This window comes from Flavobacterium sp. TSSA_36 (assembly GCF_051547165.1).
Classification (GTDB): Bacteria; Bacteroidota; Bacteroidia; order Flavobacteriales; family Flavobacteriaceae; genus Flavobacterium.
Map to the genome: position 1 here is coordinate 115344 of NZ_JBPTTP010000004.1, position 57671 is coordinate 173014.

The window sequence follows — 57671 nt, forward strand, 5'->3', positions numbered from 1 at the left end:
CCATTCAACTTTACTGCTATCGCTGCCAATCTTCCAGCAAGTGCTGCTATGATGGGTAACGTAGTGATCTGGAAACCAAGTGACAGCCAGGTATTCTCTGCAAAAATCATCATCGATGTATTCAAAGAAGCAGGAGTTCCTGATGGCGTAATCAATGTAGTTTTTGGAGATGCGTTAATGATTACAGATACTGTTTTAGCAAGTCGTGATTTTGCGGGTATCCACTTTACAGGATCAACACATGTATTCAAAGATATTTGGGCAAAAATCGGAACGAACATTCACCATTACAAAACGTACCCAAGAATTGTAGGAGAAACCGGTGGAAAAGATTTCGTAGTAGCGCATCCAAGTGCTAATGTAAAACAAGTAGCTACAGGAATTGTTCGTGGTGCTTTCGAATTTCAAGGACAAAAATGTTCTGCCGCTTCAAGAGCTTATGTACCTCAAAGTATGTGGCCAGCCTTGAAAGAACAATTGATTACAGATACTAAATCAATGAAAATGGGATCTCCAGAAGATTTCGGCAACTTCATTACCGCAGTAATTCACGAAGGATCATTTGACAAATTAGCCAGCTATATTGATCAAGCTAAAAAAGATGCCGATGCTGAAATTATTGTAGGTGGAAATTATGACAAATCCGTTGGGTATTTTATCGAACCTACCATTATCGTAACCAGCAATCCAAAGTACACGACTATGGAAACCGAATTATTCGGTCCTGTAATCACCATCTATGTTTACGAAGATGCCAATTGGGCAGAAACCTTACAATTAGTGGACACCACTTCTGAGTACGCATTAACAGGAGCCATCTTCAGCCAAGATCGTTACGCCATCGAAGAAGCTACCGTTGCTTTACAAAATGCAGCAGGTAATTTCTACATCAATGACAAACCAACAGGCGCTGTAGTAGGTATGCAACCGTTTGGTGGCGCGAGAGCTTCGGGAACCAACGACAAAGCGGGTTCTGCCTTGAACTTGTTGCGTTGGGTTTCTCCAAGAACGATCAAAGAAACTTTTGTAACGCCAGAAGATTACAGATACCCATTTTTGGGAGAATAATTTTCTAATTGCAAATATTTAAAAACCCACAAGAATCAACATTGATTTTTGTGGGTTTTCTTTATGGCCATATTTTAGGAACAGCATCAAAAGGTATTTTCAGGAAACAAAGTCCCGCTGTCCGCTATATCTTGCTTGGCGAACCCCGCCAAGCAAGGATGCCGCTACCATCGGGGTTAAAAGGATAAATGGGTGAATTTTTGTGAGCAATATCAATTACACTACAAACTTCAACGGCAAGTGCACCACTTTTTTAGTTTCGAAAAATTCATCTTCAAAAATGTCGGCCAAATTATATTCTGTAGCCTTCGGAAAATCCTTTAACTCTTCGGTCAAATCGCCTCCTTTTAAATATAAAATACCATTTTTCAATTCGTGTTTGTTATTCTTTTTGATTTTTGTTTTTACCCAAGAAACAAAATCCGGCATATTGGTCACCGCACGACTCACAATAAAATCAAAATCACCTTTTACATTTTCGGCACGAATTTGTTCAGCTTTTACATTTTTTAATTCCAAAGCTTCAGCCACGGCTTGCACCACTTTTATTTTTTTCGCGATAACATCAATTAAATAAAAACGGGTTTCTGGAAACAAAATAGCCAAAGGTATCCCAGGAAAACCTCCCCCTGTTCCAACATCTAAAACATAAGTTCCAGGTTCAAACTTATTGATTTTAGCAATTCCTAGCGAATGTAAAACGTGTTTGGTGTACAAAGCATCAATATCTTTTCTAGAAATAACGTTTATTTTTTCATTCCAATCATGATATAAAAAATCCAATTTCGCAAACTGTGCTTTTTGCAAATCGGTCAGATTAGGAAAATACTTGAGAATTTCGTCCATGGTAATAATTTTTAACAAAAGTACTTATTTTAGCGTGGAAATTTTTAAGTCGATAATGTATATTCGAAAATTTATAATAGTTACATTTGCCGATAGATAAAAAATATTATGAATACTACTACTCCCACTTTCTCCAAACAAGATAACTTAAAGTTTTTTAGAACCCTGAACTCTAGGGTTAACAGTTATTTTAAAGAAAATAATTTATCAAAAACGGGGAATTGGAAATTACATCTAAAAACCATTATTCTTTTTACTGTTTTCTTAGCACCCTATTTTATAATTTTAACACTTGACCTCCCTTTTTGGGCGCATCTTTTGCTAACCATCGTCATCGGAATTGGAATGGCAGGCGTTGGAATGAACGTCATGCACGACGGCAACCACGGCTCTTATTCGACGAAAAACTGGGTCAATAAATTCATGGGTGGCTCTATTTATATCCTGGCTGGTAATGTGTACAACTGGCAAGTGCAACACAATGTATTACATCACACTTACACTAATATTCCTGGGCACGACGAAGACTTAGACGCGGGAAGAATTATTCGATTTACCAAAGAAGCCAAATGGCAGAAATTTCATCGTTTTCAACACTACTATTCTATTTTCTTGTACGGTTTATTAACCTTCAATTGGGCCATAACCACAGATTTCAAACAAATGAAAAGTTATTTGAAACGAAAATTATCCTACGGCGAGCCTAAAAGCCCAAAAATTCTTTGGACTACTTTGATTATTACCAAAATGATTTATGTATCCATTTGGATTGTTTTGCCAATAGTAATTGGCATCACATGGTGGAAAGTATTACTAGGTTTTTTTGTAATGCATTATACTGCAGGTCTTATTCTAAGTGTCGTTTTCCAACTTGCTCACGTGGTGGAAGAAACCACTAATCCGCTACCCAACGAAAATGGAGAAATCGAGAATACTTGGGCCATACATCAGTTGTTTACTACTACTAATTTTGCTCCAAAAAATGCCATCATCAACTGGTATACTGGTGGATTAAATCATCAAATCGAACATCATATTTTCCCAAATATCAGTCATATCCACTATGGAAAAATTGCAAAAATCGTAAAAGAAACCGCCAAGGAATGTAATCTTCCTTATTACGAATACAAAACCATGCGAAGTGCTATAATAGCGCATTTTAAACATTTAAAAGACCTGGGAACAAACCCTGAATTAGTATAACTTAAGCGAATCAAAACCGAACTAATTACTATTTATTATACACAATGAACCCATTATCAGACAGGATTAACAACCTAGCTACCTCGCAAACTCTAGCGATGGCAGCATTAGCAAGAGAATTAAAAGCACAAGGCAAAGACATCATCAGTTTAAGTTTAGGGGAACCTGATTTTAACACCCCTGACTTCATTAAAGAGGCCGCCAAAAAAGCCATAGACGAAAACTACAGCACCTACACTCCCGTTGAAGGATATGCAGAATTAAAAGAAGCTATTTGTAGAAAATTCAAAAGAGATAATGATTTGGATTACAAACCGTCTCAAATCGTTGTTTCTACAGGAGCTAAACAATCGTTGTACAACATTGCTCAAGTAATGTTAAACGATGGTGATGAGGTAATTTTACCAGCGCCATACTGGGTTTCTTATTTCGAAATCGTAAAATTATCTGGCGGTGTTCCTGTTGAAGTTCCTACTTCTGTAGAAACCGATTTCAAAATCACCCCAGAACAATTAGAAGCTGCTATCACGCCAAAAACTAAAATGATTTGGTTCTCTTCTCCTTGTAACCCGTCTGGTTCGGTTTACAGTAGAGAAGAATTAACAGCAATAGCCAAAATACTAGAAAACCATCCAAATATTTACGTAGTTGCTGACGAAATCTACGAGCACATCAATTTCTCAGGAACATTTTGTAGCATCGCCTCTATCCCTGGTATGTTAGAAAAAACCATCACTGTAAATGGAGTAGCCAAAGCTTTCGCCATGACGGGTTGGAGAATTGGTTACATTGGAGCTCCAGAATTTATCGCAAAAGCGTGTACTAAAATACAAGGACAAGTAACTTCTGGCGCCAATAGTATCGCACAAAGAGCTACTATCACAGCATTAGATGCAGACCCATCAGTACTGAAAGATATGGTACAAGCCTTCCACAGCCGTAGAGATTTGGTAGTAGGATTGTTGAAAGAAATTCCTGGTGTCAAAATTAACGTTCCAGAAGGTGCTTTCTACGTGTTCCCAGATGTATCTTCTTTCTTTGGCAAAACTCTAAAAGGAACCGAAATCAAAGATGCAAATGACGTTTCAATGTATCTTTTGGCTGAAGCCAATGTTGCTACAGTAACCGGTGATGCCTTTGGAAACCCGAATTGTATTCGTTTTTCTTACGCTACTAGCGAAGCTTTATTAACCGAAGCATTAAAAAGAATCAAAGACGCTTTGGCTGGATAAACCAAAGTACTATTGCTATAATAAGCCTCAAGGATATATTCTTGAGGCTTTTTTTTGTGACCCAAAACAATTTCGGAATCTTGACTTGTCTCAGTGTAAAAAGGACAACTTACTAAAATTACATCAAAAAATCCTCTATGGTATTTGGAGTAATCACCAAAGTGGTTTGAGGTAGATAATTATCCAAAAAGGTCTTGGAAAACTTTGCATTCGCTTTGTTTATATTCCATTTGAATTCAAAAGCCGAAAAAGCGCCATCTGTTTCTTCAACCCAATCTATTTCTTGCTGTTGGTAGGTACGCCAAAAATAATAGCGCCCGTGCCAACGTTCATAATTAAGTTTTTTTACGCGTTCAGCAACTACGAAATTTTCCCATAATGCTCCGGTGTCCTGACGAAATTCGAGTGATTTGAAATTTCCAATGATCGCATTCCGTATACCATTATCATAAAAATAAACCTTTCGTGAGGTGTTCAACTCGTTGCGTACATTTCTACTTAAGGGCTGCAATCGAAATACCACAAACGCCTTTTCCAACAAAGCGATGTAATTTTCTACTGACGCCCTGTCGACACCAACCGTTCTCGAAAGTTCGTTATAATTCACCTCCGAACCCAACTGCAACGCCAAAGCCAGTAATAGTTTATCTAAAACTTCCGGTTTGCGAATGCCCTGATATTGCAACAAATCTTTATATAAATAACTCCCTGCGATTTGTTTTAAAACAGCCTCACTTTCAACAGGATGCGTAATCACCTCGGGATACATCCCGTAAATCATATAGCGTTGCAAATTCTTTTTATGGGTCAAATAGCCAAAATGATTTTGAAGCTCCAACCACGTCAAAGGAAACAAATTAAACTCCCATTTTCTTCCTGTTAAAGGCTCATTTATTTCATTGGCAATCTCTAAAACGGAAGAACCACTTACGATCAATCGCACTCCTTTTATTTGATCGTGAATGATTTTCAAAACCATTCCTATGTTTTTTATTCGTTGTGCCTCATCAAAAAAAACAGTAGTACAATCGCCAATAATTGTCCGCAATTTGTTTTCTCCGGCATTTTCTAACAACAATCTATCTTCTGAATCGTCTCCATTGACGAAAAGATAGTTCCCTTCGGCTTCACAAAGCGACCGAATCAAAGTGGTTTTCCCTACTTGGCGAGGTCCGATCACAATCAATACCTTGCCAGAATCCCATTTTGCCAGCACATTTTCTTTGAGTGTTCTGTTTATATCCACCATATCACACTATATTTCAATTCATTAATTCCAAACAAAGATAGTAAAAACACCAGAATTCAACTATTTAATCTACAATTTAAATAAAAATATGAGATTATATTCTACAATTTATATATAATTATAAGATTACGTTCTATTATTTATATATAAAAAACAGATTACACGAATTGTTTTTTAATAGAATACAAAGAAAATAATTCGGTAGAAAGCATAAAAAATCACATTAATTCAATTGCCAACGTATACTTATTTCGATTGTAATGAAGTCGACTATTTCAATTTGTGAATAAGAGTAGGCGTCAATCACCAAAAAAAAACCAATCTAGAATTAGAAATCTTAACTTTTTTATAAGACCTTTGCAGACTTTTTTTCGGGTACGTCCGAAAGTCTAAAGCTTTAAAAATGAAGAAGAAAATAGAAATACTAGCGCCTGCCAAAGATTTAGTTCATGGGATGGCCGCTATCAACGCTGGAGCCGACGCTCTTTACATTGGCGCACCAAAATTTGGCGCCCGATCCAACGCTACTAATTCGATCAACGATATTGCCGAATTAGTGAAATATGCCCATTTATTCAACGTGCAAGTTTTTGTGGTAATCAATACTATTTTGTATGATAACGAACTAGAAGAATGCCGTCAAATGATTTGGAAACTTTACGACATTGGGGTAGACGCATTGATTGTTCAAGATATGGCTATTATGGAAATGGACTTACCTCCTATCGTTTTGCACGCGAGTACACAAGCCAACAACAGAGATGCCGACAAAATCAAATTTTTGAAAGAGGCCGGAATGAAACGCGTAGTTTTGGCTCGTGAATTGAATTTACACCAAATCAAAGAAATTGCTGACACCGCCGATGTAGAACTAGAATTCTTCGTAACGGGTGCGCTTTGTGTTTCTTTCAGTGGTAATTGTTACATGAGTGTCGCTAATGGAGAACGTTCTGCCAATCGTGGTTCGTGTGCCCAAAACTGTCGTTTACCTTACAACCTCATCGATGGCAATGGTGAAACCTTAATCAAAAACAGTCACTTACTTTCGATCAAAGATTTTGACGTTTCCGACCAAATTCCAAATTTAGTAGAAGCTGGAGTCTGTTCTTTTAAAATCGAAGGTCGCCTAAAAGATATCGTTTACGTAAAAAATAACGTTTCCTATTTACGTCAAAAATTAGACGCTTTCTTAGAAGGAGACGGCTATGACAAATACACCAAAGCTTCTTCTGGAACGTGTACCTATACTTTCGACTCTGCTCTAGACAAAACCTTCAATCGCGGATATACGGATTATTTTGTCAACGAAAGACATCAATCCATTGGTTCTTGGGAAAGTCCAAAATCAAAAGGACAATATATTGGTAAATTGGTTAAAACTATTGGGAAAGCTTACAAAATCGAAAATGGTGAATTCCTAAACAATGGCGATGGGCTTTGTTTCATCAACGAAAACAACGAAGCGGAAGGACTATATATCAACAAAGTAGAAAATGGTTTAGCGTATCCCAATGTTTTAAAAGACATCAAACCTGGAACCTTTATTTATCGTAACAATGATGCCGCTTTCATCCGTTTAGTGGCTCGTGAAGATAGTGCGATTCGCAAAATCAGTACTAATTTATTGTTGACCGAAAACGAAAACGGATTTGAATTGATTGCCACAGATGAAGATGGCAATGTAAGCACGGTTGCTTTGGTTCATCCGAAAGAGTGTACCAAAAACAACGAATCGTTAGCTGAAAATTTCAAAGCCAATTTGGCCAAAACAGGATTCACACCATATACTGCTGATGAAATTAATGTGATTTTCTCTGAAAATTGGTTCCTACCGATTTCAAAAATCAATGAAATGAGAAGGACTGTTCTTGAACAATTGTCAGAAATCCGATTGAAAAACTACCATCGTGAGGAACAACCATTAGTCAAAACCACGCATCCTTATCCAGAAACCAAACTGGATTTTATGTACAATGTTTCCAACAAATTGGCGCGTAAATTCTACGAACGTCACGGCGTTACCGAAATCGAAAAAGCCTTTGAATTGCAATGGGATCCGGGAAAATCGAGAGTTATGACGACTAAGTATTGCATCAAATACGAATTAGAACGTTGTCCAAAATACCATCGTGAAAACATGGATAAAAAAGTAAAAGAACCACTCGTTTTAAAACAAGGCGAATTGGAATACAAACTCAAATTCAATTGCAAACCCTGCGAGATGGAAATTTGGGAAAAAGATGCCGAATTTGAAATCGAAGAAGATCATTTTCATTAGAATTTAATTACAAAGTGCGCAAAAGATTACGCAAGGTTCGCAAAGATTTTATTATAAAACCTTTGCGAACTTTTTTTTAATGGAAAACAAATAATTACAAAATATATTCTTACTAAACATAATATTGTTAAACCCAGAATCCGCATTAGACTTCGTAGCGAGACTGAATTATTCAATAAAAGCAAGAGCTCACGGACTATTTTTGAAGAAGGAAACAACGTTCAGTGAATACCTATAAAAAATATAAACCAATGAGCTAATACTTTTGTATTTTGATTTTAAAAATAGGAGTAAGTTCTTGGTTTTGACGAAGAAATTCATTCACTGAACTCCGCTAAAAAATATAAAAATGGTGAAGTAATTTAGTCGTAGTAGATTTCTAATGCGGAATCTGGGTTAAAATCACAAAACCCATTAAGCAAATCATTTTTTAAAAATATTTTCTTACAAAAGTGCATTTTTACAACCCCGCAACAACACCTACTTCCTTATAATACAATCATTTATACTTAATAATTTTTTTCGTGTTTATTTTTTTCCTATATTTAACTTGAGACACAAGAAAAATTAAATGAATACTTAAAAAGTATGTGTATGCTTTTTGATTAGTAAGTTCAAATAAATAATTCGCAACATCCCTTAGATTATTTTTCAATAAGATTTATTTTTCCATTAAAATGATGTTCTAAAATTATACTTTAAATACTCCAAAAAAACTATATATAGATGACAATTAATGTAAAACGTTTAGTTAATTATTTCTCCCCCGATCCCAAACGCGTAATTGTAAGATTTTTTATGCCAGGAGGCGAAGAGCGAGCAAAGAAAATCATAACCCGAATACATAATCTAGAGGAAGAGGATGTGATACAAGTATTAAATCAAACACTTAGAGATTTTAGTAATCGACATCGAAATATCACGAAAGTATTCCTAAATCATTTTGAAAAGGTCTCCTTTCTATTCGAACAAATTGATATCGATTCGCTTCAATTATCCAAAGAAAGAAAATTATTAATTGGCGCGTATTTTACTCACGAATATTCTATTGAGTCTGCAGCATTTTTTAATCCTTCAATGGTTGAAGATCCTGACCAGTCACATTTAGAAAATGGTCATAAGCGCGTGATTGTTAGCTTTAGAGCAACTGGAGAAGGACATGTGTCCTCTATCGGTTTTAGAAGTGCCATTGTAGACAGAGACAACAAATTACTATTCAGCCCTGTTAGTAAACTAGTAGACATGGCCGAAACGATTCAATTACACGAATACAATAAGAAAGATTTCATTCATAAATTACTTGACATGAATTTTTCTGACACGAAAACAATTTACGCTATTTTATCGCCTTTAAACGATTCCTTTTTGTTTAGAGATTTACTAAGCAACATAAATGCTTTTGTGAAAAACAACAATCTTACAATGATTGACAATACTATCTTAAAAGCCATAAGATTTACTGCAAATGCGCAGTACAAAATAAGCTTTTCCCTCGATACTTCTTTAAGTGAAAGAGTCATTTTTCCAGTTACCGATTCTGAAAGCAATGGCATAGAAGATGCTAGGTTCGTAAAATTTATCGAGGATGACAATACCACAAAATATTATGCAACCTACACCGCTTATAATGGCTATGTAATTATGCCTCAACTCATTGAAACTAATGATTTTTACACATTTACAGTCATGCCAATTTATGGCAAAAATGCTCAAAATAAAGGTATGACTCTTTTCCCTAGAAAAATCAATGGAAAATATGCCATGCTTTCGAGACATGATGGTGAAAATAATTATCTCATGTACAGCGATTCTATTAATAATTGGGATGGAGAAGCTATTTTATTGCAAGAACCTAAATTTCCATGGGAATTTGTACAATTAGGAAACTCTGGGTCTCCCCTAGAAACAGACAAAGGTTGGCTAGTTATAACACATTCAGTCGGAGCAATGCGCCGCTATGTGTTGGGTGCAATATTACTAGACCTCGAAGACCCTTCAAAAATGATTGCACAACTAAACACGCCACTTTTAGTAGCAAATGAAGAAGAAAGAGAAGGCTACGTTCCTAATGTAGTATACTCTTGTGGCTCCATGATACACAATAATAGTTTGATTATTCCATACGCGATGAGTGATACAAGCTCAGGGTTTGCTTGCATTGAATTGCATGAACTCTTCTCGGCAATGCTTACTGATCAATCTGCTCAAAAAGCCCAAAAAAAACAAATTCTACTAGTTGAAGACGACATCTTTAGCGCCACAATTGTAGAAAAAATACTGATGGATGCTGGATATGACGTAGAAGTTGCTAATGACGGATTAATTGCATTAGTAAAAGTGGGTGAAAAAACCTTCGATTTAATTTTAACCGATGTAAACATGCCCAAATTTAGCGGATTTGAGTTACTAGAATTTCTACAAAAAAACAACTTAAAAACACCCGTGGTTCTCTTAACAGGTCGCACTGATAATAATGATAAAATCAAAGGCTTACAATTAGGCGCTACAGAATATCTAAACAAAACCATTGGTGCTGAGTTATTGCTTTCTAAACTCGCTAACATCCTAAGCGACTAATTTACAGTGCACTATTGTTTTTACAACTATCCGGTAACGCATACCTAGACTCAAAATATTGAGAACATACTATGCTTCACTGTTCCTTTGCGATCAAAATTTCAAGCAAAGGTATAAAGACATTATAACACGAAGGATTAAGTGTGTATGATTTTCAAAAAAAGAATGCTTTTCTATCAAATGAAATCATGAAAATTCCTATTGTTTTTCATCATAAAAAAAGGCAATCCTCAAGAAAATCAAAAATCAAAAAAAAGAACAAATCAGGTTAATGATGTAGTAGTAAGCACTTGCTTTTCAAGCGGAACAGGTGATTTTTTCTGAATAGGTAATCCTACTTTTCTATCTCGCTCAGCTTCCCAAAGGGTAAGATAAGACAAAAGATATGATATTGTACTTTCTGCCCCTTGATTTCTATTCACACAGGTATCCTCTAATCCGTCACTACAGCCTTTTGTATCATTGTCATATAAAGGAATTCCTAAATCATTGTTCCCCATAAACCAAGTAAAAGCAATTTGCATTTTACTATAATACAAAGCTTCTTTAGTGACTTTCCATGCTTTATAATACATCTTCACCAAAGCCATCGCATCTATAGGCTGTTGTCCGGTTGAAGATACTTTGGACTGACCTTTGTAATACCAAGAATTACCAACAAGCGAAATAAAACCATTTTTGAAACAATGCTGATCTAAAAAAAGAGTGGTTTCCTTAGCAACAATTAATATTTTTTTATCATGAGTTATGGCATAGGATTCCCATAAAGCCAAAGGCAAAACTGCATTCTCATAGGACAAAACAGGTTCAAACCATAACCAATCAGGCTCTTTTTCTTCCGAATATTGCAAGGTTAACTTATTTGTGAGCGCATTTAACATAAACATTAATCTTTCATTGTCTGGGTATCGCATTAAAAAATTAGAAATACCTATTATTGTGGTTGCTAAAGCTCTTATCGATTTTAGATTTTCGAAATGATCTAACGCTTTAAAAAAGATATCTTTTGCAAATTGAAAGTGACTATCGTTTGGCGCTAGTTTAATCAAATACCCCATAGCCCATATCGTTCGCCCAAAAGCATCCTCAGATCCATTTTCGTCTAAAAACTTCTTGTCAAAACTCATATCGTTATGAAACCTACCGTCTTCCAACTGCATGAGCTTAATATATTGCAAATAAACGTCCGCTAATCGAACAGATGATCTATCCAAACCAAGTTCATATGCCTTTAATACCAAAATCAAAGCCCTTGCATTATCATCTAAACAATATCCCTCTTTATAATCGGGGACCGAATAATTAGCGTGCTCCACTATACCCGTAGAATCAGTTAAACGATGTATGTGATCTAAAATAAATTTTGGCAATTGACTAAAATCAGTACTCAAACTTGTATCCTTGATTTCCACTGGAGCTGCAATGATTTTGTTCAATACATTTTTATATAAAAACCCAATTTTATTCCAATACATTTCTTTTCCGTAGTCATAGGCTTTTTCTTTTATTGTAGTAATTTTTTTTGGGGATGCCAAAAGACCGCAAACTTTTTTGGCCAAATCCTCAGAATCACCAAAACCAAATGTCACTCCCCTTCCGTTTGCCAGCAATTCTTTTGCATACCAAAAAGGAGTAGACAAAATACAGGCCCCCGCACCTAACGCATAGGAAATAGTGCCACTAGTAATTTGACATTCATTCAAATAAGGAGTAATGTAAATAGCAATAGTTTGCAAAAAAGTTTTCAATTCATCCTCATCAATAAATTCTTCTTCAAAAATTACATGGGAAGCCACACCGTTTTCATGCGCTAATTTTTTCAGATAATCTCTATATTCTTCGCCACAATGTCGTTTTACATTTGGATGTGTCTGCCCCATTACGACATAAATCAAATCAGGATGTTGAATGATTATATCTGGTAATGCGTTAATGACCGTTTCTATCCCCTTACTTCTCCCTAAAAATCCAAACGTACTCATCACTTTTTTTTCTGGGTAAACAAACCTCGTAGGAACGTCTTTTATAGCAGAAAAATCAGGAACTCCGTGATGAATGAAGGAAATTTTCGAAATAGGAATTTCATATATTGTATTTAAAAAATGTATGGCAAGTTTACTCATCACTATCATCTTCTGTGACAACTCCCCTAATTTTTTAATAATTTGTTTCTCATGATATGAAGGAGTTTGCAACACAGTATGAAGTGTAGTCACCACGGGCACTTTCAATTGTTTCACAAGCGATAAAACAAATACACCACTTTCACCTCCAAAAATACCAAACTCATGCTGAACAATACATAGATCAACATTGGATTGGTTAATGTAATCTGCGGCTACCAAGTAATCTTCTTTTTCTTGCTGTCTTATAGTATATTTTACAATTTCGGGATAATTGTAATCATTCCCATTATCGTTTATTGCTACTATAAACACCTCGTCAACCGCTGAGGCGTCATTAGCATTAATCATTGAATTCGTAAGATTTACTGTAAATGTAGCGATACCACATTTTCTGGGGAGATAATTTCCTAAAATTGCAATTTTCATAATGTATACGTTTGTTTAATCAATTTAAAAAAAGCAAAACAACAAGTAAAATAGAAAAGCGTATTTCTTATCAAATTTAGGTAAGACACCATTAGGTTTGATGGCAAAAACACAGTAGGTTGTAAAAAATAGTATATGATTCAAAATCTGATTAAAAAAAAGACTTAAATAATTGATTGCTATACAAATACAAAACCATGCTTTACTCAAAGATAACAAAATAAAATATATTGACAAGAAAAATAGGACTTAATATTATTACAATCGATTCATCCTAAAAAACACATCAGACTGACTACCAATAAAATAAAAAAGACACCCCCTAAAAACTATACTTCAAATAGGTTTTAACTTGAAAACCGTTCGATCCTAAAAGAATAGTACTAAAACTTTGAAACAAAAAAAAAGAAGTGGTTTTTCAGTAAATATTGCTACCAATGCACAAAAACTGACTATTTTATTTCTATTTTTGAGCCTAATCCATCAGATTTACCGCTTCAATGAAAAAAATCTTCACCCTTTTTATAGTATTGTTTAGTTTGACTGTTATTGCACAAGAAAAAAAAGAAGTACCTAGTAAACAAATTGTAGAAGCTTCTTGTGGGCAATGCCAATTTGGTATGGAAGGGAAAGAATGTGACTTAGCCGTTCGCATCAACGGAAAGTCTTATTTTTTAGATGGCACTCACATTGACAAACACGGAGATGCGCATGCAGCAGATGGCTTTTGTGCCAAAGTGAGAAAAGCTGAAGTAATTGGCGAAATCGTAGACAATCGCTTTAAAGTAACCTATTTCAAATTGCTACCCGAAGTACAATAAATGGCTTTGATACTTCAAAATATTGCCAAACACGTGGCCTTAACCCCTGAGGAAGAGGCCTTATTTTTGTCAAAAACAACGACTCAAAAACACAAAGCCAAATCGGTTTTGTTGCACGCTGGCAAAGTGGCGGATAGTACTTATTTTGTCAATTCAGGGATTTTGAGAAGCTTTACGATCAACGATAATATTATCGAGCATGTATTGCATTTTGCCTGCGAAGGTTGGTGGATGGGCGATATGTACAGTTACATTTCTGGTAAACCAGGCAATCTTTTCATAGAAGTACTCGAAGATGCTGAGATAGTTACCATTACCAAAGAAAACCATCAAGAACTCTATAAAGCTATCCCAAAATTGGAACGCTTTTTCAGAATACTCGCCGAGAATTCCTTAGTAACACATCAAGAACGTTTGATGGATAATTTGAGCTTGACCGCCGAGGAACGCTACGAAAAATTCTGCAAAAAATACCCCACTTTAATTCACAAACTCCCTCAAAAACACATTGCTTCCTACATTGGCGTAACGCCCGAATTCTTCAGTAAAATGAAGAGTAGAATACATAAAAAGCAATAAGCATTTAGAAAATAAACAATATATTAGCAAAAATTTAAAAAATTGAAGCAGCTATTTTTTCTCTTATCCGTCTTGTTTTTTCATTGTGCTACTGGTATTGCACAAAATATAAATCAATTAAAAAAACAATACCAACAACTGACTGACTCGCAAAAAAAAGCCGATATTTTACTCAATCTCGGTAAGGCATACGAAAAAAAAGACTTAGACTCTGCCATTTTTTATTATAAAAAATCATTACAACTTACCGAAAACTCGAACGACACTCTTGAAGCCAGCATTTATTCTCGAATCGGAGGAGCTTATTTACTCAAAGGAAATTATGACGTATGCTTAGATTATCAGTTGAAAGCACTCAAAATATATGAAGAAAAACCATTTACTGAGGGTAAATTAAAAGTATATAACGGAATTGCGCTTGTATATTTTTATCAAGAACAATATGACAAAGCGCTCTATAATTTTAATCTTACTGAAAAACTATTACAAAAACATGGAGACAGTAATTCCGCAAAAGCAATTAAATTTAAAGGGAAATTATTCAATAATATTGGGATTATTTATGCTAGCAAAAAGCAGTACGATCTTGCCCTTGAATATTTTACAAGAGCATCAACGTTTAGTAAAAAAGCAAAAGATTATGATAATTTATCTTCTCTTTATGCTAATTCAGGACTCATCTATATTTATTCCAAACGCTACGAACTAGCAGAAGCAGCCTTGATAGAATCGCTTCAAATTCGTCAAAAAGAAAAAAATCTCTTCGGTTTATGCAAAGCCAATCATCTTTTAGGTATTCTGTATAAAGAAAAGAGAGCATTAGCAAAATCAGAACAATATCTTTTGAACAGTTTACAACTGAGTTATGAGATCAATTCCTTATCTTCAAGAGAGGAGATTTTAAAAGACCTGAGTAAATTGATGTCGTTAAAGGGAGATTTTAAACAGGCTTACAAATACCACGTTGCTTTCAAATCTATAAGTGACAGTTTGTTCAATAAAAAGAACCACCAAAAAATCATTCAAGCCGAAATGCAATATAAATTTGACAAAGCCAGTCATATTGCTAAAACAGAACAAAAACAAAATGAGTATTTACTAATAGCGCTTGCCATCTTCTTATCATTGATTATTGTTATTGTCATGATTATGTATCGCCTTCAGAAATCAAAGGTGAAAATTCAACAACTGGCCAAAGAAAGTGCTGAATTAAGCAACAAAGAATTCATTTTGAGAGAACATTCTTTAAAACAAGAATTAGAATTAAAGAGTAAAGAACTGACTACCAACATTATTTATCTTATTAAAAAAAACGAACTAATTCTTGAGGTTTCAAACCGATTAAATGAATTAAAAAAACAAGTGAAAAAGGAAGATCATGAAACTATCAAAAAAATTATCGCTGATTTAAAAAATGCCCAAGATGAAAACGTTTGGAAAGAATTTGAAGTCCGATTCAATCAAGTCTATAATGATTTTTATGATCGCTTAATCAGTAAATATCCCGATTTGACCGTAAACGAAAAAAGAATCTGTGGCTTTTTAAGATTAAATATGACCTCCAAAGAAATTTGTGCTTTAACCCGTCAATCTTACAATAGTCTGAATGTAGCAAGAGCCAGACTTAGAAAAAAACTTAACATCCATAATGAGGAAGTAAACTTGGTTAATTTTTTAGAAAATTTATAAGTTAAAGTAATAAATCCTACCTGTTGATTCTCCTAAAAAAGACGCTCCTAATAAAAGTCATCGGACTTTTTATTAGGAGTTTTTTTCGTGTTTTGTTTAATGATTCAAACAAAAAAAACTCTTTAAAAACGATTTTACATACGAATAATAGTGTTTTTTATTTTTCAAAAACACAAAAAAATAATCACTAAAATTTCAAAAAAAAAAAATCACAAGTAGCTCATTTTTAATAACTAAAAAACAATTGTTATTAAAATGTAATTGTTTTTTTTGAATACTACTTTAAATGTAACTATCCTTTTTATGATTCATTTTTTCATTTTGGCTACACTTGTATTCAACCAAATGGCTTAAACAAAACCATCTGTTTTGAATAAGCATATATTTTATTAACTAACCAAAAAAACAATTTTGAATGGTAAAAAATTACAAGAATGAAAATCAAATACTATGGATTTTGATTTTCGCTTTTTGGACTATTTTTTCTTTGGGTCAAAATGCAACTTTTAAAAAAGGGGTAAAACTAGGTACTGTGAAGGTAAAATTCACAGAACTAAACATTGCTACTTTAAAAAGCATTACGACCAGCAAAGGAAAAAAACCGCTTACAGGAATTCAGGCATTTGACAAAGTATCTGAAAAAGTAGGCGCCAAAAAAATGCAACGACTGTTTCCAGAAAACCCAAACCCTAGGCTGGAAGCTAAATTGAAAAAACACAAACTTGATTTGTGGTATGTGGTAGAAATTGAACAAAATCAAGACCCAGAAAAAGTAGTTGAACAATACAAAGCCGTAGCTGGACTTCAGTCGGTAGAGGTTGAAAAGGAAAAAGTACTTTCTAGTTATAGTTTCAAAACTATTCCTTCCTCACCTTCAGCCAAAACGAAAGCAACTACTGCTTATTTTAATGATCCCAAATTAGGCGATCAATGGCACTATGAAAATACAGGACAAACTGGATTCGCGAACGGATCAGATATCAATCTTTTCAAAGCTTGGGATATTGTAAAGGGAAGCCCAGAAATTATTGTTTCCATTCACGATCAAGGAATAGATATTAATCATCCGGATTTAAAGGATAATATTTGGAAAAACCAAGCGGAGATTAATGGAACCCTAGGAGTTGATGATGACAAAAACGGATTTATTGATGACTTTAATGGTTGGAATTTTGATAAAAAAAATGGCATTATAGATCCTGAATCACACGGAACACACGTTGCAGGAACTATTGCTGCTGTTAACAACAACGGTATTGGTGTTGCCGGTGTAGCTGGTGGAAGCGGAAAAAATGATGGCTCAAAAGTAATGTCTGTACAATGTTTAGGCGGAGGCAGTATCGATCAAACCTATATTTATGCAGCTAATAACGGTTCCGTTATTTCTCAAAATAGCTGGGGATACACTTCTCCAAATGCTACAGAACAATCTACTGAGGATGCAATCAATTATTTTATTGCCGAAGCAGGTGATTATCCGAATAGCCCAATGAAGGGTGGAATTGTGATTTTTGCAGCAGGAAATAGTAATTCTGAAGCAAAATGGTATCCTGCCTATTACGAAAACACCATCTCTGTTAGCGCTATTGGACCCGATTGGAAAAAAGCAAGTTATTCTAATTTCGGCTCTTGGGTTGATATTGCTGCTCCTGGAGGAGAAACCAATTTAGGCGCTACCAACGGTGTTTTGAGTACTTTACCTAAAAGCCAATACGGATTCTTTCAAGGAACTTCAATGGCTTGTCCCCACGTATCGGGTATTGCTGCATTGGCTTTAGCTAATAGAACGGAACAACTAACTCCAGAACAGCTAAAGAAGAAACTCTTAACTGGTGTGGTGGATATTGATAGCCATAATCCAGGTTATGAAGGAAAATTAGGATCCGGACATATCGATGCTTTTCTTGCTGTGCAAAACAACAATTACAAAGCCCCCGATGCCATTACCGATTTAAAATTGGAGGGAATTGCACAAGAATTTGCCAAATTATCATGGACAGTACCTAGTGATACTGATGATGTACAACCCACTAGCTTCCGTGTGTATTATCACACAGCACCTTTGACAAGCGTTAATCTTTCATCCGCTTCATTCGATGTTATAAAAAATACATCACTAAAAGGAGAAAGTATGACGCATACAGTAACCCAACTTTTAGGGCTAACCAATTATCATTTTATGGTTGTGGCCATTGACAGATGGGGAAATATTTCTAAATTTTCTAATAGCGTAACGGGAACCACCAATCAAGGTCCAAAAATTGAGGTAGATGACAATAGTAAAGAAATTGTTATTAATGTCAATGCTAGCACCTCATTTAAGGGAACTCATGATATGACTATTTTGAATAAGGACGAAGGTGTATTGAGATGGGAATTCACGACACACCATAAAGAAACATCAATTTCATACAACTCTATAAAAGCGATCAACTATCCAAAGGCTGCCGTAACAAAGATAGCCTCTTTAAGCAACATTGGTAAAATAGAAGCAAAAGAAGCTCGTTCCAATACAACTAAAGCAACTACAGCCGCATTTAAAGCTGTTGAGAAAAAACATTCTGACTATCCAACCAATTTAATTGGAGATACCGATATTAAATTGTCTAATTCTTCTGCAACAAAATTTTATGTAAACGAAGCAGAAGGATTTAATTTGACTAACGTTGAGGCATACTTAAGAGCTGATCCAGCATTCGGACCTGTTATTTTTGAAATTTATAAAGGATCAGAAATAGCAAAGAAAAATCTAGTGGCAGTTCAAGAATACTTGACTTGGAATGACAATCAAGGTTACGCTTTTTTAAAGCTTGACGAACAATTGTTTTTCGAAAAAGGAGATCAGTTTTGGATTGTAATTCACATACCAGCTGGTACAAAATATCCGTTGGGTATTGGGTACGAAAATTCAGCAAGTGGGTCTGAAAACTGTATGATATCCTTCGACTTAGGACAAACTTGGGGACCATTAGAAGTAGCGCTTGATAGTAAAAACTACGCTTTCAACACAACTGCTATAAGCCAGAATCAATATTTAGGAGAATATTTAACCTTAAACCCTAGTAGTGGAGAAGTGAACGGAAATAGTTCACAAGCAACCCTGCTGTCTGCAGATGGAACCACTTTGATAAATGGCACCTATAAAGCAAATGCCATTTTAAAATCAAATGATGCTTCAAAAGTAGAATACAAAGTTCCAGTTACTCTAAAAGTTGCAGGACATCAGCCAGTTTTAAAAACAGAAGAAGCACTTGATTTTTCGAGTGTGTTTTCAGGTATGACCAAAGAAATGGAAATTACCATAGAAAATACTGGATTAGGAAACTTTAACAATATCAATCTAAGTATTTCAAATCCAAATTTTGAATTAGTAGATTGGGCTCCTTATCAAATTGCTGCTGGCAAAAATGTAGTTTTGAAGATAAAATACAAACCTACGACAATTGGCAACGATAATGGTATTTTAAAATTATCCTCAAGCTCAAGTACTGCAGCTGTAAACGTAATTTTATTTGGAGTAAGTACAGAACCTGCAAAGATTGAAGTAACTCCAATGACGCAATTAATAGACAATGTAACCATTGGCGACCAAGTTACTGCAACTGTTACCGTTGAAAACAAAGGAAAAGCGGCACTAAAATACTTTATTCCAAATTACGATACTACTGGAATTAGTGAAAGCTGGAAAGGCGAAGTTCACAAATACGGCTATAAAGTACGCACAAATAAGCCAACTGAAGCCTCTCCTTTACCTTATGAATTTACCGATATTTCAGGTACAGGTACAGATATTACCAATTATTTCAAAAGTGATGACAATAGATACTATGAGCTTCCAATGGGATTTGATTTCCCATATTATACCAATAAAATGGAAACTTTATACATCAGTCATCAAGGCTTTACCACATTTGACAAAAGTATCAATCCAGTAAACTTGCCAGGTGTAGGCGGTGCATTTAGCCCAAAAGGATACATATCACCATTAGGAACTTATGCTACATTGAGTATGGGAGGAGCCATTCATTATAAAGTGGAGGCTGATAAAGTAATTGTTCAATACACCAACATTACTGATGGATGGTCAGGAACACTAACTGCTCAAATGGTTTTATTTGCTGATGGAAACATCCGTTTTTATTATGACAATATAAACTATGATACTGATGCGCTAGCTTATTTAAATATTCTTATTGAAGATTTTGATCAAAAAGATGGAATTCTAGTACACGACTTTTACAAAAGAATTAATATAAATTCTGGTTTAGCCTTAGGATTTGACTATCCAGGAGCAGATATCATTACTTCTATTAGCAATGCAGGTGGAATCCTAATGCCTGGAGAGTCTAAACAAATGGAGGTGGTTATGAAAACCAATATTTTAAATCAAGGTTTAAATAACAGATATATCAATATCATTTCTAGTGATCCTGTTACTAGTCAAAGCATTCCATTAATTCAAATTAATGTGACCAATGGAGGTGTTGGAAAACTCAGCCTTTCGGATACCGATATTCAATTTGGGGAGGTTTTTAAAGGAGCAACGACAAGCAAAAAATTCAGCATTAAAAATGCGGGAACTGCTCCATTAACACTAACTAGCTTTACCTCAGAGAATAATCAATTTACTATAAATGGAGACCAAACAGCTACTATTGCACCTGGTTTAGCCAGGACTTTTGAAGTGGTTATGCCAACAAATACGGTTACTGATTTTTCAGATACACTTCACATTGTTGACAATCAAGGCGGAACCCTAACGATACAACTTTCAGGAAAAGTGTTGGATCCTCCTGGAATTCTTGTAAACAATTTAGATACTATAGACACGGTATTGAAGCATGGAGAAACTGCAAAATTCCCAATTAGTATTGAGAACAATGGCATCGCAGATCTAGAAGTAGTTGCCACAGGAAACAACTGGTTAACCTTTTCGACTCCAATTACAACAACAGCGACTCCAAATTTCACCTATGCTTATGATGTTTATAATGATGGAACTAACTATCAATGGTTGGATATTCGTAAAAAAGGAAAACAAGTACCCGCTGTAGAAGATATATTTGAATTAGAAAATTTCTGGGAAAACATCAAACTTCCTTGGCCTGTTCAGTATTATGGAAAAGAATATTCTGAAATTAATGTAGGTATCAATGGTATCTTAACCTTTGATACACCTACTGAAATCCCATTCTTTGAGCGTAATTTACCATCTGAAATGGTAAAAACACTTATCGCGCCATACTGGTCATTTGCAGCCTACAACTACGAAATCTATCCAAAAGCGGATATTGGAATTTTCTATTACGGAGATGAAGACAAATTCGTTATCTCATGGGAGTATTTATCCAATTTCTTTGGTGGTTTAGGTGATCCTATTTCGGCACAGGTAATTTTCTACAAAAACGGTACCATGAAGTTTCAATATAAAGTAAATGGAAGTACCGATTTAACATCTAGCACTACTGCAATTGGCCTTCAAAACGGAGATCATACGGATTTTGTTAGAATGCCAGATCGTGACAATGTAGTACATGGCAATGGTCTTGTTTATGTAATTAGCCCCGCTAAAAAACACACAATCCCATCAGGTTCTATAATGAATGCTCAAATAGATATTGATGCGAATTATGTGTATGCAGGTCAACATGAAGGCAAACTAAAATTGCGAACCAATGTTCCTAACGAAGAAGTATTAGAAAAAACTATCAATTTAACCGTAACGGGTTCACCAATCATTGCTTCGAACAAAACGGAGATCAATTTTGGCGAATTAATGATGGCTGCTAATTCTACTAGTACTCAAGAATTTGAAATTAAAAATACGGGAAGTGAGACACTTCAATTAACAAACCTTGGAATTGAAAGTGGAGCAACCAATTATACTATAGAAACTTATATGTACCTTCAAAACTGGTTTGGTGGTTTCTGGACTTGGGTGAACATAGAAGACCTTGGAGGCAACTTCTCTCCTATTCTACCTGATGAAAGCAGTTTGTTTAGAATAACTTTTGCTCCTACTGAAGCAGGAACAATTGCAGACCATATTTTAGTCGAAAGTAATGCTACAGTTGCTGAATTCAAAATTCCAATTGCTGCAGTTGCTACTTACCCACCTACATTAACAGTACAAACCGAAAAAATATCAAGTCAAATTAAATACTTAACTGATCTAGATACCCAATTTGCTACGTTTGACAATACCAAAGGAAATGGCATTTTAAAGTATGAATTAAGCCTAGATTATATGAGAAAGGCAATTCCAGGTATAACTAAAACACCCGAATTTATTGCTAAGTATGATAATAAAGTTGCTATTGAAAAAGCATTAAAATCGTTCCCAGCACCAAAAGTTGGAGTTAGTAGCTATAACGCCACTACTTTCAACAGAGTTTTAGCTTACGAAGACAAAAATGCAGCAGATAACTTTTTTGGATATGGAGGTTCACAAGCCTTTACAACAGCTACTCGATTTAATGCTGGAAAAGAAGGATTCACACTTTCTCATTTCCAAACCTATATCGAAGGCACTAAAAATCCAAAAGGAACTATAGCTTATGAAATTCGTGCAGGAGGATCCTCTGTAGCCGAAGCAACTGTTATTGCTCAAGGTACTGTTGATTATGACTACACAGGAACTACAAGCGGAGAATGGTTAACCTTACCAATGAACGAATCTAAAGGATTGTATCCAAATGAAGATTTCTATGTAATTATTACGTATCCATATGAAATTCCATATGTACAAGGAGTAATAAAAGGTATCGAAAATACGCCTGGTAGATACATGTTCGAATCCGATGGAAATTGGTATGACCTTCAGGTGGGAGATAATTTATTTCCTGGATACGGATGGATGGTACGCGCTGCAGAAGAAAAATCTGTTTCGAATGCATGGGTTGGAATTAATGGAACTTCAACAGGATCTATTGCTGCTGGCGAAGTTTCAAAAGTTCAACTTGACTTTACAGCTGCCAATGGTGTGAGAGGTGATCAATATGCTATTTTGAAAATTAGAACGAATGATCCTGTAAATAGTATTGGAGAAATTCCAGTAGTAATGCATATCAATGAAGCACCTGTTTTTGCTAATGTTCCTGATAAAGCAGTAGTAGCTAACGAAAACTCGGTAAACACGCTTACAATGAGCGTAAATGATGCTGAAAAAAACACTATTACTGTAAAATCAACCGATGCGCCATCTTGGCTTACTTATAAAACAGTAGGTAACGAAGTGCAACTTTCATTAGCACCTGGATTTGAAAACGCAGGTACTTACGAGGTAAACTTTACAGCATCTGATGATTTAGGTGCTTCTTCGACTATGAAATTCGCTATCGAAGTCATGAATACCAATCGTGCGCCAATTGTACTTAAAACAAATGGACTAACTTATTCTAAATTGAATCATTTTGATGTGCAACAATTTGCCTCTTATTTCTCTGATTTAGATCAGGATAAAATGACCTTTACGGCTAGCATAGACAAACCAGCAGTTGCTTCTGTAACTACAGGTCAGGAATTAGGTTCTTTTGTAATTCAAACACAAGCTGTAGGTGAAGCTTCTTTACTGTTGAAAGCTACAGATGCCTTAGGTGCTACAACAGAACAAACCATAAAAGTTGTTGTTGTAAACAATAGAGCGCCAATTGCTTTAGAATCAAAAGCTATTGTTTTTGATAAAATAGCGGTAACAGAATCTTTCGATTTTGCTCCCTATTTCTCAGATGCTGATGGAGATAAACTAACTTTCAAAGCAAGTTTAGCAGATCCAGCCATTGCTTCTTTGACAGCCTCTGATAAAGGATTCAACCTTGAAAGTTTAGCCAACGGAGAAACTCAACTGGTAATTACAGCTACAGATATTTATGGAGCTAGCACACAACAATTGGTTACTGTTATTGTGAATCAATCTGAAGTAATGGAGCTTAACATCTTCCCTAATCCTGTGGTAAACAACATCAACATCAAATGGGAAAACCGTTGGATCGGAGACGTTACAGTTGAAATTGTATCCATCAATGGGAATACAGTACGTACATACGAAGTGAAAGAAGTACAATTTACCAAGTATAGCGAATTTGATTTGAGCAATTTAACTTCAGGTGTTTATTTCATACGCGTAAGCGGAAAAGAAGGAACGTCCTCTGTAGTTAAATTTATTAAAAGAGCAACAGAATAAGTAATACAATGAAGTGATTACGTAGCGATACCTTAACCTTTAGGTATCGCTTCACGTAGTCTCGTTTTTAATAAAAAATTAATTAACGTATACACATGAAAAAAATAATTCTTTTATTTTCACTACTAATAGGTTTTGGAAATGCACTAGTACAAGCACAAAACAAGACCACAGTTACTGGTGCGCCTTTTTTAAGAATCGCTGCAGATGCTAGGGCTGCAGGTATGGGAGATACGGGTGTTGCTACATCAGCAGATGTTTTTTCACAACAATGGAATGCGGCAAAATATCCATTTACCGAAAATAAAATTGGCGTAGGACTAAGCTATACACCTTACCTGACGTCATTAACGAATGATATGGCTTTGTTAAACCTCAATTATTACAACAAAATCAATGATCGAAGTACTTTTGCCATTGGTTTACGCTATTTCGGAATGGGAGAAACTGTTTTTAGAACCAATGAAAACGACCCTGGTATGGCTGTTAATCCAAACGAATTAGCGCTAGATGGATCTTATGCCTTAAAACTAAGCAACAATTTCTCAATGGCAGTTTCTGGACGATACATTCGTTCGGATCTAAAACTGCAAGAAGTAGATGCTAATGGAAGTGCTGCTAACACTTTTGCCGTTGATTTATCTGGCTTTTATCAATCAAACGAAATTACTTTTCAAAGTTTTCAAGGAGTTTGGAGAGCCGGTTTTAACTTCTCAAACCTAGGACCAAAATTGAATTACAGCAATAATTCTGGTGCTGAAACGGTTTTACCATCCAACTTAAAAATTGGTGGTGGCTTTGATTTTATTTTTGATGATGAGAACAAATTAGCTACTTCATTAGAATTCAATCAATCACTTGCAAAAGGAACTAATGCACTAACCACTGGATTAGGATTAGAATACTTATACAAAAATTCCTTTGCTTTAAGAACAGGTTATTTTAATGATTCGGATGAATTGGGTAACCTTAATTTTTTCAGCTTTGGTGCAGGATTTGCTATCAAAAAATTAAAATTTGACCTTTCCTATCTTGCTTCTACTTCCAATCATACTTCACCATTGGATAATACTTTACGTTTTTCAATGTCATTTAATTTTGGAGACTTAGCACAAAAAACCGAAAATTAAAAGCTAAAATCTTTTTTTACTAAATGAGCCCGATACTATTTCGGGCTCATTTTTTTTCTTAATCTAGGTTAAGTGACTTTTGCTCACAACGAGCATACCTTTGTATCCTAGTAATCACTAAATTTATACGAAGATGAAAAAATCAGTTTTACATACCGCAGATTCAAGAGGACACGCTAACCACGGATGGTTGAATGCTTATCACAGTTTTAGCTTTGCTAGTTGGTACAACCCCGATAGAGTTCAGTTTGGTATGCTACGCGTTTTGAACGATGATACTGTTGCTGCTGGAATGGGTTTTGGTACGCATCCGCACGACAATATGGAAATCATCACCATTCCGCTAGAAGGCGATTTGGCGCACAAAGACAGTATGGGCAATGCCGCAACTATCAAAACAGGCGATGTACAAGTAATGAGTGCTGGAACGGGTATTCAGCACAGTGAATTCAATCCGAATGCGGACCAACAAACCAAGCTATTCCAAATTTGGTTGTTCCCAAAATACCGCAATGTAGCACCTCGCTACCAACAAATCACTCTGGACGTTACCGAACAAAAAAACAATTTTGCTCAAATTCTATCGCCAAATCCAGACGATGCTGGGGTTTGGATTCATCAAGATGCTTGGTTTTATTTGTCTGATTTTGATGCCGATTTTTCTAAAAAATTAGCCTTACAAAAAGAAGGTAACGGTTTTTACATTATGACTATTGAAGGCGAAATAGAAGTCAACGGAGAACGACTAAGCAAAAGAGATGCCCTTGGAATTTGGGATACTCCAGAAATTGACATCAAAGCAACAACAGCTGCTAAATTTTTGGTGATGGAAATCCCGATGGAACAATAAATAAAGTAGTTAGTCGTCAGCACATAGTATTCAGTAAAAAAGTAAGTTATGAACGAAGTACAAGTAAAAATCAACGATAAAAAAGGGAGTTTTTTTATTGAAATTGAGGGCAAACAAGAAGCAGAAATGACGTTTGTTTTTGCTGGGGAAGACAAAATCATTATTGACCACACGGGTGTAAATCCAGGCAATGAAGGAAAAGGTTTGGGTAAACAAATGGTCGCTCAAGCGGTAACTTATGCGCGAGAAAACAACATTAAAATCATTCCGCTTTGTCCGTTTGCCAAAAAAGTATTCGACAAAACTCCAGAATTTAGAGACGTACTTTAATATGGAAAACTTACTAGAAAAAGACGTTCAAGGAAGCATTGGTGCACAAAAATACTTGTGCACCATTTCTTGGCGCAACGGCGAATTACTAATGGACGAACCCGAAACTATTGGAGGACAAGATTTGGGGCCTGACCCCTACTCTACTTTATTGGCTTCGCTGGCGGGTTGCACACTTTCTACCTTGCGAATGTACATTGACCGCAAAGGTTGGAACATTCCCGAAATTCAGATTGCGTTGAATTTATCACAAAATAACGAGTCCGAATTAGAGACCACCATTTCTAGAACCATCACTTTTTCTGAAATCATTACCGAAGCGCAAAAAGAACGCTTACTTTTGATAGCTGAGAAATGTCCCGTTTCGAAACTATTAAAAAACAAAGTCAGTATTAACACTCAACTATAAATACTATGGATGCCAAAGATTTAACCAAAGAGTATAGCAACGGCGAGGTAACCATTGTTTGGAAAAACAGCTTATGCAAACACGCTGCCGAATGTGTAAAGAACAATCCCGACGTATTCAAACCCAAAGAAAAACCGTGGATTGTTCCCGAAAATTCGACTACCGAAGCCATAATTGGTACGGTAAAAAAATGTCCTTCGGGAGCATTGACGTACTATATAAATAAAGAATAAAAATATTTATTATGAAAAAAATACTAGCATTTGGCGCATCCTCTAGCGCGACTTCTATCAACAAACAATTGGCTACCTATGCCGCATATCAATTCGCCAACGCAACCGTTGAAGTTTTGGATTTGAACGACTACGAAATGCCCATTTTCTCAATAGACAAAGAAACCAAAACCGGAATTCCACAATTAGCCCACGATTTTTTTGCCAAACTGGGCAGCGCAGACCTTATTGTCATTTCGTTTGCGGAACATAATGGCGCTTATTCGACTGCTTTCAAAAATATTTTGGATTGGGCTTCCCGCATTAACGGTAAAACCTTTCAAGAAAAACCAACGCTTTTGCTCGCTACGTCACCCGGACCACGAGGAGGTGCTTCGGTTTTGGAAATGGCCAAAAACAGATTTCCTTTCCAAGGAGCCGATGTAAAAGGTGCTTTTTCGTTACCGAGTTTTGCGACCAATTTTGATGCAGAAAAAGGAATCACCAACGAAGAATTGAAAGCACAATTGCTAGAAATTATTGCTTCAATAGAGTGAGAAAGTGAGAAGTGAAAAGTAATTAGTAAAAAGTCTAGTAACTATTACTATTCTGTTTGTCGTGCTTTCAATTGCCTCCAGCTTTAGCTGGAGTTATGAAGATGAATTGTTTTGGCTTTAGCCAAATAAAAGCAGCAGATTTTGGCTAAAGCCTTTAAAAATTTAAAATTTCACCCCTCCAACTAAAGTTGGAGGCAATTAATGTCCCAAAAAAACTGAATAGTTACAAAGTCCATTTTGTTAGTTCTAGGAAAATGTCATTAACAATAAGAGAAAAAAGCTCTGGGTTTTGTCATTCCGACAAAGGAGGACACGAGCAAAGCGAATTGGCAGAGCAATCACATCATATAAATAGCGTGTGTGATTCCTCCTTCGTCGGAATGACAAAAAAACTCATAAATATTTTACAATCAAACCACTTACAAAACCCTCTCTATAGCTTCGATGGCTTTGTAAAAATCAATGGGTTTTACTTCTTCAAAAAAGTCGATTTCGTGGGTATGGGGCAAGAAATCTGAAATAATACGCACAATAAAATCCTGTGGCTGCTTGAGATACATAAAAGTATAGTCTTCCATATTCACCACGGTACGTTCGGCCAAATTAGTCGTTTTCACAAATTTATCCGAAGTCAACGAAGACAAACAAAGCAAGTTAGTTTTGGGTTCCGTTAAAATAGGTTTGCCGTTTTCGAACAATTGTCCTTCGTAACCATAAAGCGAAGCATTGGTGATTTCTATTGGCATTCCTAATTGTAATTCGGCTGGCAAATTTTCAGGTTTTCCTACTATGGCGGCAAAGCCGATTAACACACACAAATCGTGCGGAGGCAAATGCATCATTGCTTTGGCAGTGGTTTCTCTTCCCACACCTGAGATCACAATTTGGTAGTCATTTTGTAAAAACGGAAAGCGTTGCAAGGCATTGTACACTTTCTCGGCTTCGATTTCCATTGGGGTCAGTAGGATAACTTTCATTCTTTTATTTTTTTTCGGGATGTTGGCTAATCAAGCCCTTTCTTGCCTTCTAGCCCCGGTAGGAGCGGCATCCTTTGTTGCCGGGGTTCGGCCGCAAAGATACAGCGGATGACGGGACTTTGCCTATAAAAAACCCCCTTCTTTCTGCTCCTAAAAAGGATTACTGTAACTTTCGAATGACCCGCGCGGGATTGCCTACAGCCAGCGAATGCGCCGGAATATTCTTGGTCACCACTGAGCCTGCGCCAATCGTGCAACCGTCGCCAATGGTCACTCCTGGGCAAATCACGGTATTGCCGCCAATCCAGCAATCATCGCCAATGGTGACGGGTTTAGATACCTCGAAAGTGCGTCGCTCCACAATATTTAAGGGATGCGAAGCGGTGTAAATATGTACGCCTGGCCCAAAAAACACGTTGTTGCCAATGGTGATTTTCATCGTATCGAGCACCACACAATTGAGGTTGAAATACACATTCTCGCCCGAGTGAATGTTGTACCCATAATCGCAATGAAACGGCGGTTCTATATACAAACGCTTGTGCGCATTAGGCAACAATTGCTTGAAAAGCCCGCGTGTTTTGCCGTTTACGATATACTGGGCATTGATTTGTTGGAGCATTTTTTTGGCCCACAATCGCTCTTGCACCAACTGTTTGTCGTTGCTAAGATAGGATTCGCCAGCGAGCATTTTTTCTTTTTCAGAAGGCATTGTCTTTATGTTTTAGCTACAAAAATAAATAAAACGATGCTTTACTTCTTGCTCAACGTTAGATTTTGAAAGCTAGAAATATCTACTACTTTTTCAAGGTCTAAATCATAGGTGATTTTGATGGAATCTCCCACAACAGTTACTGGTAATTCACTCGAAATTTGTGAAGAACCCACATAAATAGTGGGTGATTTTCGCAGGGTGAAGTAATAAAAACTATTGCCGTTTTTGACGTCGTTTTGAATTCTTGTCACTACCGATTGAATGATTTTTTTATTGGCTACCGAATTGGGATTAATCTTATTATCGGCCATATTATACACATTTTTGTATGCCGTAAGGGTCTCACGCATCGTATTGCCTACGCCCACTATCGTATAGTCAGAAATGGCAACCATAGCAAACATTTTAACCAATCCACCCTTGTCTTTTAAAGTCATTACGTAGGTAGGAATGGAATTGATGTTATATGGAATTGGCATAGAAGCAGTATATTCTTTTTCTTGAACCTTACCTTGGGCTGAACTTTGTGCCGCAAATTCGGTAGCGCCACCTTGTTTGTAAAAAGTGGTTTTTTTGGTACGGGTATCAACCAACACAAAGCCTACGGCAGATTCGTCTTTACCAGTTGAGGTGATGCCTGTATACCAATAGGATTTATTGTCTTTTCCATACACCAGCGTCATCCCTTCGGTGATTTGTAATTTGTCTTCATTTGAAAAATTAAAATACCCGTGAATTAGCGTTCCCCAATCGTCTAATTGGTCTTCGATAAAATCTATAGGTTGAATGCGGTCTACCCATTTTGGAGTGTTCGCAATGGAATATTCTTGAATGGCTCCGTTTTGTGCATCGACTACCAAAACTCCAGTAGCATTATTTCCAGAGAAACCGATGGTTTTGTCATAGGTTGTAATCACCCAAAACGGCTTTCCTTCGTCGTTGATTTCAAAAGTAAAGTCGGTTAAGCCAATAGTTGAGTATCCGTTAAGATACGCGTGGCGATGAATTTCGGACTGAAAATAAGCAGACGGTTGGTATTTTATTTTTAAAGGTTTCCCGTCAATTTGTTGCACCAATTTTACATCACGCTCATTGGTAGCCGAAACCATAACATAACCCGCAGTTCCTTCGGAATTATTAATCCATTTAAAAAAACCAGAATGTAACAATGGAGCAACCCAATACAATTCGTTTTGTACTTTTTGAATACAAAAATGTCCCAACTCTACTTGACTTCCTAAAGCTGGTTGCGAGCCTAATATTTTTTCGCCTAATAAATAAGCTAATTCTTCATCAACTACTCGGATTTTGTCTATGGCAATAGGTGCGATATGTTGGGTGATTTTTTCGCCTTTATGCACTTTGCCAAGCAATTGTTGGTACGCCTCGCTTCTGAACATTTTTACCGTTGTAAATAAAGGGACAATGGCTACATAAAAAAGTAATACCAATATACTGTAATAAAATACCTTATGAGGTGCCTTCAAAACTGTTGTCTTGTGGGTTTTCGGGTCTACTTTTAATTTAATAAAAAACAAACTCACCACCCCAACTAACAATAATAGAAAGAATGGCAATTTGAAAAAGCCATAATTAAGTACCGGCAACCCGAAATACATCAAAAGGAATGCAATAAAAACTGTAAAAAATACTAAGATTACTTTTTTCATAATATGAAGATATTTCCATATTAGTCTGTTAATTTTTTAAACGTTACAACCAACAAAAAGAAAAGGCAGGAGTGTTTTTTTTTACATTCCATAAAAATAGTACTTTTGCGGCTACTAAAATTATTTACGACATAAACATACTATTATGAAAGCATACGTTTTTCCAGGTCAAGGCGCACAGTTCACAGGAATGGGCAAAGACTTATACGAGAACTCTCCATTAGCCAAAGAATTATTCGAAAAAGCCAACGAAATTTTAGGTTTCCGCATCACCGATATTATGTTTGAAGGCACTGCAGAACAACTAAAAGAAACCAAAGTAACACAACCTGCGGTATTTTTGCACTCAGTTATTTTGGCCAAAACTTTAGAAAATTTCGCACCTGAAATGGTCGCTGGACACTCTTTGGGTGAATTCTCTGCCTTGGTAGCCAATGGCGCTTTGTCTTTTGAAGACGGATTGAAATTAGTTTCGCAAAGAGCTTTGGCAATGCAAAAAGCCTGCGAAATTACCCCTTCGACAATGGCTGCTGTTTTGAACCTAGACGACAAAATAGTAGAAGACATTTGCGCTTCGATTGATGGTGTTGTGGTTGCGGCAAACTATAACTGTCCTGGTCAATTGGTGATTTCTGGGGAATACAAAGCTGTAGAATTGGCTTGCGAAAGAATGAAAGAAGCAGGTGCCAAAAGAGCCTTGATTTTACCAGTTGGTGGTGCTTTTCACTCTCCAATGATGGAACCAGCTAGAGAAGAATTAGCAGCAGCTATCGAAGCGACAACTTTTGCTACTCCAATTTGTCCTGTGTACCAAAACGTAACAGCAAGTGCGGTTGCTGACCCTAACGAAATCAAGAAAAACTTAATCATTCAGTTGACTGCTCCAGTAAAATGGACACAATCCGTACAACAAATGATTGCAGACGGAGCAACACTATTTACCGAAGTAGGTCCAGGAAAAGTATTGACCGGACTGATTGGAAAAATCAATAAAGAAGCGGCTACTGCAAATGCTTAAAAATTTGAGATAGCAATTCTTATCAACAGCATCCTCATAAACGTAAAGTTTGTGGGGATTTTTTATTTATCTTTAGTTTTCAAAAAAATAACAACCCATAAAACCCATTGACTATGAGAAAAATAATTTTAGGATTGGCATTTTTAGCTGTAGTAACTGTTTCTTGCAAGGAAGAAACCAAAGAAAAAATGGATGACGCCAAAGAAGCTGTAGCTACAGAAGTAGAAGAAAAAATAGATACTGCCACCGTAAAAGTAGAAAAAGCAGTTGATACTTTACAGTCCAAAACAAGTAAAGTACTCGAAAAAGGTGCTGAAAAACTAGACAAAGCCGCTGATAAAATGAAAGAAGTTGCTAAAAAGTAATAAAAAAGCCGAATGCTTGGGATTCGGCTTTACTTTTATTTACAACTCGGTTGCTTCTTCACAATGATTATTGCTAATTCCGGTAATCAAAATAGCAGTTGCTTTCTTTTCGAAAAAAATGTACCAAGTAGTCCTTTTATTCGATTTGTAAAAAATATAATAGGTGCCTAAATGAGAAAGTGCTAAAGGTGTTTTTTTATGCGGAAAACTAGCTATTTCTGAAACTATAAAATCAACAATTTTATTTACATAAACCTGCGCATTCTCACTATAGCTAAAATATTCTTCTTCAAAAAGCACATATACTAATTGATCTAAATAATTCGAAACCTTATCAGAAAAAATTATTTTTTCCAAGGATAGGCTTTTATTCTTTTGAGCATCTCGGCTTTGAACTCTTCTGGAGTCAACCCATTAGCGAACTCGGTATCGAAATCAAATGTTGCTCGATCTATTCCTTTCGACTTCACCTGCGAAGATTCATAAACCACAGCTGGTTCTTCTACTTTGGGCAATTTTGAGGATATTTTTTTGGCATTCATTCCTTTATATTTTTACCTAACGAATTTACAAATAGTTCTTTAAAGAAAAAAACACCAAATTATCAATCGATACTTTGGTGCTTCTTACTGATTACTTTTTACTGATCACTGGATACTATCTATGATCGTATTTTTTGTTCCCATTTCCAGGCACTTGCCATTGCTTCATCGAGTGTTGACTCGGCTTTCCATCCCAAAACCGTATTGGCTTTGTGTGTATTGGCATAGGCTTCAGTAATATCTCCTTCTCTTCGAGGCATAATTTTATAGGGCAATTTTTGGCCACTTACTCGCTCATAACTCTGAATCACTTCGAGCACCGAACTTCCTGTGCCTGTTCCAAGATTAAAAGTTTCTACTTTGTCTGTATTTTTCTTTTCTAACAAACGTTCTAGCGCAACAACGTGGGCTTTAGCCAAATCCACTACGTGAATATAATCGCGAACCGCTGTACCATCAGGCGTTGGATAATCGTCTCCAAAAACCGATAATTCTTGGCGCAATCCAATACCCGTTTGTGTGATAAAAGGCACTAAATTTTGTGGCACACCAATAGGCAATTCTCCAATTGCGGCACTTGGATGTGCTCCAATAGGATTGAAATAACGCAATAAAATAGCATTGATAGACGATGCTTTTGCGGTATCTCTGATGATTTCTTCTCCAATTTTTTTGGTATTCCCGTAAGGTGACATCGGTTGTTGTACAGGAGCATCTTCGGTAATAGGCATTTTTTCGGCCTGACCATAAACGGTACAAGAGGAACTAAATATAAAAGAAGCCGCCTCTTTTTGCTGTAATTCTTGCAAAAGATACACTAAGGCTGCAATGTTATTCTCGTAATACAACAACGGATTCTCAACACTTTCTCCTACAGCTTTGGAAGCGGCAAAATGAATGACTCCAGTAATGTCTGAATATTCTTTAAAGAAGGCCTGCACGGATGTTTTGTCGCGCATGTCAATATTTTTGTAATGCGGTGCAATTCCTGAGATGCTTTCTATTCTTTTGAGAACATCGATAGAGGAATTGTACAAGTTATCGACGATTAGGACTTCGAATCCTTTGTTTTGCAATTCTACTACGGTGTGAGAACCGATGAAGCCTAAGCCTCCTGTAACTAATATTTTCATTAATGTTTGGTTATGGTTAGCCCTGATGGAAGCGGCATCCTTGCTTGGCGGGGTTCGCCAAGCAAGATACAGCGTACAGCAGGAAATAGCTCCTGAAAATTATTTTAAAAATTCTAAAACGCTGTCTGTAATAAATTTAATTTGCTCGTCATCAAGCTCAGTATGCATAGGTAAAGACAACACTTCTCGCACCAACTGATTCGTAACGGGAAAATCTTCTTCTTTGTAACGTGTATCCAAATAGGCTTTTTGAGCATGTAACGGAATTGGATAATAAATCGCACAAGGAATGCCTTTATCCAATAAATGCTGCATCAATCCATCTCGGTCTGCATCAATAATACGCAAAGTATATTGATGAAAAACATGACAATCGCAGCTATCGCAAATACTTGGCGCAATGATATTAGCATGACCTTGAAAAGCCAAGGTATATTTGCGAGCGGCATCTTGACGCGCTTTATTGTATTGATCTAACAAGGGTAATTTGGCATTCAAAACTGCTGCTTGAATACTATCCAAACGCGAATTTACCCCCACTACATCGTGATGGTATCTTTCGTACATTCCGTGGTTTACAATACCGCGAAGGGTGTGTGCTAAAGCGTCATCGTTCGTAAAAATAGCGCCACCATCGCCATAACATCCTAAGTTTTTAGAAGGAAAAAACGAAGTCGCACCTACATGACCAATCGTTCCAGCTTTCTTTTTGGTACCATCTGAAAATTTGCAATTGGCACCAATAGCCTGTGCATTATCTTCGATTACATATAAATTATGCTCATTAGCCAAAGCCATAATCGCTTCCATATTGGCTGCACGTCCAAACAAGTGTACGGGTACAATCGCTTTGGTTTTTGGAGTAATGGCTTTTTTGATTGCTTCTAGAGAAATGTTCATATTGTGCATGTCAACATCTACCAAAACTGGGGTAAGTTGTAATAATGCAATCACTTCTACCGTCGCTGCAAACGTAAAATCGGCAGTGATTACCTCATCTCCGGGCTTTAAACCTAATCCCATCATAGCAATTTGCAAAGCATCGGTACCATTGGCACAAGGAATGACGTGTTTTACGCCCAAATACGTTTCTAATTCTTTTTGAAAAGTATGCACTTCTGGCCCGTTGATATAAGTATTCGTATCTAAAACGTTTTGAATTGAAGTGTTTACAACGTCTTTTATTTTATCATATTGACTTTTTAAGTCAACCATTTGAATTTTTTTCATTGAAAATTAATTTAAGGTTTGAAAACAAATCAGGATTCACCTAATTCATTTTCTCAAAAAAGTGCAACAAAAATAGTCATTTAATGCCTTTGCACAACGAAAAAACCGCAAAGAAACTGTATTTTAGCCAAAATTTAACCCTATGTTTTTTTTATACAATTGCCTTGTTCTTATCGCGGGAGTACTCTTAAAAATCTTAGCTCTTTTTAGTTCAAAAATGGCTCTTTTTGTTAAGGGTCGAAAGGATGTTTTTAAGACTTTAGAAGAAAAAATTCAAGCCAGTGACAAAACCATCTGGTTTCACGCCGCATCCTTAGGCGAATATGAACAAGGGCTTCCTGTCATTGAAAAAATAAAAGAAAAATTCCCTTTTCATAAAATTATAGTTACCTTTTTTTCTCCTTCAGGTTACGAGGTGCGAAAGAACAATACTGTGGCTGATTGCACGGTTTATTTGCCATTGGATACTCAAAAAAATGCTAAACAATTCATTGAGTTAACCCATCCCGAACTGGTTTTCTTTATTAAATACGAATATTGGCCGAATTACTTAAACGAACTCAAAAAACGAAACATCAAAACCTATTTGATTTCTGGAATTTTGAGAGAAAATCAAGCCTTTTTTAAATGGTACGGTAGTTTTTACAGAAAAGCATTAGACGCTTTTGATTTCTTTTTTGTACAAAACGAATCTTCGAAACAACTCTTGCAAAGCCTTGGTCACCAAAATGTTTTGGTTTCTGGAGATACGCGTTTTGACCGTGTGAGTACCATTTTAGAAAAAGACAACACCCTTGATTTTATAGCCGAATTCAAGAACAACAAAACCACTGTTGTTATAGGCAGTTCTTGGCCAAAAGACGAAGAAATCATCACCCAATACATTAACGAATACAGCAATGAAAACGTAAAATTCATTATTGCTCCACATAACATCAAAGCAGAACAAATAGCAAAATTAAGAGAACAAATTACAAAACCAACGGTATTATTTTCTGAAAAAGAAAATCAATCCTTATCTGACCAACAAGTTTTTATCATTGACACCATTGGAATTTTAACCAAAATCTATAGCTATGCCGACATTGCTTATGTAGGCGGTGGCTTTGGAAATCCTGGCGTACATAATATCTTAGAACCCGCCACGTTTGGAATTCCTATCGTAATTGGGCCTAATTATTCTCATTTTGCAGAAGCAACTGCCTTAGTTAAACTTGAGGGATGCATTTCTATCAAAAACAAGGCAGAACTATCATTAATATTTAACGAATTGTTAAACAATACCCATATTCGAAAAGAAAAAGGCGAAATTTGTAGTGGCTTTGTGCAAAACAATAAAGGCGCAACCCAATCAATCGTAAATCACATTACATAATGTCTGTTTATGTTTTGAAAAAATGGTTATAGGTCATTTTTAAGAATCTTTAACGTGACTTTTTGTGCTAATAGCCAGGTGCCTCTTATGTTTCTATTTTAAGAATCGATTTAATAAAATCAGGATATAACTTATTTCAAAAACTCAATTTAAATCCATAACTATGAAATTTTTAAAACTACTCTTACTCCTTTTTGTGTTCCAAATTCACGCCCAACAAGGAGGCATGTGGATTCCTTCACTTTTGGAAGGAATGAACGAAAAGGAAATGAAAAGCTTAGGCATGAAAATGTCGGTCAAAGATATTTATGAAACCAACAAATCGAGTTTAAAAGATGCCGTTCCTCATTTTAACGGCGGTTGCACCTCAGAAGTAATTTCTCCCAAAGGACTCTTACTAACCAATCACCATTGTGGTTACGGTCAAATTCAATCGCACTCTAGCAACGAACACGATTATTTAGCCGATGGTTTTTGGGCATTCAAAATGGAAGATGAATTACCTAACAAAGATTTGGTCGTGACTTTTATTGTCAAAATAGAAGACGTAACCCAACAAGTCTTGGAAGGCGTAAATGCGCTATCGAATGAGGCCGAAAAGCAAAAGAAAATCCAAGAAAATATAAGCACTTTAAGCAATTCATTTCCTAAAGAAGCTTGGCAAGAAAACAAAATTCGCACCTTTTACGACGGTAATCAATACTTACTTTTTGTTACCGAAACCTTCCAAGACGTGCGTTTAGTTGGTGCACCACCTACGTCAATTGGTAAATTTGGATCCGATACAGACAATTGGGTTTGGCCACGTCATACTGGAGATTTTTCACTTTTCAGAATTTATGCTGACAAAAACAATCGTCCGGCAGCCTACTCCAAAGACAATGTTCCGTACACTCCAAAACATTTCTTACCAATTTCTTTAGACGGAATTGCGGAAGACGACTTCACCATGGTTTTTGGATATCCAGGAAAAACCAATGAATACTTACCCTCTGTTGCGATCAATCAAATTGCAAACGAATTGAATCCTGCCCGAATAGAAATCAGAGATCAAGCCCTAAAAGTTGCGGATGGTTTTATGAGAAAAGATAATGCGATCAAAATTCAATACGCTTCAAAATATGCTAGTACAGCTAATTATTGGAAAAAATGGCAAGGTGAAACTTTAGGAATCAAAAAATCGAATGCCATTGCGGTAAAGAAAGAAGCCGAAAAGAAGTTTCAAGAAAACGTAATCAAAGCCAACAAACAAAAAGAATACGGCACACTATTGAGTGACTTCGAAAAATACTACAATGAAATTGCACCTTATGCTTTGGCAAGAGACTATTTCAACGAAACTGTACTTAGAAACACCGAACTACTTTCTGTTGCGTTTAAATTCTACCAATTAGAACAAATGCTAAGCACTAAAGGAGAACAAGCATTTACCGACAGAAAAAACAATCTGTACAACGGTTTAGGAGATTTCTACAAAGACTTTAGTCCAATAGTTGACGAAAAAGTATTCGAACAACTCCTTGTTTTATACACCACTAAATCTCCAAAACAATTTCTACCTTCTTCTTTGAACAACATAGATGTACATCAACTTTCCAAAAACATCTATTCCAATTCTAAACTTACTTCTTATGTAGGCGCTAAAGAATTACTAACCGGTGACACCAAAACAATACTTAGCAAAATCAATCAAGATCCCGCTTTTGTTTTAGTAAAATCTATGGCTGATTCCTTCTTAAAAGAGGTAGCTCCTTCTTATGATGCTTTAAATTTAAAAATCACAGCGTTGCAACGCAACTACATGAAAGCACAATTAGAATTAAACACAAAAGAATCAAGAATATTCCCAGATGCTAATAGCACCCTAAGAGTTACTTATGGTAAAGTAAAAGGGTACGAACCTAGAGACGGAGTTTACTACAACCCTGTAACTTACTTGGATGGTGTCATGGAAAAATACATTCCTGGCGATTACGAATTTGATGTTTCTTCTAAATTAATTGAACTCATTAAAAACAAAGACTATGGCAATTATGCGGAAAAAGGAAAAATGCCAGTTTGTTTCATAGGTACCAATCACACCACAGGAGGAAATTCTGGAAGCCCAGCTTTAGATGCGTATGGTAATTTGATCGGCCTTAACTTTGATAGGGTTTGGGAAGGCACCATGAGTGATATATATTATGACCCAAGTCTTTGTCGCAACATTATGGTAGATATCCGCTACGTACTATTTGTAATCGATAAATATGCCAATGCCCAAAATTTAATTGAAGAACTACAATTAGTTCATCCCAAAAAAAATAAAAAAAATAAAAAATAACATTTCTAATTTGGGGACAGGAAATGGTTTGGCATACTAATTGATAAATAGTGCAATGTAGGCACGGGATATAATTCAAAAAAAAAACAAAAAAATATTTTGCGTATTAATTTTTTTATATCTTTGCCACGAATTAATAATTAACCTTTATAATAAAATTAAGATGAAAAAAGTATTTTTAAGTTTAGCTGCTGTTGCTGTATTAACTGTTGTATCTTGTAAAAAAGCTGACGCTGCTGCTGAAGGAGCTGAAGCTGTAGCTGATACTGCTGCTGTTGCTGTTGATTCTGCTGCTGCTCCAGCTGTTGATTCTGCTGCTACTGTTGTTGATTCTGCTGCTGCACCTGCTGCTGCTCCAGCTGCTGAAGCTCCAGCTGCTAAGTAATTTTTAAAATTACAGAAAAAATCAAGCCATCTATATGATGGCTTTTTTTTGTCCAAAAAACAAATAAAAACACAAGGAGACTTGGCTTTTATTTGTTTACACACAAACCAAACAAAAGAACCTTCCCCCTGATTAACCACAGATTTAAAGAAATAGATTCTATTTATAGCCCACCACTAACTTAACCGTAAAACTCACAAAGCACCACTTAATGAGCACAAAAAAACCAATGCCCTTTTACGCCCCTATAGCTTGAAAAACAAACTCAAAGCCTACAAAGTTTTCTAATTTAAAGTAAACCAAAACGAGTTAGATAAAATAGCACGATTAGCTATCGAATAGTAAACAAAATATTTTAACTTTCAAGAAAATTTGTTTTTGAAAATAGCATAAAATGCACTCATTTTTTTTTTAAATCATTAAGATAATTGAACATCTTAAACACAATAAATCTCAATCTTCTTAATAAACTTAATGGTTCATTTTTTTGTGATTATCTTTTGAAGAAAGCATTAATTACACCTCTACTAAGTAATTAGAATAAAATAGTGTCATACTTAATATTAATTCTCGCAAAGCCGCAAAGTCGCAAAGAAAACCCCGTGAATACTGCACCTTTGTGTCTTAGCAAGAATATTGATTGGTAAATTACTAGCGAAATAGTGTAAGTCGAAATCGGAATTAAATTCAACAATTTATATTGCCAACAACTTAGCTATACAAACAAAATCCAATAGAGCCGATAAAATCAATCCGGAAAAACAAAAGAATTTTCAGAAAAATCTAAAATCTCAGCTTTTGCGGCAAACGATTTTATTTCATTAATTCCTTTTATTAGTCGCAATTCTGTAGTGTATTTTCTGCTAGTAGCCAAATGTCGGTCACCTACTAAAAGCTTAAAAAAATACAATCCTTTAGTCGATTTTACCTTAACAAAAATAACAGACTCCATAGAGGCTTGCAACAAAGCAATATCTTCCTCACCTTCAAACTTTAAATCATAGCTCTGACTAGTGAAAATCACTTTTCCTTTACGTGAGGTAAATACGAACTTGTAAGTATCATTGAATCGTTTGCTTATCACAAAAGCCCCCATATTGTACAGTTAAAAATATAGTTATCAAAAAAAGTCCTTGCAAAAAAAAAAGCCCCTTCATAAGAAGAGGCTTTAGTACTCAGAGCGGGACTTGAACCCGCACGAACATTGCTGTTCACTGGATTTTAAGTCCAGCGTGTCTACCAATTTCACCATCCGAGCATTGTATGGTGTTAGAGCGAAAAACGGGGCTCGAACCCGCGACCTCGACCTTGGCAAGGTCGCGCTCTACCAACTGAGCTATTTTCGCATTTCAAATTCTTAAAGAACCGCAATACTTGTTTCGTATTGCGGTTGCAAATTTAGCACAAATATCGAATTATACAAACCTTTTTTAGAAAAAAATCACACTAAAAACATAACTTTTTGACAACCTAAACTTTATGTTCTAATTATTTTCGACTGAGCATTCGTTTTATCTCGTTCAGCTTCATTAAAGCCTCCATTGGCGTGATGGCATTGATATCTAATTGCAAAATTTCCTCTTTAATTTCTTCCAACAAGGGGTCATCTAGATTAAAAAAACTCATCTGCATCTCATCCTTTGCCGCTTTGATTCCATTTAAAGCATCTCCAGAATGCTCTTTTTCTAATTTCTTTAATATTTTCTGCGCTTTCAAGATCACCAACTGCGGCATTCCAGCCATTTTAGCTACGTGAATCCCAAAACTATGTGCGGAACCTCCTTTTACTAATTTTCGAATAAAAAGCACGGTATCTTTTAATTCTTTTACAGCGACATTATAATTTTGAATACGCTTCAATGAATCGCTCATTTCATTCAATTCGTGATAATGCGTAGCAAAAAGGGTTTTAGGTTGCGATGGATGCTCGTGTAAAAACTCAGCAATCGCCCATGCAATAGAAATTCCATCATAAGTACTCGTTCCTCGGCCAATTTCATCTAACAACACCAAACTTCTGTCTGAAATATTATTCAAAATAGAAGCCGTTTCGTTCATTTCGACCATAAAAGTAGACTCGCCCATCGAAATATTATCTGAAGCTCCTACTCGGGTAAAAATCTTATCTACAATTCCCATACGAACACTTTCTGCCGGAACGAAACTTCCCATTTGAGCCAAGAGCACAATCAAAGCCGTTTGTCTCAAAATAGCCGATTTTCCGGACATATTAGGCCCTGTAATCATAATCAATTGTTGTGTGTCTCTATCTAGAAAAACATCATTAGCAATATAAGGCACCCCTACAGGCAATTGCTTTTCAATTACTGGATGGCGTCCATTTTTTATCTCTAATTCAAAAGTTTTATCCAATTCAGGACAAACGTATTGGTTTTCGATGGCCAATTGTGTAAATGAACACAAACAATCCAACTGCGCTATTAAGTTGGCATTCATCTGAACGGGTTTGATGTAAGTGGCAATCCATTGCACCAATTGGTCGAAAATTTCCGTTTCAATTTTATGAATTTTTTCTTCAGCACCTAAAATTTTCGTTTCATATTCTTTTAATTCTTCCGTAATGTAGCGTTCGGCATTGACCAAAGTTTGTTTACGAATCCATTCAGCAGGCACTTTATCTTTATGTGTATTTCGAACTTCGATGTAATAGCCAAATACATTATTAAACGAAATTTTCAAAGACGAAATACCAGTTCGTTCTGATTCTCGTTTCTCAATCCCTTCTAGAAATTCTTTACCAGAAGTGGAGATGGCGCGTAACTCATCCAACTCTATATGAACTCCCGCAGCAATCGCATTTCCTTTAGCTATAGCCACTGGTGCGTCTTGATTCAACGTAGTTTTTATTTTTTCTCGCAACAAATCACAACTGTGTAAAGTATCGCCTATTACTTTTACGGCTTCTTGTGGACTTTGCAACGCTATGGATTTGATAGGAAGAATGGCATCTAAAGATTCTTTTAAATAAATCACTTCCCGCGGAGAAACTTTGCCTGCTGCAATTTTTGAAATCAAACGTTCCAAATCTGAGATTTGCTTGATTTGATATTGTATTTGCTTTAAAATTTCTTGATTTTCTTTCAAATAAGCTACTACTTGATGACGACCTTGAATTTTTACAGCATCTTTCAGAGGTAAGGCAAGCCAACGCTTTAACAATCGGCCTCCCATTGGAGATAATGTGCGATCAATAACATCCAACAATGTAACTGCATTCGGATTGTAACTATGATATAGCTCGAGATTGCGAATCGTAAACCGATCCATCCAGACATAAGCATCCTCTGCAATACGCTGAATTGCGGTGATGTGTTGTACTTTTTTGTGCTGTGTTTCAGACAAATAATACAATATCGCCCCAGAAGCAATAAGTCCTTCTTTTAATTCATCTACCCCAAAACCTTTTAGGGAAACCGTTTGAAAATGTTTGGTTAAAGTTTCAAGAGCATAATCTTCTTTATAAATCCAATCTTCAAGATAAAAAGAATGGTGCTCTTCTCCGAAAGCATCTTTAAAAGCATTCTTGCTGACCTTCGGCACCAAAACTTCACTGGGATTGAAATTTTGTAATAATTTATCGATATACTCAACGTTTCCTTGTGCGGTAAGAAATTCACCCGTGGAAACATCTAAAAATGAAATGCCAATATTTTTACTTCCAAAATATACCGAAGCCAAAAAATTATTGGTTTTGGACTGTAATACCTCGTCATTCATTGAAACCCCGGGAGTTACTAATTCAGTCACTCCACGTTTTACAATAGTTTTGGTCATTTTAGGATCCTCTAGCTGATCGCAAATGGCTACTCGAAGACCTGCTTTGACTAATTTAGGCAAATATGTATTAATAGAATGGTGCGGAAAACCCGCTAAAGCTGTTTCATTTTCAGATCCGGCGCCTCGCTTAGTTAATGTTATTCCTAATATTTTTGAAGCACGAATGGCATCATCTCCAAAAGTTTCATAAAAATCCCCTACTCTAAACAACAAACAAGCATCTGGATATTTCCGCTTGATCTCATTGTATTGTTTCATCAATGGCGTTTCTTTTACACCCTTATCTTTTGCTGCCAAATTAGTCGGTATTAAATTTTATAAATGTCAGCGAATTTATATATTTTAAAATGAAAAAGGAAGGATTCAAAAGTAAAAATCTATGCCGCACGAATTAGCAAATATTTCCGCAAGTCAAACCAATGATGTGTTTCAAAAAAATAAAAAAAGCCTCGAAAAACATGACAAAGCATCAATTTAGGATACTCTACTACTTCCACTCTTCTGAATTTCAAAAATATTCCTCTGGATTCCTACGAAGTCTATTAGACTAAACCTTACAACGTATCCGTGCCTTTTTTAAAATTCCACTCCTACTACATGGAGTAAAACTAAGAGGTTTAAAAAATTTTAAGGCACTTTTAAGTAAAGATTTGTAATTTTTATCTAGATTTGCTTTACTTAAAAAACAAATCATTATGAAAAAAATAGTTACTTTATTATTAGTTTTGGGATTGGGAATCACCTCAGCGACAGCGCAAGAGACCTCAAAAAAAGCAAAAAAAGCAAAAACAACTGTAGCAAAAGTGGAAGGCGCAGGGATGGTTTTTGTAAATGAAACCATAGATTATGGAACCATTGCCCGTAATGCTGATGGAAAACGAGAATTTGTTTTCACCAATAACGGAAACGCACCATTAATCATCACTAATGCACAAGGATCTTGTGGTTGTACTGTACCAAGCAGTCCGAAAGAACCCATTTTACCTGGAGCAAAAGGCGTAATTGGTGTAAAATATGCTACTGACAGAGTAGGTGCTTTCACCAAAACCGTAACAATTACCTCAAATGCTGCTGGTCAACCTACAAAAGTTTTAACTATAAAAGGAACCGTTCTAGCGGATGAAGCAAAAAGTTAGTACACAAAAAATATAGCAAAAAAGCTTCCTAGATAAGGAAGCTTTTTTTTTAAAACCCCATCACTATGAGAAAACTTGAAAACAATGAGCTCGACAGAAAATCCATCGAAGGATTTAAACAATCTCAAAAAACACCGCTAATTTTAGTGCTAGACGACGTTAGAAGTTTGCATAATATTGGTTCCGTATTTCGAACGGCGGATGCTTTTTTGATTGAAAAAATAATTCTTTGTGGTATCACAGCCACTCCTCCCAACAAAGAAATTCACAAAACTGCATTGGGTGCAACAGAAACAGTTGCCTGGGAACATTATGACACTGTTCAGGATGCAATTATTTCCCTCAAAAACAACAATATCATTACTTTGGCCATTGAACAAGTAGAAAACGCCTTTATGCTTCAAGATTTCAGAGTAGATAAAACCAAAAAATATGCTTTGATTTTTGGCAATGAAGTGCATGGCGTCGCACAAGAAGCCGTAGCGCTTTGTGATGGATGTATCGAAATTCCGCAATTAGGCACCAAACATTCCTTAAATATATCGGTGAGTGCTGGTATTGTCGTTTGGGATCTATTTAAGCAATTTAACTATTAAAAATTTTGAAAAAAAATTTTGAACCCAATTCCTTTATTTAAACTACCTTAGATCAAGAAGTTAAAAATGTGATTTTTCTTGTTGTAATTGGTTTTATAAAAATCGTGTTTAAAGGCCCATTTATTTTCTTATTGCCTATTTTAGCTTCAACATTGTAACTTTATTATACCGTAACGCTACTATTCCATTAAAAAATGCCTTTTCCTGAAAAATTATTTAACAATCATCTAGAGATTTTGTCCAAATAATTAAAAAAAACGCAAAAGTACACCAAGGGAAACTCTCAAGTCACCTTAATTTTGATACGTTGTGGGTAAATCGAAAAGAATGAGACAGAATAGGTATTCTGAAGAATAAACGATATTTTTATAAAATGAAAGTTAGCTTCCTCAATTCAATATTTTTTTGCTTTGCAGTATTCTCTACTAATTTAGCATCAGCAATCGATCCTCCAAAAATAACTGCTACCGGAAATCAGGCGTATTGCCCGGGATCCTCCATAAAAATAATTGAGACGATAACGATTAGTTATGATCCCTCTGAAACAGCGGCCGAAGCCATGTATGTTCAAATATCTACAGGGTACACCCCCTTTGACCTACTGTCTCTTGACAATCCTACTTTACATCCAACCATAAAAAAAGATTGGGATCCATCGACGGGAAAATTGAAATTATATAGTTCATCAGGAATTAAAGTTAGCTACAATGACTTTATAGCAGCTTTAAAAGATGTTTCTTTTTCTAATTCATCTCCAACTCCATCAGGTTCAAGAACTTTTTCTATAACACTTGGCCAAGCTAATTATCTCCCCTCCACTGGTCATTATTATCAGTTTATTTCTGGAATAGGTATTTCTTGGACAGCTGCAAAAATGCAAGCTGAGTTGCAAACTTATTATGGTTTAAAAGGCTATTTGGCCACTCTTTTATCCTTAGAAGAAACCAAGCTTTGCGGTGAACAATCCAATGGTGCCGGTTGGATTGGAGGAACTGATGAAAAAGTAGAAGGACAGTGGCGATGGGCAACAGGTCCCGAAGGACTAGCCAATGCAGGAGAAGGTCTTATTTTCTGGAATGGAAACGCCAACGGTTCTACCCCAAATTTTGCTTATTGGAACAACAATGAACCCAATCAAATGGGAAATGAAGATTATGCCCACATAACTGCACCTGGAGTAGGGATTGCCGGTTCGTGGAATGATTTGTCACTTATGGGTGACGTTAGTGGAAATTACCAACCTAAAGGCTATATTATAGAATTTGGTGGCATGCCAGGTGATCCTGTTTTACAACTTTCTGCAAGTACTTCCATTACTATTCCTGCTATTCTTAGCACAACTCCTGCTTCAAAATGCGATTCCGGCCTTTTAACCTTACAAGCTACCGCCTCTATCGGAACCATTAATTGGTACGATCAAAACTCGGGCGGGAATTTAGTTGGCAATGGCTCAAGTTTTACGACTCCATTTTTAAACACTACTACTACTTATTTTGTATCGACAACTGCGGGAGGATGCACTACTAACAGAACAGCTGTTGTTGCAACAATCAATCCAACTCCAACCATAACAACAACTAATACACCGGTAAGCCATTGCGGTCCGGCTGTAGTAACACTTACAGCAACGCCTTCTTCGGGAACTATTAATTGGTACGCTGACGCTACGAGTACCACTAAATTAGGAACAGGAACAAGCTTTGTTACGCCTTTTTTGAATGCGAACACCACTTTCTATGCCGAAGCAGTCAATGCGAATTGCAGCATTGGGACTAGAGTTCCTGTAGCAGTACAGATTTATCCGCTTCCAGTAGTTACCGATGAAGAAAAAATCATGTGTCAATCCAATCCTGTAACTCTTGATGCTGGCCTTAGTGGCATGTCCTATTTATGGTCAACTGGAGCCACAACCCCAACAATTCAGGTAACTGATATTGGCAACTACTATGTAACTATAACCAGCCCTGCACCCGAGAATTGCACTAGTACAAAAAACGTAACAGTCATACGGCAAATCGTTCCTGAGATAAAAAAAATCATTGTTAATGAAACCACTGTAACAATTGCTCTAACGAATACCGCCCCCTATTTTGAATATTCACTTGACAACATTAGGTATCAAAATTCTACTATTTTCACAGAGGTTCCCGCTGGAATTCAGACGGCTTATGTAAGAGACACAAGCTTTTGCAACTGGGATCAAGAGCAATTTATAGTAATGAATCCTCCCAAATTCTTCACACCAAACAATGATGGTTTTAATGATGTGTGGTATGTGAAAGATTTTGAAACTTTCCCAAAAAGCCGCATCACTATTTTTGATCAATACGGAAAAGTACTGATTGAATTATCTCCTACAAAATTATCATGGGACGGCACCTATAATCAAAAACCTTTGCCTTCTTCAGATTATTGGTATGTAGTAAAACTAGATGATTCAGGGGTGGAAAAAAGAGGGCATTTTTCTTTGAAAAGATAGTTATAACCTCTCTTTTTTTGCTTCATTCATCTTTTCTTTTTTTTAAATGTGAATACCCTGTTTATTTTCAATATTTTAGCTGTATTGTCGCTTTTTTTTCTAATTTTATTAAAATTAAAAAGATATGACCTCCATTACTATTAAAATATTTTTGCTTTATTTTATGGTAATTTCTTGTCAGGCGTTTGCATTACCCTTCACTACTTCGCGCCCCGAAAAAGACACTTTATTCAGTGGTCGTTCAACCTTTATTACTTCACCCCAATTATCGGCAGTTGGCGATCAGATATACTGCCCCCAAACTAGCCTTCCAATTGTAACAGCATTTACCATAAACGATGCCAGCGACACTGCTACAGAAGCCATTTACATTCAAATCACAGCAGGATTTCATAAAGATCAAGACTTAATAACTCTTACCGGAAATCATCCAACCGTAATTGCGAAATGGAATCCTGAATTAGGAATATTGAAAATTAGTGCCCCAATCAATGGAAATAGAACCCCATATACCGAGTTAATTGCAGCTGTAAAAGCAGTAGTTTATTCAAATTCTTCCAACAAGCCTTCTGGAAACAGAGTTTTTTCCATTAGCACTGAACCGATGGCTTATCTTCCCTTGAATGGTCATTTTTATGAATTCATCAAGGCTCCAGGGATCACATGGGGAGATGCTAGAATTGCTGCCGAAACTAAAAATTATTTTGGGATAAAAGGCTATTTGGCTACTATTTTAAATGCCGAAGAACAGCAATTGGTTGGAGAACAATTAGAGGGAAATGGATGGATTGGAGGTGCCGATTTCCAAAGAGAAGGAGAATGGAGATGGATCACCGGGCCCGAAGCAGGGACTTTATTTTGGAGCAATCTAGAGGTAGGTCCCGATGGCTCCAGAAAACCAAACATTTTTGGGCAAGGCTACACTCCTAATTTCATGTATTGGAATCGCAAAAATGGAACGAATAATGAACCTGATAACGGAAGTGGCTTTGAAAATTTTGCCCATATTATTGACAACGACCCCACTTTGGGCATCAAAGGCTCTTGGACAGATTTGACTTATGAAGGAACCACGAATGGCCCAATGAAATCAAGAGGTTTCGTTGTAGAGTATGGAGGTACTACAGGAGATCCGTTACCGTCATTTGTTACAAGTGTAAAAATTACAATCCCTCAAATCGAGACAACTAAAGCAACATATCTGTGTGGAGGTGGGAGTTTGACTTTAGAAGCCACTTCAAATTTGGGTACCGTGTATTGGTACGATTCTGAAACTGGAGGCAGCGAAATTGCAATAGGAAATTCTTTTACAACGCCATTGCTGAACGCTTCCAAAACCTATTATGTTACTCCTGTTGTACCTACTTGCCTTTCACCCGCGCGAACCGCAATCACCGCTACAATTTACCCTATTCCGATAATCACCACCTCTAAAACCACCTTTTCAATTTGTGGCCCAGGCGAAATCACGATGACTGTCGCCACAAGTGGTGGTGAAACCTATTGGTATGAAAGTCCAACAGATAATCGTTTGATAGGCATAGGTACAAGCTTGTCAAGATTAGTGGATACCAACAAAACTTTTTATGTAGAAGCCGTTTTAAACACTTGTACTAATGGCTCTAGAATACCCATTTATGCGGTTGTTTATGATTTACCCCCTACTACTGATGTTGAAATCCCGCTTTGTAAATCGAGTAAAGTCTTACTTGATGCAGTCATTGAGAACAGCACTTATCTCTGGTCTACAGGCGAAACTACAAAAACAATTGCGGTAGACAAAGAGGGCGTTTATACGGTAACCATTACCTTGCCTCCTCCAAAAAACTGTATCCTGGAGAGCACCTTAACCGTTACTAATCATCCGAATGCAATTATTAAAAATATTGAAATTGATGAAGATAAAAATGTAACCATTGAATTAGTACACCCAAAATCTTATTATGAATTTTCACTTGACAACAGCAATTATCAAGACGCAGCTGTTTTTCAAAATGTTGCAGCAGGAATACAAACTGTGTATGTAAGAGAAAAAAATTCTTGTAACCCACCAATTAAAGAAAATTTTATCGTGATTCATTTTCCGAAATTTTTCACTCCTAATGCTGACAATTATAATGATGTACTTAAAATTAAGGGTTTGGAATTCTATCCCTTAGCTACAATTACCATTTTTGATCGAATGGGCAAATTTATTCATCAATTAGATTACCAAAACGCGACTTGGGATGGCACTTTTAATGGCGTAAATTTGCCGGCCACAGATTATTGGTATGTATTGAAACTAGATGATTCTGGGGTGGTAAAAAGAGGGCATTTTTCGTTGAAAAGGTAACTATTTATTATTCTTTTAGGTCGAAGCGAAATGATAGCTTTTTAGCCCCGATCGCAGTGGTATCCTCTGGACTCGCGAACGAGCGAGGACAGAGATATAGCGGAGAGCGGGAAACCATGTTAGCCTAAAAAGCACTTTTGATTCGCTCCTTAAAAACCCTCATTTTATTGGATTTTCTTCTGTATTTCTTCCAAAATAAAAAGATAATCCGACTGGTTTTTAACGAAATCCAAATCTGAAACATCGATGATGAGCACGTTTAAATCTTGTTGCGATTTGATGTAGTCCAGATAACCGGTGTTAATTTTCTCCAAATAATCTGCTTTAATATTTTGTTCATACCCTCTACCTCTTTTTTTGATGTTTTGTAACAACCGATTGGTATTTTGATATAAATATACGTACAAATCAGGCTTAGGCATTTCTTTGTAAATAATGGTAAAAAGGTTGCGATAGAGGCGGTATTCGTCTTCGGCTAGGGTGATTTTGGCAAAAATAAGTGATTTGAAAATATGATAATCTGCCACTACAAAATCTTTGAAGAGATCAAATTGCGCTAAATCATCCGTTAATTGTTGGTAACGATCTGCTAAAAATGACATTTCGAGCGGAAAGGCATAACGGTTTTGATCTTTATAGAATTTGGGCAAAAAGGGATTGTCAGCAAAACGTTCTAACACCATTTTGGCATTAAAATCTTCGGCGATTTTATGGGTTAATGTTGTTTTTCCAGCGCCAATATTTCCTTCAAAAGCAATGTAATTGAATTGATCGAGCGGAATTGTACTTAAGGGAGCACTTATTTTACCTACAATTTCACAAGTACTTGTGTCCCTAGTTTCGGCAATAAGCTCTGGAATGTTTTTTTTGAAGATAGGATGTTGCCAATCTAACTGAAGTTCTTGAAAAGGCAACAGTACAAACTTTCTTTCTTGCAATAACGGATGAGGTATTTGGAGTTTATCGGTAGTTACAATTTCTTCGTCAAAAGCAATGATATCAATATCAATGCTTCGGGCTTGGTAACCTATTGCTGCATTTCGGGTGCGCCCGAGTCGTTTCTCTATTTTGAGAATTTGCTGGAGTACTCGCAAAGGTGTGGCACCGGTATGTAGCAAAAGTGCACAATTAAAAAAGGATTCACTTTCAAAACCCCAAGCTGGCGTTTCGAAAACTGCTGATATTTTGATTACGGTACCTACTTCTTGATGCAACAAAGCAACGCATTGCTCCAAAATTTGGAGCCTATTGCCTTGATTACTTCCTAACGATAAAACGACTTGATGTTGTGATTTCATATAAAATACAAAGTAAGGAAAAGAAATTAAGAATCGCTATTGATCGCGAAGCGGATTGCTTTGAAAAATGAAAAATACAGGTACTTTTGTAACAATTTTAGCAGCAGTGCGACTAACACATTTTAAACAAGTAACTATGAGATTTTTAGGAAATGTATTGGCTACCGTGATTGGTATTTTTGTGTTCATGATGCTTTCTTTCTTCGGTATTATTTTGCTTGGTGTCCTTTTTGGAGGAGATTCTGAGACTGTCGAGGTTAAAAAAGATTCAGTAATCGAATTGAATTTAGAGACACTTTCCCTGGATTATACCGGAAAATACACCGATCCTTGGGTTTCAGCCTTTTCTGAACGAAAAAAAACGGGATTGATTGATGTAATCAATGCCATCGAAATTGCTGAAACCGATAATGACATTAAAGGAATTTCGATTTTGAACACTAATTCAGCATTAGGAATGGCGCAAAGTAAAGAATTGCGTGATGCTTTAGAGCGTTTTAAAAAGTCGGGTAAGTTTATTTATTCCTATTCTCATGGTTATTCACAAAAAGAGTATTATTTAAATTCTGTTGCTGATAAAATTTTTCTGAATCCGGTTGGTGAATTAGAGTTTAAAGGACTATCTACAGAAGTGATGTTTTTTAAAGATTTTCAGGATAAATCTGGGCTAAAAATGGAAGTAATTCGTCATGGAAAATACAAAAGTGCCGTTGAACCCTTCCTAGAAAATAAAATGAGCGATGCGAATAGAGAACAAACCACTGCTTTGCTGCGTTCGGTTTGGGAGAATATTGCTGCTGATATTTCAAAAAGTCGAAATATTTCTATAGAAAAGCTGAATGAAATAGCCAATGGCCTTTTAGCAAGAACTCCAGAAATGGCAAAATCACAACATTTGATCGACGAAATCGCATATGAAGATGTTTACCATGATGCCATTAGAAAAAAATTAAAAGTAGCTACAGACGAAGACTACAATACGGTTTCGATTACCGATTATACTCAAAAAACAGCCACGACTTCGGTCAACATGGATAGTAATGATGCGATTGCCATTATTTATGCCCAAGGTGAAATTGGTAGTGGAGAGGGCGATGTCAATGAAATTGGAGAAGGTTCTATGCGCCGTTCCCTACAAGAAGCTAGAAAAAATGAAGATGTAAAAGCCATTCTATTGCGCGTAAACAGTCCAGGAGGAAGTGCGTTGACCTCTGATTTAATTTGGAGAGAAATTGAATTAACCAAAAAAGCAAAACCTATTGTGGTTTCTATGGGAAATTATGCAGCCTCCGGTGGTTATTATATTTCTTGTAGCGCTAATACTATTTTTGCTGAAAAAAACACCATTACGGGGTCAATAGGTGTTTTTGGTGTTTTACCCAATTTTTCAGTAGCAGCGAATCGTTACGGCATCCATTCTGAGCAAGTAAGAACCCATGAAAACGCTTCGAATTATAGCCCGTTTGTACCTATTGACGATACATTTAAAGCAGTAACACTTGAAGGGGTAGAACAAATTTACAGCACTTTCATCGGACATGTGGCTCAAGGACGAAAAATGACTCCTGCCCAAGTAGATGCCATTGCGCAAGGCCGCGTTTGGTCAGGGACTGAAGCGGTAAAGCTAGGATTAGTGGATAAAATTGGCGGCATGAGAGAGGCGTTGGCCGAAGCAGCAAAACTGGCCAAAATCAAATCATATAGTACAATTACTTATCCGGAATATAAAAAAGATTTTGAAGAATTGTTTGCTAATTTTCCCTTTGCAAAATCGAAAGCTACTTTTATAAAGGAGGAGATTGGTGAGGAAAATTATAGAATATTACAAGAAGTAAAACGTTTTCAAAATCGACAAGGTATTCAAGCTTTACTACCTATGGAGCTACAAATACAATAATCGCAATATGCATCAAACCGTTTAAGGACTATCTTTAAACGGTTTTTTTTTATTATAATCAATAAAGCATTTATGCTTAATTTTTGCTTCCCCACAGGTTTTTGCTTTGATCCAGGACTATCTTTAAACGGTTTTTTTATTTTAATAATCAATTTTGAACTTGATCCCAAAAAAGCATTATTCTCGGGATAAATAAAGTAAAAAATCCGTAAAAACTTGATTTACAAGTTGTTACGGATTTTGTTTGTGGGCGATGAGGGGTTCGAACCCCCGACCCCCTCGGTGTAAACGAGGTGCTCTGAACCAGCTGAGCTAATCGCCCTATTTTACTAGGTTGCTATCATTTCGTGATTGCGAGTGCAAATATACAACCCTTTTCGGGATGTGCAAGCAAAAATGAAAAAAAATTACAAAATTTCTGCAACCACAAAAGTACTTCCGCCTACATATACAAAGTCTGTTGGAGCTGCATTTTTCAGAGCTGCTTCGTAGGCTTCTGAAACAGAAGAATATACTTCTCCGTTCAGACCAAAAACCTGCGCTTCGGTTTGAAGTGTAGTTGCTTCTAAGCCACGTGGAATATTGGGCTTGCAGAAATAATAAATTGCATTTTTTGGAAACAAAGGCAATACTTCTTTCAAATCTTTGTCGTTGACTACCCCAAAAACGAAATGTAATTGGTCAAATTTCTCTTTTTGAATTTGGCGCATCACGATTTCAAGACCGTTTTTGTTGTGAGCGGTGTCAGCAATTACTTTGGGATGTTCTTTCAACTGTTGCCAACGACCTTGGAGTCCTGTATTTTTTATTACGTTGGCCATTCCCGTTTGTAGTTGTTTCGGCGTAACTAATATTGTTTTGTTTTCGTTCAAAACCGCTATGGTCTGCATTACCGTTTTCTTGTTGTGCACTTGGTAATCGCCCAATAAATCGGAAGGATAAGTACTCGAAATCAAATCCGACGCCAAATGAATTTCAGCAAAACAATTTTTTGCTTTGCTAATAAAAACAGGTAAGGTTTCTGGAGTGTATTCGCCAATCACTACCGGAATACTTGGTTTTATGATGCCTGCTTTTTCGCCAGCAATTGCAGCTAGTGTATTTCCTAGAAATTGAGTGTGATCCAATCCTATATTAGTGATGATCGAAACTAATGGCGTAATAATATTGGTAGCATCCAATCGGCCACCCATTCCAACTTCTATAATAGCGATGTCGACTTGCTCTTTTACAAAATAATCAAAAGCCAAACCTACGGTCATTTCGAAGAAACTCATATCCTGTGCTTCAAAAAACGAACGGTGTTGATGGACAAAATCACAAACAAAGACCTCTGGAATTTCTTCCCAAGCTTGTTCTGGATTGGCATTCGAGATAATTTTGATACGTTCTCTAAAATCGGTGAGATGTGGCGAGGTGTACAATCCAACTTTTAGTCCTGCTTCTTTGAGAACAGAGGCTAGGAGGTGGGAGGTAGAGCCTTTGCCATTGGTGCCCGCCACGTGTATGCATCGCAGTTTTTGTTCAGGATGCCCCAAGTATTCGGCTAACAGATGTACGTTGGTCAAATCTTTTTTATAAGCCGATGCGCCTTGTAATTGATACATAGGCAGCTGATTGTAGAGCCAGTGTAGAGTTTCTTGATAATTCATTTTTTGAGCAAAAAAGAGGGGTTTAAAATAATTTTCATTTTTTTTAGTTTAATACTAGAACGAAAAGTATCTTTAGTGCAAAATTGAAATATTTTTTAGAATTAATTCGTAAAAATCAAGAATAAAATATGTTTAGCTTACTCTCTCTACAAGCCGATACGCTTGCCCCTGCAGCTGCAGCCGTAATCGAAAATGCAACTCCAAATACTGAAATTTCTGTCTTGGAATTTATTTTGAAAGGTGGTTTTTTCTTAATTCCGATTGCCATTTTATTGTTCTATACGTTTTATGTCATTGCCGAACGGTATTTGTACATAGACAAAGCTTCAAAAATTGACGATCGTTTGTTGCGCGATGTGGGAGAGCAATTGCAATCCGGAAATATAGAATTGGCTAGAGCAATCGTTGAGCGTTCTACTAATGCTTCAAGTACGATAATAAAAGAAGGAATTTTGGTGATTGGTCGTCCCATTGCAGAGATTGAATCGAATATGGATCGCGCTGCCGATATCGAAATTGGTCAAATGGAAAAGCATTTAGGCCATTTAGGATTAATTGCAGGTATTGCTCCTACACTTGGATTTATCGGAACTATTTCAGGGGTAATCAAGATTTTTTATAGCATTTCGGTTACAGAAAACATCAGTATCGGAAACATTTCTGGTGGATTGTACGAGAAAATGATCAGTAGTGGTGCTGGATTAATTGTTGGAATCATCGCCTACAGTGCCTACCATTTGCTGAACGGAAAGATTGATAATTTTGCGCTAAAAGTGCAAAAACAGATTTTAGAATTCGTTAATATTATTCAAAGAGCATAGTTATGGCGATCAAAAGAAAAAGAAGATTTCACGCCGAAGTAGCGACCTCTTCGCTCAGCGATATTATGTTTTTCTTATTGTTGTTTTTCTTGATTATTTCCACACTGTCCAATCCCAATGTGATTAAAATGACCTTGCCCAAAGCCAAGTCCAACGAAAAAACGAATAAGCAATACATTAGCCTTTCGGTTACCGAAGACAAAAAGTTCTACCTCGACAAACAACCCGTTGCTTTCGAAGACCTAGAAACCACTTTGATGGGAAAAATTAGCGGAGAAAAAGACCAAACCGTAATCGTCAGAATTCCATTCAACTTACAAGTTCAAGACTTGGTTGACGTTCTTCAAATCGGCGTCAAAAATAACCTAAAGTTTGTCATAGCCACCAGTCCAAAATAAGTATAATTTGGGCGTGACCCCATAAAAGCAAAGGGGCGAATAGCATCCGTGTTATTCGCCCCTTTACTTTTCTGCGGTCGGGCTATCCGCGCTACTTCGGTAGCTAGCTCCTATCCCTCACGCATTTTAACTAGTCCCAAGACGTATTGCTGTTACGCTATCTAATTCAAATTAAAATTATAAACAATCTTGCCAACTTGTTTCTCTGGTGCGTTGCTGCTAGCGTCCCACTTGGTGTTCATTGCTGCAATTTTGGCTTGGTCCAAAAGACATTTGGCGGTATTAGTGGTTCCTTTGCTTCCGGCAATGGCGCTTATTGTGTTGCCGTTACGGTCTACAGCTACTTCTACCACTACTTTGCCTACTTCGTTGCAAGTGTATTTTGGGACAGGTTTTGAAATGGCTCTGCGGTTGCCTAAAGAATAGCCCACTCCACCGCCAGAGCCGCCGCCGCTTCCTGCACCATAACCACTACCGGTGCCAATGCCATTTCCGGTTCCGTTGCCGCCGCCTGTTCCTCCGCCAGAACCTCCGGAGCCATAATAATCTTTGGCGCTCAAACTTCCGTTGGCTTTTCCTTTGTTGCCCGCTACTTTATCGTCGCCATCGCCTCCTTTGTTGGAGCCTTTTAGGATGCTCGATAAGGCATCGTTGGTTGTATTAGAAACTTTTGGTTTTTCGACAACGGGTTTTGGTGTTTCTTTTGGTGTAGGTGCGTTGTTTTTTACTTTCTCTTTTTTAGGAATAACTACGCTTTCCTCCGTGGCAGTTTCTTGAGATAAGATAGCCTCGTCTGGAGTTGCCGGTGTGGGAGTAACTTTGGTTTGGTTTTTTACGTCCAAAACCTCGCTTTGGTAATCGGCACCCTGTCCCATTTCGCTATCGCCAAAGTTGACCGTAAGACCACCTCCGCCACCGCCAGCAAGTGCTGTAAAAGAATCGGGGTTGTAGGGAGGCCAAAAACGGATAAAAAATAAAAGCAACAGCAGTATTCCGTAAATTGCTACGGAAAAGGCGATGGCTTTTTTCTTATCTGAGGTAACTGGGGATTGCATTATTGTTTTGAATTTTAAGTATGGGTTAAAAACGCTGAAAAGTACTAAAAATTGTCAAGAAAAGTGGAGGTTCTATTGAAAATGATGGCAAAAATAGACGTTGTTACTCTTTAGCCCCGATGGGAGGGAAAATCCTTTTTTTGCTCTTCTCAGGTTCCAAAACCTGAGAAGAGCAAAAAAAGATTGGAAGGACAGCGGGACTTTGCCTACAAAAAGGACTATTCATTCCGCTTCTAAATGAGTATTTAATTCACTTGGATTTGAACGATAGCGCCTTCGTTACTGCGAATATTAAAAACTGTTCCGTCTGCAAACAACAAATACTGGCCTTTGATCCCGATGAGTTGTCCTTGAAAATGAGGGGTTTTGTCGAGATTTAAACTATTGACTTTAGTAGGATAGGTAACGACTGGATAGTGCATTTCTGTGATTTCATTTTTTTCTAAAGTGAAATAATCTTGGACTTCTGAAGGTAGCCAAGCTTGCACTTTCGCCTTCTCCTGAACTAAATCAACGGTTTCAAAAGTATTGGTTAGCATTTTTCGCCAATTGGTTTTATCGGCAAAATGATTTTTTAGCGCGACCTCGGTAATTCCTGCCAAGTAGCGGTTAGGAACTTCCACAAGCACGATGGCTTTTTCGGCACCCTGATCGATCCAGCGGGTGGGCATTTGGGTTTTGCGGGTTACGCCTACTTTTACTTCACTCG

General features: G+C 36.5%; 43 protein-coding genes and 3 tRNA genes (2 of these 46 cut by a window edge). 27 read left to right on the top strand and 19 right to left on the bottom strand.

Annotated elements, in window-relative coordinates; translation table 11 throughout:
* On the top strand, window positions 1-1068 hold the 3' portion of the coding sequence (pruA, locus tag ACSVH7_RS09745) for an L-glutamate gamma-semialdehyde dehydrogenase (RefSeq protein WP_438066506.1). 561 nt of this gene lie to the left of the window's left edge; the window shows 1068 of its 1629 coding nt (coding positions 562-1629); its start codon lies off the left edge, out of view; the stop codon is at window positions 1066-1068.
* 216 nt (window positions 1069-1284) lie between these two features.
* Here the strand turns inward: pruA and rsmG are convergent, their stop codons facing one another.
* Window positions 1285-1914 (bottom strand): 16S rRNA (guanine(527)-N(7))-methyltransferase RsmG, encoded by a 630-nt coding sequence (gene rsmG / locus ACSVH7_RS09750; RefSeq protein ID WP_438066507.1) that lies wholly within the window; start codon window positions 1912-1914, stop codon window positions 1285-1287.
* A 108-nt stretch (window positions 1915-2022) separates the two neighbouring features.
* On the opposite strand from rsmG, the gene ACSVH7_RS09755 reads away from it, so the two are divergent.
* Together ACSVH7_RS09755 and ACSVH7_RS09760 are read left to right on the top strand one after the other, a co-directional pair.
* Window positions 2023-3117, top strand: coding sequence for a fatty acid desaturase family protein (locus ACSVH7_RS09755; RefSeq protein ID WP_438066508.1), 1095 nt, complete (start codon window positions 2023-2025; stop codon window positions 3115-3117).
* 44 nt (window positions 3118-3161) lie between these two features.
* A complete protein-coding gene (locus ACSVH7_RS09760) occupies window positions 3162-4349 on the top strand; it encodes a pyridoxal phosphate-dependent aminotransferase (RefSeq protein ID WP_438066509.1) in 1188 nt (395 codons plus the stop codon).
* Window positions 4350-4467: 118 nt separating this feature from the next.
* Here ACSVH7_RS09760 and ACSVH7_RS09765 read toward each other — a convergent pair whose 3' ends face one another.
* The gene (locus ACSVH7_RS09765; RefSeq protein WP_438066510.1) at window positions 4468-5598 is read right to left on the bottom strand and encodes an ATP-binding protein; all 1131 of its coding nucleotides are present in this window, start codon (window positions 5596-5598) and stop codon (window positions 4468-4470) included.
* Between the two features lie 403 nt (window positions 5599-6001).
* On the opposite strand from ACSVH7_RS09765, the gene ACSVH7_RS09770 reads away from it, so the two are divergent.
* Both ACSVH7_RS09770 and ACSVH7_RS09775 read left to right on the top strand, forming a co-directional pair.
* Window positions 6002-7876 (top strand): peptidase U32 family protein, encoded by a 1875-nt coding sequence (locus ACSVH7_RS09770; RefSeq protein WP_438066511.1) that lies wholly within the window; start codon window positions 6002-6004, stop codon window positions 7874-7876.
* Window positions 7877-8602: 726 nt separating this feature from the next.
* Window positions 8603-10453: a response regulator gene (locus ACSVH7_RS09775; RefSeq protein WP_438066512.1), complete on the top strand. Its 1851-nt coding sequence runs from the start codon at window positions 8603-8605 to the stop codon at window positions 10451-10453.
* A 263-nt stretch (window positions 10454-10716) separates the two neighbouring features.
* On the opposite strand, the gene ACSVH7_RS09780 is transcribed toward ACSVH7_RS09775, so the two are convergent.
* The gene (locus ACSVH7_RS09780) at window positions 10717-13005 is read right to left on the bottom strand and encodes a glycosyltransferase family 4 protein (protein WP_438066513.1); all 2289 of its coding nucleotides are present in this window, start codon (window positions 13003-13005) and stop codon (window positions 10717-10719) included.
* 500 nt (window positions 13006-13505) lie between these two features.
* Here ACSVH7_RS09780 and ACSVH7_RS09785 point away from each other — a divergent pair, with 500 nt between their 5' ends.
* The 10 genes from ACSVH7_RS09785 to ACSVH7_RS09830 all read left to right on the top strand — a co-directional run bounded on the left by ACSVH7_RS09785 (window position 13506) and on the right by ACSVH7_RS09830 (window position 27764).
* Window positions 13506-13826: a DUF6370 family protein gene (locus tag ACSVH7_RS09785; protein ID WP_438066514.1), complete on the top strand. Its 321-nt coding sequence runs from the start codon at window positions 13506-13508 to the stop codon at window positions 13824-13826.
* A complete protein-coding gene (locus ACSVH7_RS09790; protein ID WP_438066515.1) occupies window positions 13827-14405 on the top strand; it encodes a Crp/Fnr family transcriptional regulator in 579 nt (192 codons plus the stop codon).
* 42 nt (window positions 14406-14447) lie between these two features.
* Window positions 14448-16094 carry a tetratricopeptide repeat protein gene (locus ACSVH7_RS09795; RefSeq protein ID WP_438066516.1) on the top strand — a complete coding sequence of 549 codons (1647 nt, stop codon included), beginning with the start codon at window positions 14448-14450 and terminating at the stop codon, window positions 16092-16094.
* A 415-nt stretch (window positions 16095-16509) separates the two neighbouring features.
* Window positions 16510-24276, top strand: a complete 7767-nt coding sequence (locus tag ACSVH7_RS09800; RefSeq protein ID WP_438066517.1) for a S8 family serine peptidase — start codon at window positions 16510-16512, stop codon at window positions 24274-24276.
* A 95-nt stretch (window positions 24277-24371) separates the two neighbouring features.
* Window positions 24372-25406, top strand: a complete 1035-nt coding sequence (porV, locus tag ACSVH7_RS09805; RefSeq protein ID WP_438066518.1) for a type IX secretion system outer membrane channel protein PorV — start codon at window positions 24372-24374, stop codon at window positions 25404-25406.
* A gap of 133 nt (window positions 25407-25539) precedes the next feature.
* Entirely contained in the window at window positions 25540-26256 is a 717-nt protein-coding gene (locus ACSVH7_RS09810) for a pirin family protein (protein WP_342690198.1), read from the top strand.
* A 48-nt stretch (window positions 26257-26304) separates the two neighbouring features.
* The gene (locus tag ACSVH7_RS09815) at window positions 26305-26586 is read left to right on the top strand and encodes a GNAT family N-acetyltransferase (protein WP_024981399.1); all 282 of its coding nucleotides are present in this window, start codon (window positions 26305-26307) and stop codon (window positions 26584-26586) included.
* A gap of 1 nt (window position 26587) precedes the next feature.
* Complete coding sequence (locus ACSVH7_RS09820; RefSeq protein WP_315174289.1) at window positions 26588-26995, top strand: OsmC family protein; 408 nt, start codon at window positions 26588-26590, stop codon at window positions 26993-26995.
* 5 nt (window positions 26996-27000) lie between these two features.
* Window positions 27001-27228, top strand: a complete 228-nt coding sequence (locus tag ACSVH7_RS09825; RefSeq protein WP_438066519.1) for a (4Fe-4S)-binding protein — start codon at window positions 27001-27003, stop codon at window positions 27226-27228.
* Between the two features lie 11 nt (window positions 27229-27239).
* On the top strand, window positions 27240-27764 hold the full coding sequence (locus ACSVH7_RS09830; RefSeq protein ID WP_438066520.1) for an NADPH-dependent FMN reductase: 525 nt from the start codon (window positions 27240-27242) through the stop codon (window positions 27762-27764).
* Between the two features lie 419 nt (window positions 27765-28183).
* Here ACSVH7_RS09830 and ACSVH7_RS09835 read toward each other — a convergent pair whose 3' ends face one another.
* The 3 genes from ACSVH7_RS09835 to ACSVH7_RS09845 form a co-directional block, all read right to left on the bottom strand.
* Window positions 28184-28741, bottom strand: coding sequence for a hypothetical protein (locus tag ACSVH7_RS09835; protein WP_438066521.1), 558 nt, complete (start codon window positions 28739-28741; stop codon window positions 28184-28186).
* Between the two features lie 160 nt (window positions 28742-28901).
* Window positions 28902-29453 (bottom strand): sugar O-acetyltransferase, encoded by a 552-nt coding sequence (locus ACSVH7_RS09840; protein ID WP_438066522.1) that lies wholly within the window; start codon window positions 29451-29453, stop codon window positions 28902-28904.
* 41 nt (window positions 29454-29494) lie between these two features.
* Window positions 29495-31126: a hypothetical protein gene (locus ACSVH7_RS09845; RefSeq protein ID WP_438066523.1), complete on the bottom strand. Its 1632-nt coding sequence runs from the start codon at window positions 31124-31126 to the stop codon at window positions 29495-29497.
* 145 nt (window positions 31127-31271) lie between these two features.
* Here ACSVH7_RS09845 and fabD point away from each other — a divergent pair, with 145 nt between their 5' ends.
* Both fabD and ACSVH7_RS09855 read left to right on the top strand, forming a co-directional pair.
* Window positions 31272-32144, top strand: a complete 873-nt coding sequence (gene fabD, locus ACSVH7_RS09850; protein WP_438066524.1) for an ACP S-malonyltransferase — start codon at window positions 31272-31274, stop codon at window positions 32142-32144.
* Between the two features lie 113 nt (window positions 32145-32257).
* Window positions 32258-32509: a hypothetical protein gene (locus tag ACSVH7_RS09855; protein WP_438066525.1), complete on the top strand. Its 252-nt coding sequence runs from the start codon at window positions 32258-32260 to the stop codon at window positions 32507-32509.
* 39 nt (window positions 32510-32548) lie between these two features.
* Here ACSVH7_RS09855 and ACSVH7_RS09860 read toward each other — a convergent pair whose 3' ends face one another.
* The 4 genes from ACSVH7_RS09860 to ACSVH7_RS09875 all read right to left on the bottom strand — a co-directional run bounded on the left by ACSVH7_RS09860 (window position 32549) and on the right by ACSVH7_RS09875 (window position 35414).
* Window positions 32549-32866 (bottom strand): hypothetical protein, encoded by a 318-nt coding sequence (locus ACSVH7_RS09860; RefSeq protein WP_438066526.1) that lies wholly within the window; start codon window positions 32864-32866, stop codon window positions 32549-32551.
* On the bottom strand, window positions 32854-33051 hold the full coding sequence (locus ACSVH7_RS09865; RefSeq protein ID WP_438066527.1) for a hypothetical protein: 198 nt from the start codon (window positions 33049-33051) through the stop codon (window positions 32854-32856). Before ACSVH7_RS09865 ends, ACSVH7_RS09860 begins: the two co-directional genes overlap by 13 nt.
* Before the next feature lie 119 nt (window positions 33052-33170).
* Window positions 33171-34184 carry a UDP-glucose 4-epimerase GalE gene (gene galE / locus ACSVH7_RS09870; protein WP_438066528.1) on the bottom strand — a complete coding sequence of 338 codons (1014 nt, stop codon included), beginning with the start codon at window positions 34182-34184 and terminating at the stop codon, window positions 33171-33173.
* 99 nt (window positions 34185-34283) lie between these two features.
* Window positions 34284-35414 carry a DegT/DnrJ/EryC1/StrS family aminotransferase gene (locus tag ACSVH7_RS09875; protein ID WP_438066529.1) on the bottom strand — a complete coding sequence of 377 codons (1131 nt, stop codon included), beginning with the start codon at window positions 35412-35414 and terminating at the stop codon, window positions 34284-34286.
* 142 nt (window positions 35415-35556) lie between these two features.
* Between ACSVH7_RS09875 and ACSVH7_RS09880 the strand changes: the two genes are divergently transcribed.
* The 3 genes from ACSVH7_RS09880 (at window position 35557) to ACSVH7_RS09890 (ending at window position 39497) form a co-directional block, all read left to right on the top strand.
* The gene (locus tag ACSVH7_RS09880) at window positions 35557-36789 is read left to right on the top strand and encodes a 3-deoxy-D-manno-octulosonic acid transferase (protein ID WP_438066530.1); all 1233 of its coding nucleotides are present in this window, start codon (window positions 35557-35559) and stop codon (window positions 36787-36789) included.
* A 163-nt stretch (window positions 36790-36952) separates the two neighbouring features.
* On the top strand, window positions 36953-39112 hold the full coding sequence (locus ACSVH7_RS09885) for a S46 family peptidase (RefSeq protein ID WP_438066531.1): 2160 nt from the start codon (window positions 36953-36955) through the stop codon (window positions 39110-39112).
* Window positions 39113-39275: 163 nt separating this feature from the next.
* A complete protein-coding gene (locus ACSVH7_RS09890) occupies window positions 39276-39497 on the top strand; it encodes a hypothetical protein (RefSeq protein WP_438066532.1) in 222 nt (73 codons plus the stop codon).
* Window positions 39498-40245: 748 nt separating this feature from the next.
* Here ACSVH7_RS09890 and ACSVH7_RS09895 read toward each other — a convergent pair.
* The 4 genes from ACSVH7_RS09895 to mutS all read right to left on the bottom strand — a co-directional run bounded on the left by ACSVH7_RS09895 (window position 40246) and on the right by mutS (window position 43592).
* Window positions 40246-40593 (bottom strand): DUF1508 domain-containing protein, encoded by a 348-nt coding sequence (locus ACSVH7_RS09895; RefSeq protein ID WP_438066533.1) that lies wholly within the window; start codon window positions 40591-40593, stop codon window positions 40246-40248.
* Window positions 40594-40669: 76 nt separating this feature from the next.
* A tRNA-Leu gene (locus ACSVH7_RS09900) sits at window positions 40670-40755 on the bottom strand.
* A gap of 15 nt (window positions 40756-40770) precedes the next feature.
* Window positions 40771-40843, bottom strand: a tRNA-Gly gene (locus tag ACSVH7_RS09905).
* A 142-nt stretch (window positions 40844-40985) separates the two neighbouring features.
* Window positions 40986-43592 (bottom strand): DNA mismatch repair protein MutS, encoded by a 2607-nt coding sequence (gene mutS, locus ACSVH7_RS09910; protein WP_438066534.1) that lies wholly within the window; start codon window positions 43590-43592, stop codon window positions 40986-40988.
* A gap of 398 nt (window positions 43593-43990) precedes the next feature.
* Between mutS and ACSVH7_RS09915 the strand changes: the two genes are divergently transcribed.
* The 4 genes from ACSVH7_RS09915 (at window position 43991) to ACSVH7_RS09930 (ending at window position 49841) form a co-directional block, all read left to right on the top strand.
* Window positions 43991-44431 (top strand): DUF1573 domain-containing protein, encoded by a 441-nt coding sequence (locus ACSVH7_RS09915; protein WP_438066535.1) that lies wholly within the window; start codon window positions 43991-43993, stop codon window positions 44429-44431.
* Between the two features lie 65 nt (window positions 44432-44496).
* Window positions 44497-45027: an RNA methyltransferase gene (locus ACSVH7_RS09920; protein ID WP_438066536.1), complete on the top strand. Its 531-nt coding sequence runs from the start codon at window positions 44497-44499 to the stop codon at window positions 45025-45027.
* A 373-nt stretch (window positions 45028-45400) separates the two neighbouring features.
* Window positions 45401-47506 carry a T9SS type B sorting domain-containing protein gene (locus ACSVH7_RS09925; RefSeq protein WP_438066537.1) on the top strand — a complete coding sequence of 702 codons (2106 nt, stop codon included), beginning with the start codon at window positions 45401-45403 and terminating at the stop codon, window positions 47504-47506.
* Window positions 47507-47630: 124 nt separating this feature from the next.
* The gene (locus ACSVH7_RS09930) at window positions 47631-49841 is read left to right on the top strand and encodes a T9SS type B sorting domain-containing protein (protein ID WP_438066538.1); all 2211 of its coding nucleotides are present in this window, start codon (window positions 47631-47633) and stop codon (window positions 49839-49841) included.
* A gap of 164 nt (window positions 49842-50005) precedes the next feature.
* Here ACSVH7_RS09930 and folK read toward each other — a convergent pair whose 3' ends face one another.
* Window positions 50006-51139, bottom strand: coding sequence for a 2-amino-4-hydroxy-6-hydroxymethyldihydropteridine diphosphokinase (folK, locus tag ACSVH7_RS09935; RefSeq protein WP_438066539.1), 1134 nt, complete (start codon window positions 51137-51139; stop codon window positions 50006-50008).
* Window positions 51140-51275: 136 nt separating this feature from the next.
* Between folK and sppA the strand changes: the two genes are divergently transcribed.
* A complete protein-coding gene (gene sppA, locus ACSVH7_RS09940) occupies window positions 51276-53036 on the top strand; it encodes a signal peptide peptidase SppA (protein ID WP_438066666.1) in 1761 nt (586 codons plus the stop codon).
* 247 nt (window positions 53037-53283) lie between these two features.
* Here the strand turns inward: sppA and ACSVH7_RS09945 are convergent.
* Together ACSVH7_RS09945 and ACSVH7_RS09950 are read right to left on the bottom strand one after the other, a co-directional pair.
* Window positions 53284-53358: transfer RNA gene (locus ACSVH7_RS09945), tRNA-Val, on the bottom strand.
* Between the two features lie 85 nt (window positions 53359-53443).
* Window positions 53444-54688 (bottom strand): bifunctional folylpolyglutamate synthase/dihydrofolate synthase, encoded by a 1245-nt coding sequence (locus ACSVH7_RS09950; protein ID WP_438066540.1) that lies wholly within the window; start codon window positions 54686-54688, stop codon window positions 53444-53446.
* Window positions 54689-54816: 128 nt separating this feature from the next.
* Between ACSVH7_RS09950 and ACSVH7_RS09955 the strand changes: the two genes are divergently transcribed.
* Both ACSVH7_RS09955 and ACSVH7_RS09960 read left to right on the top strand, forming a co-directional pair.
* Window positions 54817-55509, top strand: coding sequence for a MotA/TolQ/ExbB proton channel family protein (locus ACSVH7_RS09955; protein ID WP_438066541.1), 693 nt, complete (start codon window positions 54817-54819; stop codon window positions 55507-55509).
* Window positions 55510-55511: 2 nt separating this feature from the next.
* Complete coding sequence (locus ACSVH7_RS09960) at window positions 55512-55907, top strand: ExbD/TolR family protein (protein WP_438066542.1); 396 nt, start codon at window positions 55512-55514, stop codon at window positions 55905-55907.
* A gap of 161 nt (window positions 55908-56068) precedes the next feature.
* Here the strand turns inward: ACSVH7_RS09960 and ACSVH7_RS09965 are convergent, their stop codons facing one another.
* Window positions 56069-56962, bottom strand: coding sequence for an energy transducer TonB (locus ACSVH7_RS09965; protein WP_438066543.1), 894 nt, complete (start codon window positions 56960-56962; stop codon window positions 56069-56071).
* A 245-nt stretch (window positions 56963-57207) separates the two neighbouring features.
* Window positions 57208-57671, bottom strand: partial view of a DUF2797 domain-containing protein gene (locus tag ACSVH7_RS09970; protein WP_438066544.1) — the 3' portion only. 334 nt of this gene lie beyond the right edge of the window; only the last 464 of its 798 coding nucleotides appear in the window; the start codon falls outside the window, past its right edge — the gene reads right to left on this strand; the stop codon is at window positions 57208-57210.

Bases quoted from the DNA above. Each gene is read 5' to 3' on its own strand.
- rsmG (WP_438066507.1), bottom strand. From the start codon at position 1,914: ATGGACGAAATTCTCAAGTATTTTCCTAATCTGACCGATTTGCAAAAA.
- ACSVH7_RS09755 (WP_438066508.1), top strand. From the start codon at position 2,023: ATGAATACTACTACTCCCACTTTCTCCAAACAAGATAACTTAAAGTTT.
- ACSVH7_RS09760 (WP_438066509.1), top strand. From the start codon at position 3,162: ATGAACCCATTATCAGACAGGATTAACAACCTAGCTACCTCGCAAACT.
- ACSVH7_RS09765 (WP_438066510.1), bottom strand. From the start codon at position 5,598: ATGGTGGATATAAACAGAACACTCAAAGAAAATGTGCTGGCAAAATGG.
- ACSVH7_RS09770 (WP_438066511.1), top strand. From the start codon at position 6,002: ATGAAGAAGAAAATAGAAATACTAGCGCCTGCCAAAGATTTAGTTCAT.
- ACSVH7_RS09775 (WP_438066512.1), top strand. From the start codon at position 8,603: ATGACAATTAATGTAAAACGTTTAGTTAATTATTTCTCCCCCGATCCC.
- ACSVH7_RS09780 (WP_438066513.1), bottom strand. From the start codon at position 13,005: ATGAAAATTGCAATTTTAGGAAATTATCTCCCCAGAAAATGTGGTATC.
- ACSVH7_RS09785 (WP_438066514.1), top strand. From the start codon at position 13,506: ATGAAAAAAATCTTCACCCTTTTTATAGTATTGTTTAGTTTGACTGTT.
- ACSVH7_RS09790 (WP_438066515.1), top strand. From the start codon at position 13,827: ATGGCTTTGATACTTCAAAATATTGCCAAACACGTGGCCTTAACCCCT.
- ACSVH7_RS09800 (WP_438066517.1), top strand. From the start codon at position 16,510: ATGGTAAAAAATTACAAGAATGAAAATCAAATACTATGGATTTTGATT.
- porV (WP_438066518.1), top strand. From the start codon at position 24,372: ATGAAAAAAATAATTCTTTTATTTTCACTACTAATAGGTTTTGGAAAT.
- ACSVH7_RS09810 (WP_342690198.1), top strand. From the start codon at position 25,540: ATGAAAAAATCAGTTTTACATACCGCAGATTCAAGAGGACACGCTAAC.
- ACSVH7_RS09815 (WP_024981399.1), top strand. From the start codon at position 26,305: ATGAACGAAGTACAAGTAAAAATCAACGATAAAAAAGGGAGTTTTTTT.
- ACSVH7_RS09820 (WP_315174289.1), top strand. From the start codon at position 26,588: ATGGAAAACTTACTAGAAAAAGACGTTCAAGGAAGCATTGGTGCACAA.
- ACSVH7_RS09825 (WP_438066519.1), top strand. From the start codon at position 27,001: ATGGATGCCAAAGATTTAACCAAAGAGTATAGCAACGGCGAGGTAACC.
- ACSVH7_RS09830 (WP_438066520.1), top strand. From the start codon at position 27,240: ATGAAAAAAATACTAGCATTTGGCGCATCCTCTAGCGCGACTTCTATC.
- ACSVH7_RS09835 (WP_438066521.1), bottom strand. From the start codon at position 28,741: ATGAAAGTTATCCTACTGACCCCAATGGAAATCGAAGCCGAGAAAGTG.
- ACSVH7_RS09840 (WP_438066522.1), bottom strand. From the start codon at position 29,453: ATGCCTTCTGAAAAAGAAAAAATGCTCGCTGGCGAATCCTATCTTAGC.
- ACSVH7_RS09845 (WP_438066523.1), bottom strand. From the start codon at position 31,126: ATGAAAAAAGTAATCTTAGTATTTTTTACAGTTTTTATTGCATTCCTT.
- fabD (WP_438066524.1), top strand. From the start codon at position 31,272: ATGAAAGCATACGTTTTTCCAGGTCAAGGCGCACAGTTCACAGGAATG.
- ACSVH7_RS09855 (WP_438066525.1), top strand. From the start codon at position 32,258: ATGAGAAAAATAATTTTAGGATTGGCATTTTTAGCTGTAGTAACTGTT.
- ACSVH7_RS09865 (WP_438066527.1), bottom strand. From the start codon at position 33,051: ATGAATGCCAAAAAAATATCCTCAAAATTGCCCAAAGTAGAAGAACCA.
- galE (WP_438066528.1), bottom strand. From the start codon at position 34,184: ATGAAAATATTAGTTACAGGAGGCTTAGGCTTCATCGGTTCTCACACC.
- ACSVH7_RS09875 (WP_438066529.1), bottom strand. From the start codon at position 35,414: ATGAAAAAAATTCAAATGGTTGACTTAAAAAGTCAATATGATAAAATA.
- ACSVH7_RS09880 (WP_438066530.1), top strand. From the start codon at position 35,557: ATGTTTTTTTTATACAATTGCCTTGTTCTTATCGCGGGAGTACTCTTA.
- ACSVH7_RS09885 (WP_438066531.1), top strand. From the start codon at position 36,953: ATGAAATTTTTAAAACTACTCTTACTCCTTTTTGTGTTCCAAATTCAC.
- ACSVH7_RS09890 (WP_438066532.1), top strand. From the start codon at position 39,276: ATGAAAAAAGTATTTTTAAGTTTAGCTGCTGTTGCTGTATTAACTGTT.
- ACSVH7_RS09895 (WP_438066533.1), bottom strand. From the start codon at position 40,593: ATGGGGGCTTTTGTGATAAGCAAACGATTCAATGATACTTACAAGTTC.
- ACSVH7_RS09915 (WP_438066535.1), top strand. From the start codon at position 43,991: ATGAAAAAAATAGTTACTTTATTATTAGTTTTGGGATTGGGAATCACC.
- ACSVH7_RS09920 (WP_438066536.1), top strand. From the start codon at position 44,497: ATGAGAAAACTTGAAAACAATGAGCTCGACAGAAAATCCATCGAAGGA.
- ACSVH7_RS09925 (WP_438066537.1), top strand. From the start codon at position 45,401: ATGAAAGTTAGCTTCCTCAATTCAATATTTTTTTGCTTTGCAGTATTC.
- ACSVH7_RS09930 (WP_438066538.1), top strand. From the start codon at position 47,631: ATGACCTCCATTACTATTAAAATATTTTTGCTTTATTTTATGGTAATT.
- folK (WP_438066539.1), bottom strand. From the start codon at position 51,139: ATGAAATCACAACATCAAGTCGTTTTATCGTTAGGAAGTAATCAAGGC.
- sppA (WP_438066666.1), top strand. From the start codon at position 51,276: ATGAGATTTTTAGGAAATGTATTGGCTACCGTGATTGGTATTTTTGTG.
- ACSVH7_RS09950 (WP_438066540.1), bottom strand. From the start codon at position 54,688: ATGAATTATCAAGAAACTCTACACTGGCTCTACAATCAGCTGCCTATG.
- ACSVH7_RS09955 (WP_438066541.1), top strand. From the start codon at position 54,817: ATGTTTAGCTTACTCTCTCTACAAGCCGATACGCTTGCCCCTGCAGCT.
- ACSVH7_RS09960 (WP_438066542.1), top strand. From the start codon at position 55,512: ATGGCGATCAAAAGAAAAAGAAGATTTCACGCCGAAGTAGCGACCTCT.
- ACSVH7_RS09965 (WP_438066543.1), bottom strand. From the start codon at position 56,962: ATGCAATCCCCAGTTACCTCAGATAAGAAAAAAGCCATCGCCTTTTCC.